The sequence below is a fragment of the Streptomyces sp. Ru62 genome, assembly GCF_002920615.1.
GTDB lineage: Bacteria > Actinomycetota > Actinomycetes > Streptomycetales > Streptomycetaceae > Streptomyces.
In genome coordinates this window covers 1-45,673 of record NZ_PQSU01000052.1, presented here as the reverse complement: position 1 = coordinate 45,673, position 45,673 = coordinate 1, and the positions used below count along the sequence as shown (strand labels likewise).

The following is a 45,673-nucleotide window of genomic DNA, read 5'->3' as shown; positions in this document are numbered from 1 at the left end:
CGCAGGGGAGTTCGCCGGTGTGGGTGGTGTCGGTGGGGTCGGCGAGCGGCAGGGCGGTCAGGCCGGCGTGACCGGGGGTGTCGTACGCGCCGCCGGTGAGCAGGTGGCGGGCGCCGCTGTCGGCGAGCAGGGACGCGTTGCGGGCGGCCGGGGCCGCCGGGTCCAGCGGCAGATACGCCCCGCCGGCGGCGAGTACGCCGAGCACACCGGCCACGAACGGCACCCCGGGGTCGGCGAGCATCGCCGTCACCGAGCCGGGACGGAACCCGGCGGCGGTCAGCCGGGCGGCGACACCGGCGGCCCGGGTCAGCAGCTCCCGGTAGGTGACGCTGCCCGTGCCGTCGGTGACGGCGACCGCGTCCGGAGTGCGAGCGGCCACCGCGCGCACCCGCTCGACCAGGCCCTCGTACCCGGCGCGTTCGGCCTCCGGGTCCCAGGTGCTCAGCAGGCCGACCGGCTCGCCGGGCGCGCGCACGCCGATGCGGGCGAGGGGCTGGTCGGCGGGGAGCGTGGCGAGGTCGGCCAGGAACGCCTCGAACCGGGCGAGGTGGGCGGCGAGGTCGGTGTCGGTGTACAGCTCCGGGTTGCCGTCGAGGTGGATCTCCATCGTGCCGTCGGCGGTGTTGAGGACGGTCACGATGAGGTCGTTGACGATGCCGGTGGACAGGTTGACGACAGTGCCCGGGCAGTCGCCGAAGGCCAGTGCCGGGTCCTGGTTGAGGACGTTGATGAAGGGGCCGAAGACGCGCCGGTCGTCGGTGCGCAGGCCGATGTCGCGGCGGATGCGGTCCCCGCGGTACCGCTGGTGCTTCAGGGCGCCGGAGACCTCGGTCCAGGCCCGCCGCAGCAGCTGCGGGGCGGTCAGCTCGGGGCGGACGCGCACCGCGAGCGGCAGGTAGTTGGCGAGCATGCCGGGGATCTCGCGGGCGACCGCCCCGGTGCGGCCGGTGACCGGGAGGGTGAGCAGCGGCTCGGCGGCTCCGGTGACCCGCTGGGTGTAGGCGGCCATGGCGCCGACCATGAGGACGGGCAGGGTGACCTTGCCGGTCCGGGCGAGGTCCCGCAGTGCCTCGGTGGCCCCGGGGCTGAGCGTGGTGGTGTGGCGCAGGGCGCTGCGGCCGGGGGCCGGGTCGCGGTCGGAGAGCGAGACCAGTTCGGGTGCCGGGCCGTCGCCGGAGGCGGTGAGGCGGCCGGTCCAGTAGGCGCGGTCGCGGTCGACCTGCTGGGACTCCAGGTAGCGGCGTTCGCCGTCCAGCAGCTGGTGGAAGGCGGGGATGGCGTCGGCGTCCAGGGCCGCGTCGTCCTCGCCCGCGGCCAGCCGCGTGTAGAGGGCGGCGAGCTTCGGGTAGAGCAGGGCGCGGCTGAAGCCGTCGGCCAGGATGTGGTGCATGCACAGGTAGAGCAGGTGGTGCTCGGGGCCGAGGGTGAGCAGCGCGCCCCGGAACAGCGGGAAGTCGGTGATCCGGAGCGGGTCGGCGTGGTCGGCGCGCATCCATCGCCCGGCGGCGCCGAGCGGGTCGGGATCGTCGCTGAAGTCAAGGTGCCGGAGCGGGAGCTGGGCGAGCGGCCGGATGATCTGGCCCGGGGCGCCCGCCTCCTCCACGAACTGCACGCGCAGTCCCTCGGCCTCGTGCCCCAGGCGGTGCAGGGCCCGCTCCAGCAGCCCGGTGTCGAGCGGGCCGCGCAGGTCGATGTAGTCGGCCATGTTGTAGCCGAGCGGTCCGGTGGCGAACTGCTCGTCGAACCAGATCTCGGCCTGCGCCGCGGTGAGCGGGAGGACGGCGCCTCGGTTTGTCGTCATCGCTTTGCTCTCCGTCATTCTCGAAGTCAGCCCCGCCCGGCCCGTTCAGTCCGCGGAGGCGGCCGCGGCGGCCGGCGTCAGCTCGCCCGTGCCGTCCCGGCCGGCCCGGTCCGCCGCCGGCCCGGTCAGCGGGTCGGGGCCGAAGGCGCCGCGCACCCACTCGTCGTGGTAGACGGTCTCCATGTAGCGGTCGCCCAGGTCGGGCGAGATGGTGACCGCGGTGATCTGCTCGCGGATCCCGCCGGCCCCGTCGCCGTAGTGCTCCTCCAGCCAGCGCAGGGCGCCGGTCACCGCTGTTCCGGTGGAGCCGCCGACCGGGAAGCCGTGCCGCATCAGCGTCCGGCAGGTCCGCACGGTGGCCGCCTCGGGCACGTGCACCACGGCGTCGACCAGACTCTCGTCGAGCAGCGCCGGCCGCACGCTGGTGCCGAGGCCGGGGATGTGCCGGGTGCCGGCCGGTCCGCCGAAGGTGACGGAGCCGACGCTGTCGACGGCCACCACCCGCACCGAGGGCCGGCGTTCCCGGAACCAGCGGGCACAGCCCATCAGCGTGCCGGTGGTGCCCGCGCCGACGAACAGCACGTTCAGGTCGGGGAACTGGCGGGCGATGGCGGGGGCCGTGGTGCGGTAGTGGGCCATCCAGTTGCCGGGGCTGAGGTACTGGTTCAGCCACACCCGGGAGTCGTCGGCGGCGAGCAGTGCCCTCACGTGGCGGATCCGCGCGCCGAGGAAGCCCTCGGTCTCGTGGGGTTCGGTGACGACGTGGACCTCGGCGCCGAGGGACTCCATGGTGCGCCGGGTCACCGCGTTGCAGCGGGTGTCGGTCACGCACAGGAAGCGGTAGCCGCGGCTCGCCGCGAGCAGGGCGAGCGCGACGCCCATGTTGCCGGACGAGGACTCCACGAGGGTGGAACCGGGGCGGAGCCGGCCGGCGGCCTCCGCCTGGGCGACCATCTCGCGGGCGGCCTTGAGTTTGATGGATCCGGCGAAGTTGAATCCCTCGATCTTCAGGAACAGGCGGCGCCCGAACAGCGGCTGAAGATTCACGAAAAGGTCGCTGACATCGAATTCATGCGACGCGGTGATGACCGGCACTGGCACTCCTGGCCTTCGGCAGCGAATGGGCCTCGCCGGCAAGCCTGTCGACGTGCGCTGACCGTGGACTGACGGTTTGCTGACGGCTTCCGGCCATGTCGGCGCGATCGCGAGGCGTCAGCTGACGGTCAGTTGTTCGTCAGCGTGCTCGTGAAATCGTCGTCCGGTTGGAATCGTGCGGGCCGGAAATGTTCCCGCGCCCACCCCGCTCTTCCGTGAGGAGCACGGCTTGAACCGGCAATCCGCCATCAGTGAAGTCCTCCCGCTGTCGCCGCTGCAACAGGGGCTGCTGTTCCTCTCCGCGTACGACCGGGACACCACGGACGTGTACGCGCTGCAACTGGTGCTCGACCTCGCGGACGTGACCGACGCGGACGTGGAGGCCCTGCGGGGCGCGGCGGGCGCACTGCTCGACCGGTACCCGAATCTGGCGGCGTGCTTCCGGCACCGCAGGAGCGGCGAGGCCGTGCAGGTGCTGCCCCGCTCGCTGGAGCTGCCGTGGTCGCAGCGGCGGCTGCCCGCCGCCGGGTTCGACCGGGAGACCGGCGAGGAGCGGCTGCGCCGCTTCGACCTGGCCCGGCCGCCGCTGCACCGCTTCCTGCTGCTGCGGGCGGACGACGGACGGGCCCGGCTGCTGTGGACGGTCCACCACATCCTGGTGGACGGCTGGTCGATGGCCACGCTCACCCGCGAACTCGCCGAGACCTTCGTGCGGTTCCGGGACGGCGGCACGCTGCCGGAGCGGCCGGCGGCCCCGCCGTACCAGACCTACCTCGCCTGGCTGGGCACGCAGGACAAGGAGGCGGCCCGGGAGGCGTGGCGCCGGGCCCTGGACGGAGTGACGGAGCCGACGCGGCTGGTGCCGGGGGGCGGGGACACCGGGGGCACCACGACCGCGGGGGCCGGCGGGAGTACCGGGCTGCCGCGGCGGGTCACCGTCGACGTGCCACCCGGGGTCTCCTCCGCGCTGGCCGGCTTCGCCCGGTCCCGGGGGCTGACCGTCGGCGCGGTGGTGCAGGGCTGCTGGGCACTGCTGCTGTCCCGGCTGACCGGGCAGGACACGGTGGTGTTCGGAACCGTCGCCTCCGGCAGGCCCGCGCACCTGCCGGACGTCGAGCGGATGGTGGGACTGTTCGCCAACACGTTGCCGGTCCGCGCCGACGTGACCGCCGGGCTGACCCCGGCGGAGCTGTTCGCGCGGGTGCAGCGGGCGCGGACGGGGCTGCTGGCGCACGAGCACCTGCCACTGGCGGAGATCCAGCAGGGCACGGCGGTGCGCGGTGAGCTGTTCGACACGGTGCTGCTGTTCCAGAACTATCCGATGGGCGGGCCCGAGCCGGGACCGGCCCCGGCGGGACCCCGGGTGACCGGCGTGGACATCCGCTCCGCCACCCACTACCCGCTGACCGTGACGGTGTTCCCCGGGGAGCCGTTCGAGCTGGCCGTCGACCATCTGCCGGCACTCGTCCCGGAGGCCGGGGCGCGCCGCCTCGGGCGGTGCCTCGTCCGGCTGCTGGAAGAGACGGTGCGCCGGCCGGACGAGCCGTGCGGCCGACTGGACCTGCTGGACGCCGACGAGGCGGCCCGCGTCCTGACGGACCGCAACCGCACGGAGGAGCCGGTGCCGGGGCCGTGGCTGGCACCGCTGCTGGAGCGGTGGGCCGCGCGCACGCCCGACGCGCCGGCGCTGCGCTGCGGCACCGAGCGGCTGACGTACCGGGAGCTGCACGAGCGGGCGGACCGGCTGGCGAAGGCACTGCGGGCGGCGGGCGCGGGTCCGGAGCGGCTGGTCGGGCTCGCCCTGGACCGGTCGGCCGACCTGGTGGTGGCGGCGCTGGCCGTGCTGAAGGCGGGCGCGGCCTACCTGCCGCTCGACCCGGACCACCCGGCGGAGCGCCTGCGCCTCATGCTGGCGGACGCCACGCCGGTGGTCACCCTCACCCACCACCGGATCCGCCCCTTGCTGGACACGATGGGTACGCCGCTCACGGGGCCGTTGTGGGTACTGGACGAGGGCCCGCTGCCGTACGCCCCGGAACCGTCGACAGCGCACCCGCCGACCACCGAGGCACCGCCCGCTCCCCTGCCGAGCACCGCGCCGCCGCCGGCCGCCACGGCACCGGCGACACCCCCTCTCTCCTCCGAGGCACCGGCCACCCCCCTCGCCTCCCCGGCGGCACCGACGCCCCCTTCGTCGTCCACCGCACCGGCCGCGTCCCTTGCCTCCTCGGGCTCTGCCGCCGCCCCGGCCGACCCCGTCGATCCCACCGCCCCCCTCGGTCCCGTCGACCCCGACGACCCCGTAGGCCCCGCAGCCACCCCTCCCCACTCCGACCACCCGGCCTACGTCATCCACACCTCCGGCTCGACCGGGCGGCCGAAGGGTGTCGTCGTTCCGCACGGCGCGCTCGTGAACCTCGTCGCGGACATGGGGCGGCGCTGTGCCGTGACCGCGGCGGACCGGTTCCTCGCGGTGACGACGTTCGGGTTCGACATCGCCAATCTGGAGCTGTTCGTGCCGCTCGCGGCGGGCGCCGAACTGGTCGTCGCCGACCGGGAGACGGTCCGTGACCCGGCCGCCCTGGCCACCCTGATCGGGGACTGCGGCGCCACGTTGCTCCAGGCCACGCCGAGCCTGTGGCAGGCCCTCGCCGGCTCTCACGCCCGGACCCTCGCCGGCCTGCGGGCCCTCGTCGGCGGTGAGGCGCTGCCCGGCCCCCTGGCCCGGTCGCTGGCCGCGCACTGCGCGTCGGTCACCAATGTGTACGGTCCGACGGAGACGACGATCTGGTCGACGGCTGCGCCCCTTCCTCCGGTGCCGTCCGGGCCGCCGCCCATCGGCCGCCCCATCGCCAACACCCGGGCCTACGTCCTGGACGCGGCGCTGCGCCCGGTGCCCGACGGCTGCTTCGGCGAGCTGTACCTAGCCGGCGCCGGTCTCGCCCGTGGCTACCTGGGCCGGCCGGGCCTGACCGCCGAGCGGTTCACGGCCGATCCGTTCGGGCCGCCCGGCACCCGCATGTACCGCACCGGTGACGTGGTGCGCTGGTCGCCGGACGGTACGGCCCTGGAGTACGGGGGCCGCACCGACCACCAGGTGAAGATCCGCGGGCACCGCATCGAACTCGGCGAGATCGAATCCGTGCTGGGCGCGCAGCCCGGCGTCGAGCGGGCGGTCGTCACCGCCCGCACCGACCAGAGCGGGGACACCCGTCTGGTCGCCCATGTCGTACCGGCAGGGACCGACCGCGACCGGCTGCGGGAGCGCGCGTCCGCGGTGTTGCCCACGCACATGGTCCCTGCCGTGTACGTCTTCCTGGACGAGCTGCCGCTGACCCCCAACGGCAAGGTCGACCGCAAGGCACTGCCCGCCCCGGCCGAGCGGCGGGCGGGCACCGGCCGGCCGCCGTCCGGAGCGCGCGAGGAACTGCTGTGCGCGGTCTTCGCCGAGGTGCTGGGTCTGGAGCGGGTGGGGGCCGACGACGACTTCTTCGCGCTCGGCGGCCACTCGCTGTCCGCGATCCGGGTCGCCAACCGGCTGCGGGCCGAACTGGGCACGGAGGTCCCGCTGCGCACGCTGTTCGACGCCCGCTCGGCCGAGGCACTGGCGCGCACCCTGGCCGGGGAGGGGGGCGGAGCCCCGCGGCCGGCCCGGCCCGCACTGCGCGCGGCGGCGCTCCCGGAGGCGCCGCCCGTGCTGTCGTACGCGCAGGAGCGCCTGTGGTTCCTGGACCGGATGGGCGCGGGGGCCGGCTACAACATCCCGCTGGCGGTACGGCTGTCCGGCCCGCTCGACACCGGGGCGCTGGGCGCGGCGGTGGCGGATGTGGTCGCCCGGCACGAGACGCTGCGCACGCTGTTCGTGGCGGCCGACACCGGGGCGGCGCCGCTGGTGCTCGCGCCGGAGGAGGCGGACGCCCGCCTTGAGGTCGTACCGGTCCCGGACGACGACGCCCTGGCCTCCGCGCTGGCCGCCGAGGCGGCCGAGCCGTTCGACCTGGCCGCGCGGATCCCGGTGCGGGCACGCCTGTTCGCGCTCGGCGACGACACGCACGTCCTGGTACTGACTCTGCATCACATAGCGGCCGACGGCTGGTCGTTCGCCCCGCTCGCCCGTGATCTGACCACCGCCTACACGGCCCGCCGGGCCGGCCGCGCCCCGGACTGGCGGCCGCTGCCCGTGCGGTACGCCGACCATGCCCGCTGGCAGCGCGCGCTGCTCGGCGCCAAGGACGACCCGGGCAGCCTGCTCTCCGCCGAACTTGCCCACTGGACCGAGTCGTTGGCGGGCATGCCGCAGGAGCTGGACCTGCCGGCCGACTTCCCCCGGCCGGCCCGGTCCTCACAGCGCGGCGCCGCGGTCACCCGTACGCTGCCCGCCGCCGCGCACGCCCGGCTCGCCGAGCTGGCCCGGGACGCCGGTGCCAGCCTGTTCATGGCGGTCCAGGCAGGTCTCGCGGCCCTCCTGACCCGGCTCGGCGCGGGCACCGACATCCCGCTGGGCAGCCCGGTCGCCGGGCGGACCGACGAGGCGGTGCGCGATCTGGTCGGCTGCTTCGTCAACACGCTGGTGCTGCGCACCGACACCTCCGGTGACCCGTCGTTCGCGGCGCTGCTGGAGCGGGTGCGGGAGACGGACCTGACCGCGTACGCGCACGCCGAGCTGCCGTTCGAGCACCTCGTCGACGAGCTGAAGCCGCAGCGGTCGCTGGCCCGGCACCCGCTGGTGCAGGTGGTGCTGTCCGTCACCCCGGGCGACGACCCGCTGCCCGTGCTGCCGGAACTGACGGCCACCGTGGAGCCGGTGCCGTCGCGCACGGCCAAGTTCGACCTGGCCTTCGAGGTGACGGAGCGCCGTGACGCCGACGGCGGCCCCGCCGGGCTCGACATCCGCCTGGAGTACAGCACGGACCTGTTCACCGAGGCCACGGCGGACCGCCTCGCCGGCGCCCTGGCCGTGCTCCTCGCCGACGCGGCCCGCACCCCGGGCGCGCCGATCGGAGCCCTCGCCCTGCTCACCGCGGAGGAGCGCCGCACCCTGCTGACCGCGGGTCACGGCCCGTCCCGGCCCCGCCCGGAGGCGACGCTCCCGGCGCTGTTCGAGGAGCACGCGGCGGCGGCACCGGACCGTGCGGCGCTGGCGGTGCCCGGCGGGACGGAGGTGCCGTACGGGCGGCTGAACGCGGACGCCAACCGGCTCGCCCGGCTGCTGCTCGGCCACGGGGCCGGGCCGGGCGCCGTGGTCGCGCTGGTCCTGCCCCGCTGCCCGCTCACCGTGACGGCGCTGCTGGCGGTGCTGAAGACCGGCGCGGCCTATCTGCCGGTCGACCCGGACTACCCGGCCGAGCGCATCGCGTACATGCTCGGTGACGCGGCCCCGGCCGCCGTCCTCACCGTCCGGGAGTCCGCCGGCCGGGTGCCGGACGGCACGTCGTCGGTGGTGCTGGACGACCCGGCCACCGCGGACCTCGTCGCCGGTCTGTCCGGCGCCGACGTCACCGACGCCGAGCGGACGCGCCCGCTGTCGGCGCGGGACACCGCGTACGTCATCTACACCTCCGGGTCGACCGGCCGGCCCAAGGGGGTGGCGGTGCCGCACGCGGGCGCGGCCCACCTGGTCGCCCACCACCGGGAGGAGCTGGGGACCGGGCCGGACACCCGGGTGCTCCAGTTCGCCTCGTTCAGTTTCGACGCCACCGTGTGGGAGCTGGCCGCCTCGCTGTTCTCCGGCGGCACCCTGGTGCCGGCCACCGCCGAGAGCCGGCTGTCCGCTCCACTGCTCGCCGGCCTGCTCACCGAACAGCGGATCACCCACGCGCTGCTGCCGCCGACCGTCGTCGGCCGTTTCCCGGAACCGGCCGCCCTGCCCGCGGACCTGTGCCTGATGGTCGGCGGGGAGGCCTGCCCGCCCGCCGTCGTGGAGCGCACCGCGGCCCGGGTGACCCTGCGCAACGCCTACGGCCCGACCGAGATCACGGTGGCCGCCACCCTCAGCGCCCCGCTCGCCCCGGGCAGCGGCCGGCCGCCGATCGGCCGGCCGCTGCCCAACGTGCGGGTGTACGTCCTGGACACGGCCCTCGCGCCGGTGCCGGACGGGATCACCGGCGAGCTGTACATCGCGGGCGCGGGTCTGGCCCAGGGCTACCGGGGCCGCCCGGCCACCACGGCGGAACGGTTCGTCGCCGACCCCTACGGGCCGCCCGGCACCCGCATGTACCGCACCGGGGACCTGGTGCGCCGGCGGGCGGACGGCGAGCTGGACTACATGGGCCGCGCCGACCAGCAGATCAAGCTGCGCGGCTTCCGGATCGAGCCGGGTGAGATCGAGTCCGCGCTCACCCGGCACCCGGTGATCGCGCAGGCCGCCGTGGTGCTGACCCCGGCGGACGGCAGCGGCCGGCTGACCGGGTACGTGGTGCCGGTACCGGGCGTGGCCGCCGTGGACGTGCCCGTGCTGACCGCGTACCTCGCCGAGTCGCTGCCCGCGCACATGGTGCCCTCCGCGCTGGTGTCGCTGCCCGCGCTGCCGCTGACGCCGAACGGCAAGCTCGACGTCCGCGCCCTGCCGGCGCCCGGCGCCCCGGCGTCCGCCGCTGCCGGGCGGGCCCCGCGCACCCCGGCCGAGCGGGCGCTCGCGGAGGTGTTCTGCGAGGTGCTGGGGCTGTACGAGGTCGACGCGGAGGGGGACTTCTTCGCGCTGGGCGGGGACAGTCTGCGGTCGGTGGAGGTGGTCGGCCGGGCCGCCAAGGCCGGGCTGACGCTCGCCCTGTCCGATGTCTTCGCGCACCGCACGGTGGCGGCCCTGGCGGCGGCCGCGACCCCGGCCGGGGCCGGGGAGGCGGCCTCCGTGCCGCTGCTGGAGATCCGGCCGCACGGCACGGCCGCGCCGCTGTTCTGTGTGCACGGCGGGGTCGGCTTCGGGCTGCCGTTCGCGGAGCTGGCCGCGCGTCTCGATCCCGACCGGCCGGTGTACGCGCTCCAGTCCGACGGTGTCGCGGCACCGCCGGGTGCCTGGGACCGGCCGGCGGACGTGCGGGAGCTGGCGGCGACGTATGTGGAACGGGTGCGGCGGGTACGGCCGCACGGGCCCTACCACCTGCTGGGCTGGTCGTTCGGCGGGCTGGTCGCGCACGAGATGGCCGTGCTGCTCCAGGCGGCGGGCGAGCGGGTGGCGTTCCTGGCGGCCCTCGACGCCTTCCCGGTGGCACCGGACGATCCGAACCCCACCGACGAGGAGATCCGGTCGGCCTTCCTCGCCCACCACGCGCGCGGCACGACGATCGCGGACGGGGACCTGGACCGGCTCATGACGGTGATGCGCCACCACACCGACATCGCGCGGGAGTTCACCCCGGGACGGTTCACCGGCCCGCTGACGCTGTTCGTGGCGACGCACGGGCAGCCCGCTCCGACCGGCGAACTGGCGGCGCGCTGGCGGCCGTACCTGGACGGACCGCTCACCGTGCACGAGATCGACTGCGGGCACGAGGAGATGCTGGGCGGTACGGCGGTACGGCGGATCGGCGCGCTCACCGACAGCGCGCTGCGCGAGGTCTGAGCGCGGGCACGGGAAAGCGCCGGCGGCCTGGGGCCGCCGGCGCTCCGTGCGCCCGTTCAGCCGGTCACAGCAGCGAGGGGTCCTGCATCAGGATCGCCTGGTACAGGGTGTGCAGCCGCTGGCTCGGCTTGAGGCCCAGTTCCTCGTCGAGCCACTTGCGGGTGCGGTGGAAGATGTCGACGGCCTCGGACTGGCGTCCGCACCGGTAGAGCGCGATCATCAACTGCTCGCTGAACCGCTCGCGTTCGGGATACTGCGCCAGAAGCTGCTTCAGCTCGGCAACGACGACCCCCGCCTCGCCGGCCTGCAGTTGCGCCTGGATCAGATCCTCCCGCGCGGTCTTGCGCTGTTCGTCCAGCCGCAGGGCCACGGCCCGGCAGCGCGGTCCGTCGCTCACGTCGAGCAGGGCGGGCCCGCGCCACATGGCGAGGGATTCCCGCAGCAGCCGGATGGACTCGTGCGGCTCGCGGGCGACCAGGGTGGCGCCCTGCTCGGCCAGCCGCAGGAAGCGGTAGGCGTCGAGGGCCTCCTCGGGCACGTCGAGCATGTAGCCGTTGTCGACGGTGCGGATCAGTCCCTCCTCCCCTTCCGGAAGGCCGAGCTCGGCCAACGACTTCCGCATGCGCCGCACATTCGCCTGCAAGGCGTTCCGTGTGTTCTTCAGCGGGGCCTCGCCCCAGAGTTCGTCGATCAGTTCATCGAAACCGACGACTTGACCAGGATTCAACGCGAGCATGGTCAGCATCACGCGAATCTTCTTCGCCCGCACACCGATGGTTCTTTGACCATCCCCGATCAGCAGCGGACCCAATATGGAGATGTGTACCAAATTCCCGTCCCTACTCATAAAAACCGGTCACAAGCCCCCACCTCGCGACCCACGGGGCGGTCACGTAACCGTGGGTGGGCGCAATCAACGGCGCCCGACACAGGGAAAACGTCCGAGAGTCAGAACTGATCAATTATCAGTCATACCTGGCCGGTTTGGCACTGTACCTTCGTACATGAGCTGGTGAGCCTGGGCTACGAGACCCACCTGAAGACGGGATTCCACTTTCAGCTTCGCCAGGATGCTCGCCACATGGGCCTTCACCGTGCGTTCCGTCACACGCAACCTGACCGCGATCGCGCGATTCGATAACCCTGCTCCGAGCAACGAGAAGACCTGCCTCTCGCGCTCCGAGAGCGACTCCACCTGGGCGAGCTGATACTGCCAACGAGTCGACGGCAGGCCGTCGTCACCGTGCATAAGGGCCACTCCCCGTGATCGCCCCGCTTCCCCCGTCAGCGTGCGCCGGAAACAGTCGGTCGGCTTGTTTCCGTCGAACGCGGGACCGAGTGTAGCGCCCTCCCAACCGAAGTCGCAGACAAAGGACTTCACCGCCGGAATTCACCGGCGGGCCCGGCCCGGACCACGCGAAACGGCCGGGGAGACGGAGTCACCCGTCTCCCCGGCCGCCCCGGGGCGTGGCGCTCACCGCCGAGCGCCCGGCCTCACGACACCGTGGCCCGCCCCGCCACCGTGGCCGGAACACGCATCGGCCGCGTCTCGTCCTGGTGGGCCAGGCGCGAGGGCCACCAGGTCTTCCAGCCGAGCAGCGTCACCACCGACGGCAGGACGACGATCCGGATGAGCGTGGCGTCCAGCAGCACCGCGCAGGCCATGCCCACGCCCATCTGCTTCATCTCGATGAAGTTGAGCGAGGCCAGCAGGGCGAACACGCAGACCATCACCACGGCCGCGCTCGTCACCACGCCGGCGGTGCGGGTGATGCCCTGCTCCACCGCCTCCCGGATGCCGAGCCCGCCGCGCGCCGCCTCCCTGATCCGGCTGATCACGAACACGTGGTAGTCCATCGACAGACCCAGCAGGATCACGAACAGCAGCAACGGCAGCCAGGCCACCACCCTCCCGGTCGACTCGAAGCCCAGCAGCCCCTCCGCCCAGGTCCGCTGGAAGATCAGCGCGAGCACCCCGAAGGAGGCCACGGCGGACAGCACGTTCAGCACCACGGTGATCGCGGCGAGCATCAGCGAGCGGAACGCCGCTGCCATCACCAGGAAGGTGAACACCAGCGCCACCAGCAGCACCCAGGGCATCTTGTCGACGACGTTCGCCCGGTAGTCCACGTCGTAGGCGACGTCGCTGCCGCCCACCGCGTACCGGGCGCCCTCGATCCGGCCGACCGTGGCCGGGGCGATGTCGTCGCGCAGCCGGAACAGGGACTCCTGCGCCTGCCGCGAACTGCTGTCGAAGCGCGTGCCGACGGCGATCGTCGCCACCCGCCCGTCCCGCGAGGTCCGCACCTCGGGGGCCGGGGTGTGCACGAACAGACCGTCGTGCCCGACGCGCTCGACCAGCGCGTCGATCCCCTCGGCCAGCTCCGCGCGGTGGCCCGCGGGCACCCGGACGGCGACCGTGTGCGTGTCCGCCTGGCTCGGGAAGGACCGCGTCAGCCGCTCGTTGGCCTGCATCGCGGGGATCGACCGGGGCAGGTCGTCGATGCCGGTGGCCTTGAGCCGCAGGTCCAGCGCGGGCACGGAGAGGGCGAGCAGCGCGCCGACGGAGAGGACCAGCGCCAGCGCCGGGTGGCGCAGGGCCGGCTTCAGCATCGCCGACCACAGCCGCGGCTTGACGCCGCCCTTCTGGGTGAGCCGCCACACCAGCGGCACCCGCGGCTTGTCCAGGTAGCGGCCGAACTTGGAGAGCATGGCCGGCAGCACGGTCAGCGAGGCGAGCATCGCGATGGCCACCACCAGGACCGCGCCCGTGGCCATCGACTCGAAGGCGATGTGCCCGGCGAGGTAGAGCGCGCCCATGGACGCCATCACCACCAGGCCCGAGATCATCACCGAGTGCCCGGAGGTGGCGGCGGCGATCTCGATGGCGTCGACGTTGTCGGCCCCCAACGCCCGTTCCTCACGCTGCCGTTTGAGGTAGAAGAGCGAGTAGTCGACGCCGATGGCCATGCCCATCAGGACGATGATGTGGGTCACCGGACCGGGGTCGGGCACCAGCTGCGAGGCCACGCCCCACAGGCCGAGCCCGGCGAGCACCGAGGAGATGCCGAGCAGCACCGGGACGCTCGCGGCGACGATCGCCCCGAACACGAAGACCATCACCACCAGCGTCACCGGCAGGCTCAGCACGGTGGCCTTGCCCAGGTCCCGGTCGAGCATGTCGTTCAGGCCCGCCTTGATGGAGCCGGCGCCGACGAGTTCGACGCGTACGTCGGTGTGCGCGTCGCGGACCTTCGCCACCTTCTCCAGCAGCGGCCCGACCCGGTCGGCCGCGGTCTCCGGGTCGCCGGCCAGGGTCACGGGCACGAGCAGCGCCGACCCGTCCGGCGCGAGGACGGGCCGGCCGACGGCGGCGACGCCCTCGACGCCCTTCAGGGCGCTGACGGCCTCGCCCGAGGCGCGCTCGGCGGCGGCCCGGTCCAGGGTGCCCCGGTAGGGCGTGACCAGGATGTTCTCCACCGCGCGGCTCTCCAGACCGCCACTGCGGGCCAGGGCCGCGGCCCGCCCGGACTGCCCGATGGCCAGATCCGAGTCGGTGGCGGACCGGGTGCCCGTCATACCGCCGACCGCCAGGGCACCGAGCACGAACACCACCCAGAGCGTCATCGCCCACCACGGGTGGACGGCGCTCCACCGGGCGGCCCTGGTGATCAGGTTCCTGCCTGCCACGTCTGCTCTCCCCTCCTGGAAAGAAATACCCGGATCACGGGAAACGGGCCGGGGTTTCGGCACCGGCCGGTACATGGGCGCGCTCCTCGCGAACAGAAAACTAGTGAGGGCCCGGAGCGCGATCACGGGTACAAGTACTCCGATGTGGGGGGAGTTTCTTCTACTTGACACCCAACGTGTTCCACACGGAGCCGGATTGTTCTGGCGGGACGTGATACCACATCCGCAGGGACACGGAAAAGGGGCCGTCGCCGAGCAGGGCGACGGCCCCCGCGTACGCGCCGGTAAGCGGTACGTCCTGCACGCGCCAGGTCCCGGGAAGTCCTCCCGTGGGATCGCGGACGGCGGCCTGCCCGGAGAACCGCCCCACGGGCAGCGCCATTCCCTGGGCGAGCCGTCCGCCGGCCGCTTTGACACACGCCTCTTTCCTCGTCCACAACCGGGTGAATGCGCTCCGGCCGTCGCGCGCCACCCAGGCGCTCTCCTCGGCCGGGAAGAACCGCTCGGCCAGGCGCGCCGGGTCCAGTCCGGCACGCGGCCGTTCCACGTCGACGCCCACCGGCCGCGGGGCGAGGGCGAGCAGGGCCAGTTCACCGGAGTGGGACAGGCTGAAGTGCGGTCCGTTGTCCTGCGCGAGCCGCGGTTTTCCCCAGCGGCCCCGGATGAGGCGCACCGATTCCGGGGCCCGGCCGAGCCGTTCCCCGAGGATGATCCGCGAGGCGGCGTGCGCGATGACGAAACGCCGCCGCATTCCCGGTTCCGTGCCCCTCCGCGCGCGTTCCTTCTCGGCGTCGTCCAGGATGTCGTCGAGTTCCGGCGGATATCCTTCCGGATCCGGCCACGAGTCCAGCGGAATACGCCAGATCTCCACCTCGTCGGCATCGGGCACGGGTGCCGGTGCTGGTGTGCCCCGGGCCGGTTCCGGGTTCGTCAGTTCCGGCATGGTCAGTTCCGGCCCACCTTTCCGGTGTGGAGCCCCTGGAACAGGTTGAGTTTCTGGATGTTCCGGGTGCCTTCCATGAACTCCACGCCCCGGGCGTCCCGGGCCCATTTGTCGAGCAGCGGATGGTCGATGCGGGCACCGGGGCCGAAGAAGCCCAGGGCGCGCAGCGTCACCTCCTCGGCGACCTCGCAGGCCCTGGCCTTCGCCGCCGACGCCAGATGGCCGGCGGCGGGCCTGCGGTCCACCGCGAGGGCCGCCCGGTAGGTCAGCGACCGCGCCGCGTCGATCCGCCGGCCCAGCTCCTCGTACGCCTCCCGCTCCGGGCCGCGCAACGACTGCCGGTGCTCGCCGACGTAGTCGTGGGCGGCCCGCGCGATGCCCAGGGCGATGGCGGCGACGCTCGGCCGGAGCCGGTTGAAGACGTGCACGATGCTCCACATGCCGCGCCGGGTCGGCGGCAGATGCGTGCCCAGCACCCGCTCGGCCGGCACCCGCACCCCGTCGAGCCGGATCCGGGTGAGCTGGGCGCCGCGCAGCCCGACCGTGGGCAGCGGCTCGGCGTGGAAACCGGGGTCGGAGGTGTCGACCAGCACCGCCAGCACGCCCAGCCGCTCGGTGCCCGCGACCCGGGCGAAGACGGCGCCCAGGTCGGCGCGGGCGGCGTTGCCGACGTAGCGCTTCTCGCCGTCCAGGACGTACGAGCCGTCGCCCACCGGGGTGAGGGTGCTCGCCATCTCACCGATGGCCGAGCCGCGTTCGGGCTCGGTCAGCGCGAAGCAGGTCCAGCGGGGCCGCTCGGCGAGCCGGCCGTGGACCCACACGCGCTGCTCGGGGGAGCCCAGCACGCCGAGCAGCACCCCGCACATCGACGCACCCGGCGACGCCAGCATCATCCCGGCGTCGCCGCGGGCGAGTTCCTCGCTCACCAGCACCCGCTCCAGGGTGGCCAGTCCGTGCGCGGGCCCGCTTCCGGGGGCCGCGCTCTCCCGGTCCCAGTCGGCCGGCACCTGATGGCCGGCGAGGAACCGTACGGCGGGCAGGTCCAGGTGGCGGTGGATGGCGTCCGGGTCCCGGTCCAGCTCCAGGGCGCCCTGCCGGAGGTCGTCGGCCCACCGGCTCACCTCCCGGTGTGCCGTGGCCAGCGAGGCGGGCAGGCTGATCACGCGTCCTCCCGTGCGGTGCCGGGTCCGGCCGTGCCGTAGGCGTCGGCGAGCAGTTCGGAGGCGTGGGCGGCTGCGCCCGGGCCCTCGGTGGTGAAGCCGTGGGCGCCGAGCAGCCGCAGCAGCGCGCGGTCGACCCGGGTGATCTGCTCCTGGAGACCGGCGAGGTGCCGCTCGTCGTCGGCGGGCCACAGCGGTCCGAGGGGTCCGGCCCGGCCGGTGCTGAGGTCGTCGAGAACGCCCTCGATCTCCAGGTGTTCCAGCAGGACGTCGGCGAGCGTGCCCTTCACCATCTGCTGCAACAGCAGCGAGGTGCCCTCGCTCTGCCGCGCCGCCAGGTGGGCCAGGCAGGCGTCCCGCAGCCGTTCGGACATGCCGAGCCGCAGCCAGGCCAGGGCCCATCCCCACGCGGGCGGGGCGGGTTCGGAAGTCTCTCCGGGCACGGGGCGCAGCACGGCCAGCCCCGGGAGCGGGCCGGCGTCCTCCACACCCTCCGTGCCAGGCGCACCGGGTGCCTCACGCGTGGCCGCCTCCTCCGCCGCGAACTCCTCCAGGAGTTCCTTCGGCAGGACCGCGTGGCCGCGCGGGCCCCGGGGCGGCGCCTTCGGGGACAGGGCGCGGACCAGCAGGGTCAGCGCGGGGACCAGGCCGTCCGTGCGCGCGCTCGTCCGGGCCTGCTCGCCGTGCTCCCGCACCTCGGGCGGAACCGTCATCGTCGTCTCACTCCCCCGTCGTCGTCCGCCCCGGCATCCCGAGGTCGAGCGTGCAGTGCGCCAGCACCGCGCGTTGCGGATCGTGCTCGGCCACGACCACCCGGGCCGGGCCGCCACCCGCGAGGCCGGCCAGCGCCGACCACACCGCCGTGGCCGGCTGCCCGGTGCCGGCCCAGGTCGCCCAGGGCCACACCCCGGGCACGGCGGTGCGCACCCCGGCGCCCGCCACCAGCGGCAGCTCCGCGTCCCACGGCACCGCGGGCCCGGGCGCCGGCCAGGGCCGCTGCCCCGTGCCGTGCACCGGGTCCGCGCCGCCGCCCCACTCGAAGAGCAGCGCCACCGCCACGTCCACGCGGACCGCCGCGGGATGCTCCGCCGGCAGGGCGAACGGCTGGCTGCTCTGGTCGACGGCCAGCACCAGCAGCCGCCGCGAGCCGAGGCGCCGGGCGTACTCCAGCGCCACCCGCAGCGCGCTGAAGGGTGCCAGCATGCCCTGGTCGGACACGCCGAACGTCAGCGGCTCGCCGGGCAGCATGCCCTGCACACAGGACCCGACCAGCTCGGCGTGCTCGAAGTCGGGGGCGGCCGAGGCCACCACGGCCACCTCGGGTGCCTCCTCGGCGGACAGCGGACCCAGTGCGGCGAGCGCGCCCCGGGCCAGCTCCACGGAGGTGCGGCGGGGAGCGGCGGCGAACCCGGCGCGGTCGAACGGCACCCCGTGCGGGGCGCCGAGCTGCCGGAAGAACTCCTCCCGGTCGGCGGCCGGGACGTACGGCGTGCCGGGCCCGGCCGGCGTGTGCCGGCCGGCCCGCAGCAGCCGGGGCACACCGCCCACGGCGCCGGCCGCCGGGGCCGCGGGCCGTACCGGCGCGGTCGCGCGGAACATGCTCAGGCGCCCGCTTCCGCCGCCACGAAGTCGGCGAGCGAACCGACCGTCTCGAAGTGCGTCATCTCCAGTTCCTCGGCGTCGAACTGCGTGTCGAGGATCTCCTCGATGGTGATGAGCAGTTCGAGCGCGCTGCTGGAGTCCAGGCCCAGCTCGTCGAAGAGCCGGACGCCCTCCTCGGCCCCGGTGACGTCCTTGTTCAGCACCTCGGTCAGGCCCTGCCGGACGGCGTCCAGGTAGCGGCCGCGCTCGGTGAGGGTGTTCTCGGTCATGTCGTTCTCCTTGTGGTGGTGGGGAGTTCAGTGGGCACCGGGACCGGCGTCGTACAGCCGCTGGCGGGCGAGCATCGCCTCGCTGTCGTCGCGTTCCCGGATCAGGTGGGCGGTCCCGTCCAGGACGAGGACCTCGGCCGGGTAGCCGTGGCTGAGGAAGTGCACCGGCGAGGCGGTCGGGCCGTAGGCGCCGGAGCGCTGCACGCCGACCAGGTCGCCGGCGCGCAGCGGCGGCATCGGCACCTTCTTGCCGATGACGTCGTTCGGGGTGCACAGCGGCCCGGTGATGTTCCACGGCTCGGTGGGCTGCTCGTCCAGCCGTTCCAGCGCGGCCATCGGGAAGTTGCGCTTGACGTACGAGCCGATGCCGACCGCCGCCATGTGGTGGTTGGTGCCGCCGTCGGTGACCGCGAAGTTCTCGCCCATCGAGGTCTTCGTGTAGCGGACCCGGGTGACGTAGGTGCCGGACGCGGCGACCAGGAACCGGCCCAGCTCCATGATCATGCGGGTGTCGGGGTGCCGGGTGCGGAAGGCCTCCACGACCGGGTTGAGCCGGGTGGTCAGCTCGGCGACGTCCAGGTCCTTCTCGTTGTCGAAGTAGGCGATGCCGAGGCCGCCGCCGATGTCGACGGTCTCCAGCGGGAAGCCGATCCGCTCCGCGAGCCGCTCGGCGAGGTCGAGGATGCGCCGGGTGTTGTCCACGACGATGTCCTCGCCGAGGATGCGTGTGCCCAGGTACGCCTGGACGCCCATGAGGCGTACGGCGTCGTACCGGGCGGCGAGGCCGGGGCCGGCGGCGAGCAGCTGCTCCTCGTCCATGCCGAACTGGCGGGGTTTGCCGCCCATCGTCAGGCCCGAACCCTTCACGGAGAAGGCCGGGTTGACGCGCAGCATCACCCGCGCGGTGACACCCCGCTCGCGGGCCGCCCGGTCGAGGAGCGCGAGTTCGTCCAGGTTCTCGCAGACGATGGCGTGGATGTCCGCGTCCAGGCAGGCGGCCAGCTCGGCGGCGCTCTTGCCGGGGCCGAGGAAGATGATGTCGTGCGGGTCCACCCCTGCGCGCCGGGCGGTGACCAGCTCGGTGAGCGAGGACACCTCGGCGCGGGCGCCGCTGCGGTGCAGCAGGGCGCACACGGAGATGTTGGGGTTGGCCTTCAGGGAGTAGAAGACCTCCAGGGCGGGGTGCAGGCGCGTGCGCAGGTCCCGGAAGCGGCCGGTGATCTCCTCACCGTCGTACACGTACAGCGGGGTGCCGAACTCCTCGGCGAGCCGGCTGACGCTCAGGCCCTGCACCTCGAAGGCGTCGCTCATGGTCAGCTCCGTTCCGTCAGGGCCGCGAGGCGGCGGGTGATGTCCGTGTCGAGGGCCTGGATCTCCGTGTCGGAGGAGGCGAGGAGCACGCCGTACAGCCGTCCCTCGAAGCCGTTCCCGCCGGCGTCGGCGGCCGCGGCGTTGACGGTGGCGTAGTTGTTGACGAACAGGCCGTGCGGGTGTGCGCCGGGCTCGGTGAGCAGCGTCGGTCCGAGCAGCTCGCGCAGTTCTTCGAAGGGCAGCTGGCGGTGCGGGCGCACGGTGAAGTGGCGGGCGACGGCGATGTCGTCGGGTCCGGCCAGGACCTCGTGCACCACGGCCTGGTAGGTGGACATGTTGTTCCGGGCGTTGATCTCCACCACGGGGTAGAGGCCCTCGTCCGGGTCGACCATCGCGTCGACGCCGACGACCCCGAAGTAGCCGTCCGCGGCAAGGCGTTCGCCCAGCCGGTGGGCGGTCTCGCGGATCTGCGCCACCTGCGGCCCGGTGAGCCGCGCGGGCATGCGGTGGCCCTTGTGGACCCCGCCCTCGGTGAGCAGTTCCTTGACGAAGTCGAAGTGCACACCGCCGTCGCGGTCCACGGTGAACTGGTAGTTGAGGTCGGCCCGCTTGGCCACCCACTCCTCGATGACCAGCGCGGTGCGCACGGCGGTGCCGGCGGCCCGTGCCGTGCGCTCGGCCTGGGCGGCGGCCATGCGGTGCAGCCGCGCCAGCGTCCGCTCGTTGTCGACCACGACGATGCCCTTGCCGGACACCCCGAACGCGTCCTTGACCACGACCCGGTGCCCGGCGGCGAGCAGTTCGCCGGCCGCGGCGACCGCCGCCGCCAGCTCCTCCAGGGTCTCGCAGGCCCAGCCGCGCGCCTGCCGGATGCCCAGCTCGTCGGCGAGCCGGCGGCTGTAGACCTTGCTGTTGACGTGCTTGCAGCGGCCGGCGGGCGGGGCCGCGAGCCGCAGCCCGGTCCGCTCGGACAGCTCCTCCTCCACCGTGGAGATGCCGTGGGCGGTCAGCCGGGCGCCGTCGGCGGCGAGCGCGGTCAGGGTGCGCAGCAGGTCCGGGTCGGCGAGGGTGTCCTCGCTGACCGTGCGCCGGGGTTCCTGCCCGGCGACCACGTGCACGGTGGGCAGGGCGAGGCCGAGCCCCTCCAGGTAGGCGCGGTAACCGTCCTCCACGGCGGTCTTCAGCACCACGTGGTCGTCCTTGCCGCCGAGCAGCAGCGCGAACTCGTCCATGCGGTTGACGACGGCGCTGCCCGCGTGCGCGGCGACCCGGGGCAGGGCGGGCTCGCCCAGGGCCCACTGGTTCTCCACCTCGAAGTTGCCGAAGAACACCAGCGGGGTGCCCGCGTCACCGGTGACGGCGCGCTTGAGCCGGCCGGTGAAACCGGGGGACGGTGATTGCATGTCGACCTCTTGAATCTCTCGGGTGCGCGGCGGCCGGCGGGGCCGCGGGCGCACCGGGTTCGGCGCGGGCTCGCGGGCTCAGTGCTCGAAGACCATGGCGGCGAAGGTCGCGCCCAGGCCGACACTGGTCATCAGATAGCGGTCGCCGGGACGCAGCCGGCCGACCTCGGTGGCTCTCTGCAGGTTGATGAAGGGATCGGCGCAGAAGCAGTGCCCGGTGTGCGGCACCAGGTCGAGGAAGACCCGCTCCAGGGGCAGTCCGAGGGTGCGGCACACGCCGATCCAGGACAGCCGGTTGACGTTGTGCGGCAGGACGAGGGCCAGCTCGTCGAGGGTGCAGCCGGCCTCCTCCAGGGCCGCCGCGATGACCTCGCACAGGCCGGGCCCGTACCGGTCCTGGAAGTCGGCGGCGGCCTCGGCGCCCATGATGAACTCGGTGCCGAACCGGCTGTGGGTGCGGGCGGCGTAGCCGAGCATCCGGTTGCGCCCGGTGCGGTCGGCGCTGATCAGCAGCGCGGCGGTGCCCTCGCCCATGACGGTGACGTCGGGGATGGACTGGTTGTGGCCGGTGCCGGCCTTCTCCCCGGTCAGGACGAGGGCGAGGGCGTCCGGGTCGGGGTCGGCGGCGAGCAGGGTGCCGGCCAGGTCGACGGCGAGCAGGCCGGAGGCGCAGGCGTGCTGGGAGACGACGAACGCGGTGGCGTGGCGCAGCCCCAGTTCGTCCTGGACCGGGCCGAGCGAGGTCAGCGGGTACGGCAGCGGGGCGGGCATGGTGCGGGCCTGGAGCACGTACCTGACCCGCTCCTCCTGCCCGCGCAGCTCCGCGAGTTTGGCCACGGCGCGCAGCAGCAGCCGCGTCTCGTCGGCCTCCGGGTCGCGGCACACGTCCGACAGCCCGTAGAAGCGCTGGTAGCGCCGCAACTGGACGTCCGTCAGCCCGAGTTCGCGGTGGAACCGGGCGATCGGGATGGTGTCGGGGAGGGCGCTGGAGACTGCCACGATCGACGTCATGCCCACCACCCTCGCGTCCACCGCTGACGATGGACTGAAACATTGCTGACCGTTGTCGCGGGCGGCCGGCAAGGGGCGCTTCCGGACGGGTGAGGTCCGGATACGGCCGAGTCCCGCCCGTCGAGGACGGGGCGGGACTCGGCGGGGTCAGCGGGTGCGGCTCAGTGGAAGAACCGGTGCGGCTCAGTGGAAGAAGTGGCGCGTCCCGGTGAAGTACATCGTCACGCCCGCCTTCTTGGCGGCCTCCACGACCTGCTCGTCCCGGATCGAACCGCCCGGCTGGACGATCGCCCGGACACCGGCGTCGATGAGGATCTGGGGGCCGTCCGGGAAGGGGAAGAAGGCGTCGGAGGCCGCGTAGGCACCCCGGGCCCGCTCCTCGCCGGCCCGCTCGACGGCCAGCTTGCAGGAGTCGACGCGGTTGACCTGGCCCATGCCGACGCCGACCGAGGCGCCGTCCTTGGCCAGCAGGATCGCGTTGGACTTCACCGCGCGGCACGCCTTCCAGGCGAAGGCGAGCTGGGCCAGCTCGTCCGCGTCCAGGGCCTCACCCGAGGCCAGCGTCCAGTGGGCCGGGTCGTCGCCCTCGGCCTGGAGCCGGTCGGCGACCTGCAGCAGCGCGCCGCCGTCGATCGGCTTGACCTCGACCGGGTGCGCCGGGCCGTCGGGGCAGCGCAGCACGCGGATGTTCTTCTTCTTGGTGAGGGCCTCCAGCGCGCCCTCCTCGTAGTCCGGCGCCACGATGACCTCGGTGAAGATCTCCGCGACCTGCTCGGCCATCTCCTTGCTGACCGGCCGGTTCACGGCGATCACACCGCCGAACGCGGACAGCGGGTCACAGGCGTGCGCCTTGCGGTGCGCCTCGGCGACGTCCGCGCCGACGGCGATGCCGCACGGGTTGGCGTGCTTGATGATCGCGACACAGGGCTCGGCGTGGTCGTACGCGGCACGGCGGGCGGCGTCCGTGTCCGTGTAGTTGTTGTACGACATCTCCTTGCCGTGCAGCTGCTCGGCCGCCGCGAGCCCGCCCTCGCCGGAGGTGTAGAGGGCGGCGGGCTGGTGCGGGTTCTCGCCGTAGCGCAGGGTGTGCGCGCGCTCCAGGCTGGAGGCGATGAAGTCCGGGAACCGCGAGTCGTCCGCCGGGGCGTAGGAGGAGGCGAACCAGGAGGACACGGCGATGTCGTACTCGGCCGTGTGCCGGAAGGCCTCGGCGGCCAGCCGCTTGCGGGCGGCGAGGTCGAAGCCGCCGTCCTTCACCGCGGCGAGGACGTCCGCGTACCGCTCCGGGCTGGTGACCACGGCCACCGACGGGTGGTTCTTGGCGGCGGCGCGGACCATGGACGGGCCGCCGATGTCGATCTGCTCCACGCACTCGTCGTCCGAGGCACCGGAGGCGACCGTCTCACGGAACGGGTAGAGGTTGACGACGACCAGGTCGAACGGCTCCACGCCCAGCTCGGCGAGCTGCTCGCGGTGGCTGTCCAGCCGCAGGTCGGCGAGGATGCCGGCGTGCACCTTCGGGTGCAGGGTCTTCACCCGGCCGTCCAGGCACTCCGGGAAGCCGGTCAGCTCCTCGACCTTGGTCACGGGGACGCCGGCGGCGGCGATCCGCCCGGCCGTCGACCCGGTGGAGACCAGCTCCACACCGGCCTCGTGCAGCCCGCGGGCCAGCTCCTCCAGGCCGGTCTTGTCATAGACGCTGACGAGCGCGCGACGGATGGCCCGCTTGTTGCTCTCGGCGGTCACTGGATAACTACCTTTCGTCCCTCGATGCGATAGCCGTTGCGGGCGAGCCGCCCCACGACCTCGACGAGCAGCCTTCGCTCGACTTCCTTGATGCGCTCGTGCAGCGCGCTCTCGTCGTCCTCGTCCCGCACCTCGACCACGCCCTGGGCGATGATCGGGCCGGTGTCGACGCCGTCGTCGACGAAGTGGACGGTGCAGCCGGTGACCTTGGCGCCGTACGCGAGCGCGTCACGGACTCCGTGGGCCCCCGGAAAACTGGGCAGCAGGGCCGGGTGCGTGTTCACGAACCGCCCGCCGAACCGCGCGAGGAACTCCTTGCCGACGATCTTCATGAAGCCGGCGGACACCACGAGGTCGGGCCGGTGGGCGGCCACCGCCTCGGCGAGGGCGGCGTCCCACTCGTCCCGGGAGCCGTGGTCCTTGACCCTGCACACGAACGTGGGGATGCCGGCGCGCTCGGCGCGGGCCAGCCCCTCGACGCCGGTGCGGTCCGCGCCGACGGCCACGACCCGGGCGCCGTACGCCTCGGCGCCGACGGCGGCGATCTGGTCCAGCAGCGCCTGCAGATTGGTGCCGGAGCCGGAGACCAGCACGACGAGGCGCTTGACTGCCGGGCCGGCGGAGGTGGCGGCCACGATGGGGCCCTTTCTGGGGTTGCGATCCGTGTACGGCCGGTTTCGTACGGCCGGTTTGTACAGTCGTACGAATGCTTCGCGCCCCCGGATACGGGGAAGTCTACGAAGCGGCCGACCGTCAGCAACGATACCGGCACTCGGGAAGGGGCCCTCGGGACGGGTGGGCGGCCGGACGGTAGCGTTCGCACGGAGTCACGAAGGAGCAGCCTCGGGAACCGGGTCGTCGTGCGGTGCGTTCACGGGGTGGAAGCTCATCCGGACAGCCGTAGTCACCTAGGGGAAGACGCTCTTTTGATGCCCGATCGCAGCCTGCGACTCCTCACGTTCCCGCCGCGCCCTGCCCAGGGAGGCGAGCGTGGCGCCGCACTGCTGCGGGAGCGTCCGACCTCGCCGCCCGCGAAGTCGCCACGGGGTGGTTCCGGCCAAGGGGGCGCCGGGCAGGGAGGCTCCGGACATGGTGGTTCCGGGCAGGGCGCTCCCGGATGGGGCGGCTCGGGGCACGGTGGCTCCGGGCCGGATGGTGGGCGGCAGGACGACAACCCGTTCGCGCCACCGCCGGAGGGTGCTCCGGACCAGCCATGGCGGCCCCGTCATCACGGGGGCCCCTCCGGCACGGGGCACGGACATGGTCACGGCCAGGGCCCGGGCCAGGGCGGTCAGGGGCCGGGGCACGGGCCCGGTCCGGGGTACGGCCACGGACCGGGGCAGGGTCAGGGGCCCGGCGGGCAGCCCGGCGGCGGGCAGGGACCCGGTGGCCACTCCCCCTGGGGCAGTCAGTGGAGCGATCGGCAGCCCGGCCGCTCCCCCGACGGCTTCGGCCAACGCCCGGGCGGCGACCCTCAGGGCCCCGGCGGACCAGGCGGCCCCGGCATGCGCTGGGACCCGACGGACCCGGCCCAGCGCCGCGCGCGGTACGCCCTGCTCTCCGGCATGTGGGCGGTCTTCTTCGCCCTGTTCAGCTGGCCCTACGTAGCCCTGCTGCTGGGCGCGCTCGCCCTGTACTGGGGCATCAGCGCCCTGCGCGCCAAGCCGCGCCGCCCGTCCCCGGACGCCCCGGCGGCCCCCGGCGCCCCGGGTGCCCCTGCTGCCCCGGCCGGCCGGCCGCAGACCACGGCGGCCGTCAGCGGCCTGGTCACAGCGGGCCTGGCGCTGGTCCTGGTGGCCTCCACCTTCACCGTCCAGCTCGTCTACCGGGACTACTACACCTGCGTCAACGACGCCCTCACCCACGAGGCCAAGCAGTCCTGCGACACCCTGCTGCCGCGTGAGCTGCGGGGCGTGCTGGGCACGTCGAACAGCTGAGGGCTCTCACTCGGAGGAGCCCGCTCGGGGGTCGGGGCCGAGGCCCGGGCCGATGTCGGGGCCGGTGCCGGGGCGGGACTCAGGGCGCCGGCCGGCGTCGGGCTCCGGCTGAGGCTCCACCTGCGTCCCAGGGCGCGCTTCCGGGCGCGTCCCGGTGTGCTCCATGGGTGACCGGGGTGCGGTGTCGGGGGCGGCGCCCTCGGGGCCGTTCCCGCGGGAGGTCTCCCGGGCGTCCTCCCCGGTTCCCGCCGCCTGCTTCAAGGCCGCCCAGCGGGAGGCGCGGGCGGCGTCGTCGTGCCAGCCCGCGGCGAACGGCTCGGCGGCCGGATCCGGAACCGGCGCGGGGACCGGAGCCGTGACCGGCGCGGGGACCGGAGCCGGGTACGAGGTCGGGAACGCGTCGTCGGCGGGAAGGACCTCGTACAGGTCCTCCTCCTCCGCTCCGGTCACACCGGTCACCGCCCCCGCCCGAGCGGCCGTACCCGCCCTGCCGTCCTTGCCCCGGCCCCACACCCTGAGCCTGCCCGCCGGGTCCCCGCTCCCGGTACCGCCGTCGGCCGTGGCCGGCGCGCCCTCGCCGCGCCCGGTTTCACCGGCCGCCCCGCCCGGGTCCCGGCCCGTGGTCCCCGCCACCCCTGCGTCTTCCCCAGCCCCCGCCTCGACGCCCTCTCCCGTCCGCCCCGCCTTCCCCGCGACCGCCGGCATCACGACTGCGCCGTCGCCCTTCCCCGCGACCACCGGCGTCACCACCCCGGCACCGCCCTTCCCCGCGACCGCCGGCCCTCCGGCCGTCGGCGTCGCCGCCCCCTTGCCGGCCGGTGCCTCCTTCAGTGCCGTGGCCCCCGGCCCCGAGCCTTCGGCCGGGGTGCCGTCGTGGCGCCGCAGCCAGGTGCGCAGCCGCCAGGCGCGGGCGATCAGGGCCACCGGCAGCGCGAACACCAGCGTCCAGGCCCCGGCCGCGCCCCCGGTCCGCCACCACGGCGGGCCGAGGCGGGACAGCGCGGCGACGCCCAGGGGGCCGCCCGCCAGCGCGGCGAGCAGGGCGAGGGCCGCCGCGCAGACCAGTGCCGTCAGCAGCACCACCCCGGCGGTACGGCCGGCCGACCAGCGGGCCCGCGCCGGTCCCCCGGCTTCCGGCCGGCGCACGGCCGCCCGCGCCACGAACCACCCCGCCGTCATCCCGGCCACGGCCGGCACCACCCCCGCCGCCCAGTTCTCCGGCGTACCGGCGCCCGGCTCCGGCACCGCGGCCAGCAGCGGGAACGGCGGCAGCAGCGGGGCCGGGTCGGAGGCGAGCGGGTGCACCAGGTGCCCGGCGCCGAGGAGGAAGCCGGGGCCGAGCGCGTACGAGGCGGCCCAGACGGCCGCGTTGGGGACCAGCGCGATTCCGAGCAGGAGTACGGCGAACCGTCCCGTCCAGCCCTGTGTCAGCTGGAGGAAGGAGGCCCGCGCGGGCTCGCCGTGCCACACCAGTGACACCGCGACCAGCAGGGCGCCGCCCCCGAACAGCACCGTCGTCGCGGCTCCGGCCGCGCGTACGGCCGCGCTCAGCCGCGCCCACTCGTCCGTGCCGAACACCAGCCGCCGCACCGGTCCCGGCACCACCACCAGCGCGCTCAGCACGGGCTCGCGCGGACGGCCGTACGCCGACCACACCCCGGCACCGGCCGCGCCCGCCGCGACGAGCGGCAGACACACCGTCACCCAGATCCACCCCGGGCGCAGTTCACCCCGGGCGCAGTACAGCGCCGCGGCGACGCCGACACCCAGATAGCCGAGGACCACGCCCGTCCACGCCGTACGCGCCCGCACCGGTGGCGGGCCGTCCGGTTCGGCGGGCGCGTCGGTGGCGTCCCGCGCCGCCCGGTACAGCAGCCACAGCGGCAGTGCGAGCAGCAGGAGCGGGGTGACGCCGACGGGCATGGGCGCGCCGGAGAGCGTGTCGGTGCGGGTCAGTTCCACGCCGTGCGCCAGCAGCCACAGGGCGGCGGCGATGTGCAGTGCGCCGTCCGGTCCGCTGTCCGGGTAGGGCGAGCTGACCCACAGCATCATCACGAGCACGGCGAACGAGGCGAGGCCCAGTCCGGCCGCGACGGCACCGCCCAGCAGGCTCGCGCCGAGTCCGGGTGAGCGGTCGCGCATGCGGTTGGCCACGGGTGACATCGAGGAGCGGCGAACGGTCATCTGGATCACGCTCGCCATGCTCCCAACGACACGCGCTTTCCCGTCGTAACAGGCGAACCTCCGAAGTGTCGCTCAATATACGTTTATGTTCTTTTTCGTACAGAAGGGTGCATCGTGACGACACTGAGTCCCGAGCCGACGGCCCCTCAGAACCGTCCCCCCCAGACGTGCCTGACGACCGAACAGACGCCCTCGCTGACCCCCGCTCAGGCCTTCGACGCGCTGTACGCCTTCTGCGCGCCCGCCCTCGTGCGCCAGACCTATCTGCTCACCGGGCGCCGGGAGCTGGCCCGCGAATCCGTGGAGCGGGCCTTCCAGCTGGCCTGGCAGCGCTGGCCCGAGGTGGCCCGGGACCGTGACCCGGCCGGCTGGGTCCGGGCGGTCGCGTACGACTGCGCGCTCTCCCCCTGGCACCGCTTCCGCCCCCGCTACCGCTCCCCGGAACCCCCGCCCGCCGACCCGGCCGACCAGGCCCTGCTGAACGCCCTGCTCAGGCTGCCGGCGTCGTACCGGCGCACGCTCGTGCTGTACGACGGTGTGGGCCTCGACCTGCCGGAGACGGCGGCGGAGACGGAGTCGAGCACACCGGCCGCCGCGAGCCGGCTGCTCCACGCCCGGGAGGCGGTGGCCGCGCTGCTGCCGGAACTGGCCGATCCGGAAACGCTGCACCGCCGCATGCTCGAACTGTCCTCCAGGGAGCGGCTGCGCGCGGAGAAGTCGACGACGGTACGGACCGGCAGCGAACGCCGGAACGTCTTCTGGACCCGCGCGGCCATCGCCTTCACCGTGACGATCATCGGCGCGACCACGCTCACGCTCCGCACCGCACCGACGCGCTACGAGGCCCCGGTCGCACCCGCGCAGGCGGTACAGGGCGTTCCCCCACCGGCCGGGCTGGGCCCGCTCTCCCGGCACGAGCAGGAACTGCGGACGAAGCTCCACCGGTCGGAGGCGAGCGGGCCGGAGAGGCTGGCTCCGGAACCGAAGTGAGCGGTGACGCCCCAGGAAACGGCGGTAGGCCCGCCCCGGTGAGGGAACGGGCCTACCGACTGTGGAGAGGGGAGGTCAGGCGCTGAGGATCTCCCGGGCCAGCTTCGCCGTCTCGGTCGGGGTCTTGCCGACCTTGACGCCCGCGGCCTCCAGGGCCTCCTTCTTCGCCTGGGCGGTACCGGACGAGCCGGAGACGATGGCGCCGGCGTGGCCCATGGTCTTGCCCTCGGGCGCGGTGAAGCCCGCGACGTAACCGACGACCGGCTTGGTCACGTTCTCCTTGATGAACGCGGCCGCGCGCTCCTCGGCGTCGCCACCGATCTCACCGATCATCACGATCAGGTCGGTGTCGGGGTCGTCCTGGAACGCGGCCAGGGCGTCGATGTGCGTGGTGCCGATGATCGGGTCGCCACCGATGCCGACAGCGGTGGAGAAGCCGATGTCGCGCAGCTCGTACATCATCTGGTACGTCAGCGTGCCGGACTTCGACACCAGGCCGATGCGGCCCGGCTTGGTGATGTCACCCGGGATGATGCCGACGTTCGACTGGCCCGGGGTGATGATGCCGGGGCAGTTCGGGCCGATGATCCGGGTCTTGTTGCCCTTCTTGCCGGCGTAGGCCCAGAAGGCGGCCGTGTCGTGCACGGCGATGCCCTCGGTGATCACGACGGCCAGCGGGATCTCGGCGTCGATGGCCTCGACGACCGCGTCCTTGGTGAACTTCTCCGGCACGAAGATGACGGAGACGTTGGCGCCGGTCTTCTCGATGGCCTCCTTGACGGTGCCGAAGACGGGTACCTCGGTGCCGTCGAAGTCCACGGTCTGACCCGCCTTGCGCGGGTTCACGCCGCCCACGACGTTCGTGCCGTCACCTAGCATGAGCTTGGTGTGCTTCATGCCGGTGGCGCCGGTCATGCCCTGGACGATGACCTTGCTGTCCTTGTTGAGCCAGATAGCCATGGTGGTTTGAGTCCTCGTCCTCGTGCTTACTTGGCGGCGGCCAGCTCGGCGGCCTTGTCGGCCGCGCCGTCCATGGTGTCGACGCGCTGCACCAGCGGGTGGTTGGCGTCCGTGAGGATCTTCCGGCCCAGCTCGGCGTTGTTGCCGTCGAGGCGGACGACGAGCGGCTTCTCGACCTTCTCGCCGCGGTCCTCCAGGAGCTTCAGGGCCTGCACGATGCCGTTGGCGACCTCGTCGCAGGCGGTGATGCCACCGAAGACGTTCACGAAGACGGACTTGACGTCCGGGTCACCCAGGATGATCTCCAGGCCGTTCGCCATCACCTGGGCGGAGGCGCCACCACCGATGTCCAGGAAGTTGGCGGGCTTGACGCCACCGTGCTTCTCACCGGCGTACGCGACGACGTCCAGGGTGCTCATGACGAGACCGGCGCCGTTGCCGATGATGCCGACCTCGCCGTCGAGCTTGACGTAGTTGAGGTTCTTCTCCTTGGCGGCGGCCTCCAGCGGGTTGGCCGCGGCCTTGTCGTGGAGCGCCTCGTACTCGGGGTGACGGAACTCGGCGTTGTCGTCGAGCGACACCTTGCCGTCGAGCGCGATGACCTCACCGGAGGCGACCTTCGCGAGCGGGTTGACCTCGACGAGGAGGGCGTCCGACTTGATGAAGGTGTCCCACAGCTTGACGAGGACGTTCGCGACCTTGTCCGCGACCTCGGCCGGGAACTTGGCGGCCTCGACGATCTCGCGGGCCTTGGCCTCGTCCACACCGTCGATCGGGTCGATCGGGGTCTTGGCGACGGCCTCCGGGCGGGTGGCCGCCACCTCCTCGATCTCCATGCCGCCCTCGACGGATGCGATGGAGAGGAAGGTGCGGTTCGCACGGTCGAGGAGGAAGGAGACGTAGTACTCCTCGACGATCTCCGGAGCGGTCTCGGCGATCATGACCTTGTGGACCGTGTGGCCCTTGATGTCCATGCCGAGGATGTCCGTCGCGCGGGCGACGGCCTCGTCCGGGGAGGCGGCCAGCTTGACGCCACCGGCCTTGCCGCGACCACCGACCTTCACCTGCGCCTTGACGACGGACTTGCCGCCCAGACGCTCGGTGATCTCGCGCGCCGCCTCAGGCGTGTCGATGACTTCACCGGCCAGCACCGGTACATCGTGCTTGGCGAAGAGGTCCCTCGCCTGGTACTCGAACAGGTCCACGCGCTTCCGTCCCTATCAGTGATCTCGCGGTTCGTTGGATGCGTGGGCGTGCCGCGAAGGGCAACGTGACGTCCGCTGTCACTAGGGAAGCGCACACGGTGTCCGAGCGCGCGGCATGTCCGTCTCGCAGGTTATCGCTGCTTGCGGGGGCCCTCTAAATCGCGGGTCACACCTGAGCGGTGATACCTGTCACATGATGCCGGTTTTGCTGGCACAGCGTGCCGCCTCCGCGTGCGGTACGGGCGTTGTGCGAGGCCTCACCGGGCTGGGGTTGACCCGGTGAGACCCCCCTGGCGGCCCCGGGTCGCCCCGGGGCCGGGGCGCTTGATCCCCACCCCAATGGGGACCACGCACCCCGTCCGCGGGGCTCCGCCCGGACGAGCCGACGGCTTTCGGCCACCCGGGCCGGCCACCCCGCGGAAGCTGTGCGCGGCACTGTGTGTGCGCTGCGCGCCACCCACTCCGGATACCGGGTGCCCCTTCCGGGCCGGTGTCACGCCGCCCGGTGTCACGGCGTCCGGTGTCACGCCGTCTCCGGTATCGGCAGGGGCCGTTTCTCCAGCGCGGCGGCCATCACCTCGGGGAACAGGTCGGGCGTGCAGGCGAAGGCCGGTGCGCCGAGCGCGGCCAGCGCCGCCGCGTGATCGCGGTCGTACGCGGGCGCCCCCTCGTCCGACAGCGCGAGCAGCGCCACGAACTGCGTCCCCGACGCCTTCATCGCAGCGACCCGCTTGAGCATCTCCTGGCGGATGCCGCCCTCGAAGAGATCGCTGATCAGCACGACGACGGTCTCGGCCGGCCGGGTGATCTGCGCCTGGCAGTAGGCGAGCGCCCGGTTGATGTCCGTACCGCCGCCGAGCTGGGTGCCGAAGAGCACGTCGACCGGGTCGTCGAGCTGGTCGGTGAGATCGACGACCGCCGTGTCGAAGACGACCAGCCGGGTGCTGAGCGACCGCATGGAGGCGAGGACCGCGCCGAACACCGACGCGTACACCACGGACGACGCCATCGACCCGGACTGGTCGATGCAGAGCACGACCTCCTTCTTCACCGACCGCGCGGCCCGCCCGTAGCCGATGAGCCGCTCCGGTACGACGGTGCGGTGCTCGGGCAGATAGTGCTTGAGGTTGGCCGCGACGGTGCGGTTCCAGTCGATGTCGTGGTGGCGCGGGCGGGTGACGCGGGCACTGCGGTCCAGGGCGCCGGTGAGGGTGGCCCGGGTGCGGGTGGCGAGCCGCCTCTCCAGGTCCTCCACCACCTTGCGCACGACCGCGCGGGCCGTCTCCCGGGTCGTCTCCGGCATCGCCTTGTGCAACGAGAGCAACGTGCCGACCAGGTGCACGTCGGCCTCCACCGCCTCCAGCATCTCCGGCTCCAGCAGCAGGGACGCGAGGCCGAGGCGGTCGATGGCGTCGCGCTGCATGACCTGGACGACGGAGGACGGGAAGTAGCGGCGGATGTCCCCGAGCCAGCGCGCCACGGACGGCGCCGAGGCACCGAGCCCCGCCGACCGGTCCCGGCCCGACTGCGGCTTGTCGCCCCTGCCGTAGAGCGCGGCCAGCGTGCCGTCCATCGCCGCGTCCCGCCCGGACAGCGCGTACCCGGTGCCGTCGGCCTGGTCCCCACCGAGCACGAGCCGCCACCGCCGCAGCCGCTCCCGCGCGGGGTCGACGTCCGCGGCCGGCGCCGCCGACTCGACCGTGCCGGGGGCCACGGCGGCCGTGGCCGAGCTGTCCGCCGTGGCGGTGGCAGGGGCCGTGGCGGGCGCGGCCGAGCTGTCCGTCTTGGCCGTGCTGTGTGACCGGGCTGTCATGTGCCCACCCCCGTGAGGCAGTCCTCGTGCGTGGAATCGGGTGCCGTCTCGTATGTCGCTTCGCGCGTCGCGCCCGGTGGAGGGGTGTGCGCCGCGCCGTGCGGCGAGCTGCGCGCCGGGGCGGGCACCGTGTCGAGGCGCGCGTCCAGACCGAGCAGCAGCCGCAGTACCGGGAGGACGGCGTCGGCACGCCCGGTGTCCGGTTCGGCGGCGAAGCCGGGGATCGTGGCTCCCTGGGCGGTGTCCCCGCCGGGCCGGCCTGCGGGGCCGCGCCGGACCAGTTCACCGAGGGTCCTGCGCACCCCCGGCTCGTACGCGGCGAAGGTGCGCCGCAGCAGCGGCAGTACGTCCGTGAAGGCGTCCGCCGGAACCCCGGTCAGCCAGGTGTCCAGCAGGGCGAGCAGCCGCTCGTCGTGCACGAGCAGCAGGCCGCCCCCGCCACCGGCGAAGCCCTCCACCCAGGCGGCGGCAGCGGCGGGCGGCGTGCCCGGTGACAGCGCGAGCCCCGTCAGGCGGGCCGCCTCCTCGGGAGTCAGTGCCCCGTCGTCCAGCAACAGCCGCACGGCCCGGCCCCGGATGACACCGGGCGCGGTGTCCCGCAGGGACAGCACCCGCAACACGGCCCGCCAACGCTCCCGCAGCCCTCCGCCGCCGGCAACCGCACCGACACCACGGCCGGCCACCCCCGCAGCCGCACCGGCGCCTCCCCCACCCATACCGGCGGGCAGACCGGCGCCCTCACCAGCCGCCCCAGCAGCCACCCCGGGCAGGCTCTCCGTCAGTAGTCCCACTGCCGTGTGCACGGCGTCCACATGGCCGCGCATTTCCTCGGCCGCGTCGGTGTCGAGTGCGACGCAGGCCGGGGGCAGGCCGACGAAGACGCGTTCGGCGAGACCCGCCGCGACCTCGGCCAGCGCACCGGTGTCGGTGCCGCGCACGTCGCCGTAGCGCAGCGAGCGGACCAGGGCGGGCAGGGCCTGGGCGAGGTGGCCGACGTCGGTGTCCAGGGCCGCCCGGTCGGCGAGCACCCGCATGACCACGGGCAGCGCGTCCGGCAGCCCGGCCAGCAGGCACTGTTCGGCGAGCGCGGTGACGTCGGCGAGTGCTTCCGCCCCCGTGGCGTCCGCCTCCGCCTTGGCCCGTGCCGCCGCGTGGACGGTCGTCCCCCACACGCCCGCCTCGGCGACGCGCACCGACAGCTCGGGCTCCCAGCGCAGCCGCCAGGTCTCCCGGAACGTGCCCGTGCTCCCCCGGGACCGGGCCGGCTCGCCCCAGCCGACGCCGAGCAGCCGCAGCCGGTGCAGCAGCCTGCTGCGGCCGGCGTCGGTGTCCCCGCGCAGGTCCAGCTCCAGCTCACGCTCCAGCGCCTCGGGTTTCAGCCGCAGCGACCGCTGCTGCCGGACCAGGTCGCGCTGCAACGGCACCGCGGGCGCCGACTCCGGGACCTCGCCCAGGACGTCCCCGACCACCAGCCGGTCGTGCACCAGCGCCAGCGGTACGTCCGAGCCGTCGCACAGCACCGCCCGCACCGCGTCGGTGGTCTCGCCCAGGCCGGGCAGCGGGCGGCCCCGCAGCGCGGCCAGGGTCTCCGCGAGCCGTACGGCCTCGATGACGTGCGCGGAGGACACGATCCGGTCCTCCTCGCGCAGCAGCCGGGCGACCTTGGTCAACCACCGCTCGACCGGCCGGTCGGGCGCGTGGAACAGATGCCCGTACCAACCGGGCGAGTCGATGCCGGCGCCGTAGCCGCCGGACCGGGCCAGCCTGCGGTGCGTCCACGGCACCCAGGTCAGGTCGGTCCTGGTCCTGGGCAGCCCCTTGAGCAGCGCCCGGTCGGCGGTGACGGTGGTCCGCTCGCGCAGCGCGGGCACGTGCCAGGCCCCGCAGACCACGGCCACGGCGTCGCCGAACTCCTTGCGCGCGTCCCGAAGCCTGAGCCGCATGTGCGCCTCGCGGACGAGGTCCCGGGTTCGCCCGCCGGCGCCGTACCGCTCGCGCAGCGCTCCCATGGCCTCCGCCACCGCCGCGAACGGCGCGAAGGGGTCACGGGCACCCGGCCCCCGGTGCTCGACGACGTCCTCCCACCAGCGCTCGGGATCGTCGTACCCGGCCGCCTCCGCGAGCACGGCGAGGGGATCGACACGGACCTGGTCATCGTGACCGGAGCCGGGATCGGGTCCGGGCCCGGGCTCTCCGGCGTCGTCACCGTCGCCGCCGTCGTCACCGTCGCCGCCGTCGTCGTGACCGGACTCGCCCGCTTCCTTCTGCCACGCCAGCGTGTGCGTGGCCGGCAGGTCGATGAAGCGGGCCGGTACGCCCTGTTCCAGGGCCCACCGGATGGCCACCCACTCGGGACTGAACTCGGCGAACGGCCAGAAGGCCGAGCGGCCGGGCTCGTCCACGGCGTGGGCGAGCAGGGCGACCGGGGGCCGCAGGCCCGGGTCGGCGGCCAGCGGGATCAACGCGTCGGCCTCGGGCGGCCCCTCGATCAGGACGACGGCCGGACGGGCGGCGTCCAGCGCGGCCCGCACCGCGCGCGCGGATCCGGGCCCGTGGTGCCGGACTCCGAGCAGCAGCGGCCCGGAGGCGTACGCCGTGCTCCCGCCCGTCCCGGTCATGCGCTCACCTCCCGGCAGGCGCGGTAGAAGTCGGTCCAGCCCTCGCGCTCACGGACGACCGTCTCCAGGTACTCCTGCCAGACGACCCGGTCGGCCGCCGGGTCGCGGACGACGGCGCCCAGGATGCCGGCGGCGACGTCCCCCGGGCGCAGCACGCCGTCGCCGAAGTGGGTGGCGAGCGCGAGGCCGTTCGTGACGACGGAGATCGCCTCCGCAGTGGACAGCGTGCCGCTGGGCGACTTCAGTTTGGTGCGGCCGTCTGCGGTGATGCCGTCGCGCAGCTCGCGGAAGACGGTGACGACCCGGCGGATCTCCTCGATGCCGTCGGGCGCGGCCGGCAGGTCGAGGGAGCGGCCGAGTTGCTCGACCCGGCGGGTGACGATGTCGACCTCGGCGTCGGCGCTCTCCGGCAGCGGCAGCACCACGGTGTTGAAGCGGCGGCGCAGGGCGCTGGAGAGGTCGTTGACCCCGCGGTCGCGGTCGTTGGCGGTGGCGATGAGGTTGAAGCCGCGGACCGCCTGGACCTCTTGGCCGAGCTCGGGGATGGGCAGGGTCTTCTCGGACAGGATCGTGATGAGCGTGTCCTGCACGTCGGCCGGGATGCGGGTCAGCTCCTCCACCCGGGCCGTCATGCCCTCGGCCATGGCGCGCATCACGGGGCTGGGCACGAGCGCGTCGCGGCTCGGGCCGTGCGCGAGGAGCTGCGCGTAGTTCCAGCCGTACCGGATCGCCTCCTCCGGCGTGCCGGCCGTGCCCTGCACCAGCAGGGTCGAGTCACCGCTCACGGCGGCGGCCAGGTGTTCCGACACCCAGGTCTTGGCGGTGCCGGGCACGCCGAGCAGGAGCAGGGCGCGGTCGGTGGCGAGCGTGGTGACGGCGACCTCGACGATACGGCGCGGGCCCACGTACTTGGGTGTGATCACCGTGCCGTCCGGCAGGGTGCCGCCGAGCAGGTACGTCGCCACCGCCCACGGCGACAGCTTCCAGCGGGCCGGGCGCGGGCGGTCGTCCTGGGCGGCGAGCGCGGCGAGTTCGGCCGCGAAGGCGTGCTCGGCGTGCGGTCGCAGCGCCTGCGCGGTCTCGTCGCGGTCGGGTGCGGCGGTCGTCGGTTCCACGGACACAGACATGGCTGAGGCCCCCTCCAGCTCGGCCGGTTCGGATCTGGCATCCACCGTGCACCACGCCACTGACAATCGCTCTGACCAGCACAAACGTGCTCGCCGGACCGATTGTCAGTGGCGGGACCTACCGTCGGGGACATGACTGAGCAGGGGGTGCGCTGGACCGCGGACCAGGTGCTGGCACTGGCGCCTGACGCCGCGTCACGCAAGGCGGGGAGCAAACTCGCCGTGGCCGGGCCGTGGTCCGGGACGGGCAGCGGAGAGGGGACGGTGTGGGGGCTGTGCAAGGGCAGCGGCAGCAGGCCGTACCAGACGGTGGTGGACCTGGCCGACGCGGCCGGGCCGGCGTACAAGTGCAGTTGTCCGAGCCGTAAGTTCCCGTGCAAGCACGCGCTCGGGCTGCTTCTGCTGTGGGCGGGTGACGACGGCGCGGTGCCGGCCGCCGGGCAGCCGCCGGAGTGGGCCGGGCAGTGGCTCGCGGGCCGGCGCGGACGTGCCGAGACCAGGCGCAAGCAAGCCGAGGGGGGTTCCGCCGCCGGGCCCGCCGATCCGGAGGCGGCCCGGCGGCGGGCCGAACGCCGGGCCGAGCGGGTCACGGCGGGCGCGAGCGAGCTGGAGCAGCGCCTGGCCGACCTGCTGCGCGGCGGTCTGGCCGCGGCCGAACACGCGGGGTACGGCCTGTGGGACGAGACGGCGGCCCGCATGGTCGACGCCCAGGCGCCAGGACTGGCCGCGCGCGTCCGGGAACTGGGGGCGGTCCCGGCGTCCGGCGCGGGCTGGCCGGCGCGGCTGCTGGAGGAGTGCGCGCTGCTGCACCTGCTCGACCAGGGCTGGCTGCACCGTGACCGGCTGCCGGACGGCCTCGCGGCCACGGTCCGCTCCCGGCTCGGCCTGCCCGCCACGCCGGACGGCCCGCCGGTGCGCGACCACTGGCTGGTCCTCGCCCAGTACGACACGGTGGACCCGAAACTGACGACGCGCCGGATATGGCTGCACGGCGCCGAGTCCGGCGGTACCCGGCTGCTGCTGTCCTACGGAGCGGCGGGCCGGGCACCGGAGCTGTCCCTGCCGGTGGGCCTCGCCCTGGAGGCGGAGCTGACGGCGTATCCGGGCTCCGGCCGGTCCCGGGCCGCCCTGGGCGAGCGGTTCGCCCCACCGGCCCCGGCCGCGTTCCGCCCACCCGGCGTGACGACGGCCGAGGCGGCGGCCCGGTACGGCGAGGCCCTGCGCGACGACCCGTGGCTGGACGCGGTCCCCGTGACCCTGGACCGGGTGACGCCCGTCCCGGACGGCGAGGGATGGCAACTGGCCGACGCGGACACGGACACGGCCCTGCCGCTGACCCGGGGCGCCCGCTCCCGGCCCGGCCTGTGGCGACTGGTCGCCCTGTCCGGCGGCGCCCCCGTCACGGTCTTCGGCGAGTGCGGCCACCGCGGCTTCACCCCGCTCACGGCCTGGGCGGAGGGAGAGGGTGAGGCGGTGCCGCTGTGCTGAACCCGGCGGGCGAACGCGGAAGGCAAGAAGGCAGAAGGACAGAAGGAGGGGAAGGGAACGTGATGAACGGGGCACGGCCGAGCGACGGGACACGGGCCGACGGGGACGCGGGCCGTCCGGGGCGCTCCTGGGAGAAGCCGGCGAACACCGCGGACGACTCGGTCGGCTCCTCCGGAAACCGCCCGCAGGCCCCGGCGCCCTCTCAGCCGGCCTCGGCGCCCTCCTGGGAGAAGCCGGCGAGCACCGCGGACGACTCGGTCCGCTCCTCCGGAAACCGCCCGCAGGCCCCGGCGCCCTCCCAGCCGGCCCCGGCGCCCTCCTGGGAGGACCTGGTCACCACCGCGCTCCTCGGTACCGACCGGCGCGCCCCGGCGCACGTCGTGCCGGGTCGCCCGGCCCCGGTGGCACTGCTCGACGCGGCGGCCGTGGCGACCGTACGGCGGCGGGCCGGGCTGCGGCCCGCGCGGGCGGCGCGGCGCCTCGCTCCGGCACCCGCCGATCCACGCCCCGCCCTGCCCGCACCGGCGGCCCGCAGACTCACCACCCTGCTGGCCGACCGGTCCGGCGGCGCGGCCGGCGGCCGGCGGGGCAGCTCCCCGGACCTCATGGAGTTGCTCCCCCAGTGGCTCGCGGCGGCCAACGCGCACGGCTACGCGGCGCCCCCGCAGCTGCTGCCCGCACTGCTGGACGCGGCCCGGGGCCGCACGGACCTGCGTCCGGCGGCGTTGGCCTTCGCCGGCCCGCGCGCGCTGTGGCTGGCCCGGCTGAACCCGGACTGGCGGTTCGCCCTGCGCGCGGCCCCGGGCGGCGGCGCGGCGCTGCCCGATCCGGAGGACGCCGATGCGGTGCGCCGGTTGTGGGCGGAGGGGCTGTTCGCCGAGCGGGCGGCGCTGCTGGGGGCCCTGCGTGCCCGTACGCCCGAACTGGGCCGTGAGTTGATGGCGTCGACGTGGGCGACGGAGCGGGCGGAGGACCGGCTGATGTTCCTCGACTCCCTGCGCACGGGTCTGTCGGACGCGGACGAACCCTTCCTTGAGCAGGCGTTGGGCGACCGCAGCCGCAATGTCCGGGCGACTGCGGCGGAACTGCTGTCGGCGCTGCCGGGCTCGGCGCTCGCCGCACGGATGGCCGTACGGGCCTCGGCGTGTGTGGCCCTGGACCGTACGGGGAGCGCGCCGGCGATCGCGGTGGAGGCGCCGCTCGAATGCGACGCGGCCATGGAGCGGGACGGGGTGGTGGCGGCACCGCCCGCGGGACGGGGAGAACGGTCGTGGTGGCTGGGCCAGTTGGTGGAGGCCGCCCCGCTCGGCACCTGGTCGCAGCGGCTCGGCGGGCGCACGCCCCAGGAGATCGTGGCGCTGCCGGTGGCGGACGGCTGGCAGGGTGAGTTGCACGCGGCCTGGTGCCGGGCGGCGGTACGCCAACAGGACGCCGCCTGGTCGCGGGCGCTGCTCGGCTCGCCGTCGGCACCGGAGGCCGGCGGCCCGGGCGCGGTCTCCCTGGCGGAGCGGGCGAAGCTGCTGGCCGCGCTGGATCCGGCGGAACGGGCCGCGTGGGTCGCCGGATTCATCGCCACGCACGGCCTGTCGGAGGCGTTCCAGTTGCTCGGGGTGTGCGCCGTCCCCTGGGCTCCCCCGCTGGGCCGGGCGGTCGTGGACGCCCTGAACATCGCTCGGGACGCGGGCAGTTACCCATGGAGCTTCAGCGGGGTGATGGGACTGGCGGAGCGCTGCCTGGACCCGGCGGAGGCCGTCCGGCTGGAGGCGCTGCTGGCGGTGCCCGACGAGCGGGAGGACGCCGCGCCCGGGGCCGGCGGCTACTGGGCGGAGGCGTTCCAGCGGCTGGGCACCACCCTGCGGCTGCGGGCGGCGATGACCCGGGAACTGACCCCGCCCGCCCCGGCCACACCACCGCCGAGCCCACCCGCGCAGCCGCCGGAACCTCCCGCACGGCCACGGGAGGCAGCCGCGTAACCCGCAAAGGAGCCACCCGGCCGCCCGGGGGCAGGCGCGGAAGGGCCGGGGGCACCACGTAACGTCCGAGGGCAGCCGCGGAACAGCCGAGGCCAGCCGCCGCCTACCGGGCATGAGCAGCCGCGGAACCGCCGACAGCGATCGCGGAACGGAACCGCCGGCAGCAGCCGCTTGACCGCTCGACGAGGGGCAGTCGCGCAATGGCTCGGCGAAGGGCAGTCGCGTGACGGACCGGACGAGGACAGGCGCGCAACGGCCCAGGCCAGCCGCCTATCGGGCGGAAGCGGTCCCCCACCGCCGGAAGCCGCCACGCAGCCGCCGGAGGCAGCCGCTCAGCCCCCCGATGCCGCCGGCTGGCGGACGTTCTCGCGGACCCACTCCACGATCGACGCGGTCGTCGCCCCCGGGGTGAAGATCTCCGCCACACCCTTCTCCTTCAGCGGCGGGATGTCCTCGTCCGGGATGATGCCGCCGCCGAAGACGAGGATGTCCTCGGCCTCCCGCTCCCGGAGCAGGTCGATGACCGCGGCGAACAGCGTGTTGTGGGCGCCGGAGAGGATGGACAGGCCGATCGCGTCGGCGTCCTCCTGGATGGCGGTGTCGACGATCTGTTCCGGCGTCTGGTGGAGCCCGGTGTAGATGACCTCCATACCGGCGTCGCGCAGGGCCCGCGCGATCACCTTGGCCCCACGATCGTGGCCGTCGAGCCCCGGCTTGGCGACCACCACGCGGATCGGACCGGCTGCCACACCCATCACTGCCTCCATCAAGCGACCACGGAAGCGATCGCTTCCGTCCGTATCGACAAGTACCGCACTTTTGGCGCGTTCCGCCACCGTCGCGAAGTGAACGAACGTTATCTCCAGCATCCCGCAAGCGGCAGTTTTACGGTGCGCTCCGAGGGGGAAATCACATGGTGGGACATGAGGGCACACGGAGGTCGAGCCGTCCCCCGGCGTGCCGACAGGAGGTGCCCATGAAGGTCACCGGGGTTTTGCCGCTCTTCTTCCTCCCGCTCTGCCGCCGTCTGTGGCCCGGCAGACTGGCCGGACTGTCCATGACGCTGCTGCGGGCGACGGCCCTGGAGGCGGCGATCCTGGCGGGCCACCTCCTGCTGTATCCGACCGGTCTGATCCAGGAGCGGCGCTCCGGCGTCCTGCCCGCCCCGGACGGCGCCGCCCGGCTGCCGGTCCGCCCCGCGCCACCGGTCGTCCTGCTGCACGGCTTCATCGACAACCGATCGGTGTTCGTCCTGCTCCGCCGCACCCTCGCCCAGCACGGCAGGCACCGGGTGGAGTCACTCAACTACTCGCCGCTGACCTGCGACATTCGCATCGCGGCCGAGTTGCTCGGCCGGCACATCGAGGAGATCTGCGAGCGCACCGGCAGTGCCCGGGTCGACATCGTCGGGCACAGCCTCGGGGGCCTGATAGCGCGCTATTACACCCAGTGCCTGGGCGGTGACCTGCGGGTACGCACGCTGGTCACCCTCGGCACCCCGCACTCGGGGACCCGGGTGGCGCCGCTGGCGGACGCGCACCCGATCGTGCGGCAGATGCGGCCCGGCTCCGCGGTCATCGAGGAACTGGCCCGGCCCGCCCCCGGCTGCCGGACCCGCTTCGTGAGCTTCTGGAGCGACCTGGACTCGCTGATGGACCCCCTGGAGTCGGCCCGCCTGGAGCACCCGGACCTGGACGCGCAGAACGTCCGGGTGACCGGCATCGGCCATCTCGCCCTGCCCGTGCATCCCGCCGTAGCGGCCGGGATACGCGAGGCCCTGGACGTCCCGCACTCCGAGGACCGGGCCGCCGGCGGCCTGACGGTGGCCTGAGGCCCGGCCGCGACCGGAGCGCGGAGCCCGCGCTCACAGACGCACCGCTCGCGCACAGCCGACGCATCACCGACGCACAGCCCGCACCTCGCCGCTCGACATCGAACATTCTTCGAACGCAAGGCCAAGGTCAGGTCCTGGAGCCCCGAAACACGGCCGAATGCCCGTTTCCGGCCCACGCGAAACAGGCCGAAGATTGTCGCGCCCAGGTACCGCCGGGTACAGTCGCCGCACTGCTCTGGCAGCCCCTGTTGTCGAGGCGAAAGAGAAGTTGGTGAACGACCGTCACCCGTCGGGGACCATGACCACCCCGGCCCCGGCTTCCGACGCCTCCACCGCGCACTACGTGCCGTACGGGGCACAGGAAGCCCCCTACGACGACCTCACCACGTACGGCGGTTACGACGCCACCGGTTTTGCCGGTGGCTCCGGAAGCACCACGGCCTTCCACACCGACCCGCTCTTCGGCAGCCTTCCGGGCAGCGAGCAGACCACTGGCGCGTACGACACCACGCACTGGCAGACCGGCACCGCCCAGACCCCGGCCTACGACCCGTACGCGGCACAGCAGTACGCCACCTACGACTCCGGCGTCTACGACAGCACCGCCTGGGCCGTCCCCGCGCAGGCCACCGGCAACGACGTCAGCGGCCAGTGGGACGCCACCGCCTGGTCGCAGCCCGACTCGTCCGGCGGCGCCGATCCCACCCAGCAGTGGGAGTGGGGCACCCAGACCTTCGACACGGGCGCGTACGACGCCACGCAGTGGAACTCCGCGGGACAGAGCGTGCCGGCGCAGTCGGAGCCGGGTGGCGAACCGTTCGATCAGCAGGCCACCGCGACCTTCGAGGCGGTCGGCGACCCGCAGTCCGCGTTCGAGCAGGCGGGGGATCCGCAGGCGGCCGCGGCCTTCGAGCAGATGCCGTACGAGGACACCGCCTTCGGTGAACAGCCCGCCGCCGAGGGCCAGTCGGACTCCACCGGCGAACTGCCCGCCGTGACCGGCCTGCTGGACGACCAGGAGGAGGTCGCCCCGGCGCCGACGACCCGCGCGGCCTCGCGCGGCGGGGCGCGCTCCCGGCGCCGCCCGCCCGCCAAGCGCTCCGCGCTGCTGACCGTCGCCGTGCCGTCGGCCTGTGTGATGGGGGTGGCCGGGATCGCCGCCGCCTCGGTCGGCGCGCTGACCGACGACTCCAAGGACACCGCCACGACCGCCTCGGACGCGCAGCCGGTCAAGCCGTCCGTCGCCAACAGCAAACTGGACAGCCAGCTCAAGACGCTCTCCGCGGGCGCCGACGACTTCGCCGACCGGGCGAGCCGTACCCAGGAGCGGATCGACCTCAAGGCGCAGCAGGAGCTGGAGAAGAAGAAGGCGGCAGCGGAGGCCGCGCTGAAGGAGCGGCTGCGGCCCAAGTTCGCGCTGCCGGTCGCGCAGCACGGACTCAGCGCCTACTTCGGTCAGGCGGGCATCAACTGGATGTCGGTGCACACCGGCATCGACTTCCCCGTCTCCTACGGCACCACGGTGATGGCCGCCACCGACGGCACCGTCACCACCAAGTGGAACAGCGCCTACGGCAACATGATGATCGTGACGGCGAAGGACGGCACGGAGACCTGGTACTGCCACCTCTCCAGCTACAGCGTCGCCTCCGGTACGACCGTCAAGGCCGGCCAGCCGATCGGCCACTCCGGGAACTCCGGCAACTCCACGGGCCCGCACCTGCATTTCGAGGTACGGCCGGCGGGCGGGGCGGCCATAGACCCGCTGCCGTGGCTGCGGAGCCACGGGCTGAATCCCACGTAGACCCCGGGGCCCCGCACGTCAGCGGGGCCCTTTCGGTCCGCTACAGCTTCTCCACCGGCGCGTACCGCAGCAGCAGCCGCTTCGGCTTGGTGTCCCCGAAGTCGATCGTCGCCTCCGCGTTCGCGCCCGTCCCCTTCACGGCGACGACCGTGCCGAGCCCGAACTGGTCGTGGGTGACCCGGTCCCCGACGGCCAGCGCGACCACCGGCTTCTCCGCCGTGCGCCGCGTGGCGAACCCGGACGCGCCCGACGCCGAGGAGCGCGAACGGGTCGACGACAGCGAGGCGGCGATCCCGGACGCCGGCCCGGAGGCCATGGGCGCCGCCGCCCCGGTCCGCTTCCACTCGACATGGGCGGGCGGGATCTCCTCCAGGAAGCGGGAGGGCGGGTTGTACGACGGCTGGCCCCAGGCGCTGCGCATCGCCGACCGCGTGAGGTACAGCCGCTCCCGCGCGCGCGTGATGCCGACGTACGCCAGGCGCCGCTCCTCCTCCAGCTCCTTGGTCTCGCCGAGGGCGCGCATGTGCGGGAAGACGCCGTCCTCCATGCCGGTCAGGAACACGACCGGGAACTCCAGGCCCTTGGCGGTGTGCAGGGTCATCAGTGTGATGACGCCGTCGCCGTCCTCCTCGTCCGGGATCTGGTCGGAGTCGGCGACCAGGGCGACCTGCTCCAGGAAGTCGGCCAGGGTCCCCTGCTCGCCCTCGCCCCGCTCCTGTTCGAACTCCAGGGCCACGGCCGCGAGTTCCTGAAGGTTCTCGATCCGGGTCTCGTCCTGCGGGTCGGTGGAGGCCTGCAACTCGGCCAGGTAACCGGTGCGTTCCAGGACGGCCTCCAGCACGGTGGCCGGTCCGGCGCCGGACTCGACGATCGTCCGCAGGTCCTCCATCAGCGTGTTGAACCGCTTGACCGCGTTGGTGGAGCGCGCGGCCATGCCGTACGCCTCGTCCACGCGCTTCAGGGCCTGCGGGAAGCTGATCTTCTCGCGCTGGGCGAGGGCGTCGACCATCGCCTCCGCGCGCTCGCCGATGCCCCGCTTGGGCACGTTGAGGATGCGGCGCAGCGGCACCGAGTCCTCGGGGTTGGCGAGGACACGCAGGTAGGCGAGGACGTCCCGGACCTCCTTGCGCTCGTAGAAGCGGACTCCGCCGACGACCTTGTAGGGCAGGCCGACGCGGATGAAGATCTCTTCGAAGACACGGGACTGGGCGTTGGTGCGGTAGAAGACGGCGACGTCTCCCGCACGCGCGTGGCCCGCGTCGACCAGGCGGTCTATCTCCTCGGCGACGAACTGGGCCTCGTCGTGCTCGGTGTCGGCGACGTATCCGACGATCCGGGCGCCGTGACCGGCGTTGGTCCACAGGTTCTTCGGGCGGCGGGACTCGTTGCGCTCGATGACCGCGTTGGCGGCGGACAGGATGGTCTGCGTGGAGCGGTAGTTCTGCTCCAGCAGGATCGTCGTCGCGTTCGGGTAGTCCTCCTCGAACTGGAGGATGTTGCGGATCGTCGCACCCCGGAAGGCGTAGATCGACTGGTCCGCGTCGCCCACGACGCAGAGTTCGGCGGGCGGGATGTCGTACTCGCCGGGCGGGGTGTCCTCGTCGTGATCCCCGGTGCCGACGAGTTCCCGCACGAGCGCGTACTGGGCGTGGTTGGTGTCCTGGTACTCGTCCACCAGGACGTGCCGGAAGCGGCGGCGGTAGTGCTCGGCGACGTCCGGGAAGGCGCGCAGCAGGTTGACCGTCGTCATGATCAGGTCGTCGAAGTCCAGTGCGTTCGCCTCGCGCAGCCGCGACTGGTACAGGGCGTAGGCCTGCGCCAGGGTCTTCTCGAAGCCGTCGGCGGCCTGGGCGGCGAAGTCCTCCTCGTCGATCAGCTCGTTCTTCAGGTTGCTGATCTTCGCGCTGAAGGACTTCGGCGGGAAGCGCTTGGGGTCGAGCTCCAGATCGCGGCAGACCAGGGCCATCAGGCGCTTGCTGTCGGCGGCGTCGTAGATCGAGAACGACGAGGTGAAGCCGAGCTTCTTGCTCTCGCGCCGGAGGATGCGCACACACGCGCTGTGGAAGGTCATCACCCACATCGCGTTCGCGCGCGGGCCGACGAGCTGCTCGACGCGCTCCTTCATCTCGCCCGCGGCCTTGTTGGTGAAGG

30 protein-coding genes are annotated in these 45,673 nt (G+C 73.7%); 7 read left to right on the top strand and 23 right to left on the bottom strand.

What is annotated here, in order from left to right:
- Together C3492_RS40970 and sbnA are read right to left on the bottom strand one after the other, a co-directional pair.
- A partial coding sequence (locus tag C3492_RS40970; protein ID WP_146075797.1) for a condensation domain-containing protein occupies window positions 1-1,801 on the bottom strand: 1,801 nt, incomplete at its 3' end.
- 45 nt (window positions 1,802-1,846) lie between these two features.
- On the bottom strand, window positions 1,847-2,896 hold the full coding sequence (gene sbnA, locus C3492_RS40965; protein ID WP_103817674.1) for a 2,3-diaminopropionate biosynthesis protein SbnA: 1,050 nt from the start codon (window positions 2,894-2,896) through the stop codon (window positions 1,847-1,849).
- Window positions 2,897-3,125: 229 nt separating this feature from the next.
- Between sbnA and C3492_RS40960 the strand changes: the two genes are divergently transcribed.
- On the top strand, window positions 3,126-10,454 hold the full coding sequence (locus tag C3492_RS40960) for a non-ribosomal peptide synthetase (RefSeq protein WP_103817673.1): 7,329 nt from the start codon (window positions 3,126-3,128) through the stop codon (window positions 10,452-10,454).
- A 64-nt stretch (window positions 10,455-10,518) separates the two neighbouring features.
- On the opposite strand, the gene C3492_RS40955 is transcribed toward C3492_RS40960, so the two are convergent.
- The 13 genes from C3492_RS40955 to purN all read right to left on the bottom strand — a co-directional run bounded on the left by C3492_RS40955 (window position 10,519) and on the right by purN (window position 24,224).
- Window positions 10,519-11,199, bottom strand: a complete 681-nt coding sequence (locus tag C3492_RS40955; protein WP_103817672.1) for an AfsR/SARP family transcriptional regulator — start codon at window positions 11,197-11,199, stop codon at window positions 10,519-10,521.
- 213 nt (window positions 11,200-11,412) lie between these two features.
- Window positions 11,413-11,703 carry a response regulator transcription factor gene (locus C3492_RS40945; protein ID WP_103817671.1) on the bottom strand — a complete coding sequence of 97 codons (291 nt, stop codon included), beginning with the start codon at window positions 11,701-11,703 and terminating at the stop codon, window positions 11,413-11,415.
- 245 nt (window positions 11,704-11,948) lie between these two features.
- Window positions 11,949-14,144 (bottom strand): MMPL family transporter, encoded by a 2,196-nt coding sequence (locus C3492_RS40940; RefSeq protein ID WP_103817670.1) that lies wholly within the window; start codon window positions 14,142-14,144, stop codon window positions 11,949-11,951.
- A gap of 160 nt (window positions 14,145-14,304) precedes the next feature.
- Window positions 14,305-15,087 carry a 4'-phosphopantetheinyl transferase superfamily protein gene (locus C3492_RS40935; RefSeq protein WP_103817669.1) on the bottom strand — a complete coding sequence of 261 codons (783 nt, stop codon included), beginning with the start codon at window positions 15,085-15,087 and terminating at the stop codon, window positions 14,305-14,307.
- A 2-nt stretch (window positions 15,088-15,089) separates the two neighbouring features.
- Window positions 15,090-16,250 (bottom strand): acyl-CoA dehydrogenase family protein, encoded by a 1,161-nt coding sequence (locus C3492_RS40930; protein ID WP_103817668.1) that lies wholly within the window; start codon window positions 16,248-16,250, stop codon window positions 15,090-15,092.
- The gene (locus C3492_RS40925) at window positions 16,247-16,960 is read right to left on the bottom strand and encodes a hypothetical protein (protein ID WP_103817667.1); all 714 of its coding nucleotides are present in this window, start codon (window positions 16,958-16,960) and stop codon (window positions 16,247-16,249) included. Before C3492_RS40925 ends, C3492_RS40930 begins: the two co-directional genes overlap by 4 nt.
- A gap of 7 nt (window positions 16,961-16,967) precedes the next feature.
- Window positions 16,968-17,846, bottom strand: a complete 879-nt coding sequence (locus C3492_RS40920) for a hypothetical protein (protein WP_103817666.1) — start codon at window positions 17,844-17,846, stop codon at window positions 16,968-16,970.
- 2 nt (window positions 17,847-17,848) lie between these two features.
- Window positions 17,849-18,118 carry an acyl carrier protein gene (locus C3492_RS40915; protein WP_103817665.1) on the bottom strand — a complete coding sequence of 90 codons (270 nt, stop codon included), beginning with the start codon at window positions 18,116-18,118 and terminating at the stop codon, window positions 17,849-17,851.
- Window positions 18,119-18,145: 27 nt separating this feature from the next.
- Window positions 18,146-19,429: a type III PLP-dependent enzyme gene (locus tag C3492_RS40910; RefSeq protein WP_103817664.1), complete on the bottom strand. Its 1,284-nt coding sequence runs from the start codon at window positions 19,427-19,429 to the stop codon at window positions 18,146-18,148.
- Between the two features lie 2 nt (window positions 19,430-19,431).
- Window positions 19,432-20,832, bottom strand: a complete 1,401-nt coding sequence (locus tag C3492_RS40905) for an ATP-grasp domain-containing protein (RefSeq protein ID WP_103817663.1) — start codon at window positions 20,830-20,832, stop codon at window positions 19,432-19,434.
- Between the two features lie 78 nt (window positions 20,833-20,910).
- Window positions 20,911-21,852 carry a 3-oxoacyl-[acyl-carrier-protein] synthase III C-terminal domain-containing protein gene (locus tag C3492_RS40900; RefSeq protein ID WP_103817662.1) on the bottom strand — a complete coding sequence of 314 codons (942 nt, stop codon included), beginning with the start codon at window positions 21,850-21,852 and terminating at the stop codon, window positions 20,911-20,913.
- A 174-nt stretch (window positions 21,853-22,026) separates the two neighbouring features.
- Window positions 22,027-23,589 carry a bifunctional phosphoribosylaminoimidazolecarboxamide formyltransferase/IMP cyclohydrolase gene (purH, locus tag C3492_RS40895; protein WP_103817661.1) on the bottom strand — a complete coding sequence of 521 codons (1,563 nt, stop codon included), beginning with the start codon at window positions 23,587-23,589 and terminating at the stop codon, window positions 22,027-22,029.
- Entirely contained in the window at window positions 23,586-24,224 is a 639-nt protein-coding gene (gene purN, locus C3492_RS40890; RefSeq protein WP_103817660.1) for a phosphoribosylglycinamide formyltransferase, read from the bottom strand. Before purN ends, purH begins: the two co-directional genes overlap by 4 nt.
- A gap of 294 nt (window positions 24,225-24,518) precedes the next feature.
- Between purN and C3492_RS45015 the strand changes: the two genes are divergently transcribed.
- Window positions 24,519-25,526: a hypothetical protein gene (locus tag C3492_RS45015; RefSeq protein WP_181140818.1), complete on the top strand. Its 1,008-nt coding sequence runs from the start codon at window positions 24,519-24,521 to the stop codon at window positions 25,524-25,526.
- Between the two features lie 6 nt (window positions 25,527-25,532).
- Here the strand turns inward: C3492_RS45015 and C3492_RS46745 are convergent, their stop codons facing one another.
- Window positions 25,533-27,728, bottom strand: coding sequence for a DUF6350 family protein (locus tag C3492_RS46745; protein WP_308461184.1), 2,196 nt, complete (start codon window positions 27,726-27,728; stop codon window positions 25,533-25,535).
- 96 nt (window positions 27,729-27,824) lie between these two features.
- Here C3492_RS46745 and C3492_RS40865 point away from each other — a divergent pair, with 96 nt between their 5' ends.
- A complete protein-coding gene (locus C3492_RS40865; protein ID WP_103817659.1) occupies window positions 27,825-28,700 on the top strand; it encodes an RNA polymerase subunit sigma-70 in 876 nt (291 codons plus the stop codon).
- Window positions 28,701-28,775: 75 nt separating this feature from the next.
- Here C3492_RS40865 and sucD read toward each other — a convergent pair whose 3' ends face one another.
- The 5 genes from sucD to C3492_RS40830 all read right to left on the bottom strand — a co-directional run bounded on the left by sucD (window position 28,776) and on the right by C3492_RS40830 (window position 36,423).
- Window positions 28,776-29,660, bottom strand: a complete 885-nt coding sequence (sucD, locus tag C3492_RS40860; RefSeq protein WP_103817658.1) for a succinate--CoA ligase subunit alpha — start codon at window positions 29,658-29,660, stop codon at window positions 28,776-28,778.
- Between the two features lie 26 nt (window positions 29,661-29,686).
- A complete protein-coding gene (sucC, locus tag C3492_RS40855; RefSeq protein ID WP_103817657.1) occupies window positions 29,687-30,865 on the bottom strand; it encodes an ADP-forming succinate--CoA ligase subunit beta in 1,179 nt (392 codons plus the stop codon).
- 523 nt (window positions 30,866-31,388) lie between these two features.
- Window positions 31,389-32,678, bottom strand: a complete 1,290-nt coding sequence (locus tag C3492_RS40845) for a VWA domain-containing protein (RefSeq protein ID WP_258056196.1) — start codon at window positions 32,676-32,678, stop codon at window positions 31,389-31,391.
- Window positions 32,675-35,296 carry a DUF5682 family protein gene (locus tag C3492_RS40835; RefSeq protein WP_103817655.1) on the bottom strand — a complete coding sequence of 874 codons (2,622 nt, stop codon included), beginning with the start codon at window positions 35,294-35,296 and terminating at the stop codon, window positions 32,675-32,677. Before C3492_RS40835 ends, C3492_RS40845 begins: the two co-directional genes overlap by 4 nt.
- Window positions 35,293-36,423 carry an AAA family ATPase gene (locus C3492_RS40830; protein ID WP_103817654.1) on the bottom strand — a complete coding sequence of 377 codons (1,131 nt, stop codon included), beginning with the start codon at window positions 36,421-36,423 and terminating at the stop codon, window positions 35,293-35,295. The genes C3492_RS40835 and C3492_RS40830 overlap by 4 nt, the downstream gene beginning before the upstream one ends.
- A 132-nt stretch (window positions 36,424-36,555) precedes the next feature.
- Here C3492_RS40830 and C3492_RS40825 point away from each other — a divergent pair, with 132 nt between their 5' ends.
- Complete coding sequence (locus C3492_RS40825; RefSeq protein ID WP_103817653.1) at window positions 36,556-37,911, top strand: SWIM zinc finger family protein; 1,356 nt, start codon at window positions 36,556-36,558, stop codon at window positions 37,909-37,911.
- A gap of 62 nt (window positions 37,912-37,973) precedes the next feature.
- Complete coding sequence (locus tag C3492_RS40820; RefSeq protein WP_258056195.1) at window positions 37,974-39,884, top strand: DUF5691 domain-containing protein; 1,911 nt, start codon at window positions 37,974-37,976, stop codon at window positions 39,882-39,884.
- 332 nt (window positions 39,885-40,216) lie between these two features.
- On the opposite strand, the gene C3492_RS40815 is transcribed toward C3492_RS40820, so the two are convergent.
- On the bottom strand, window positions 40,217-40,639 hold the full coding sequence (locus C3492_RS40815) for a cobalamin B12-binding domain-containing protein (RefSeq protein ID WP_103817652.1): 423 nt from the start codon (window positions 40,637-40,639) through the stop codon (window positions 40,217-40,219).
- Window positions 40,640-40,860: 221 nt separating this feature from the next.
- Between C3492_RS40815 and C3492_RS40810 the strand changes: the two genes are divergently transcribed.
- On the top strand, window positions 40,861-41,715 hold the full coding sequence (locus C3492_RS40810) for an alpha/beta fold hydrolase (protein ID WP_103817651.1): 855 nt from the start codon (window positions 40,861-40,863) through the stop codon (window positions 41,713-41,715).
- A gap of 274 nt (window positions 41,716-41,989) precedes the next feature.
- A complete protein-coding gene (locus C3492_RS40805; RefSeq protein WP_103817650.1) occupies window positions 41,990-43,522 on the top strand; it encodes a M23 family metallopeptidase in 1,533 nt (510 codons plus the stop codon).
- A gap of 40 nt (window positions 43,523-43,562) precedes the next feature.
- Here C3492_RS40805 and pcrA read toward each other — a convergent pair.
- The coding region (gene pcrA / locus C3492_RS40800; protein WP_103817649.1) for a DNA helicase PcrA at window positions 43,563-45,673 on the bottom strand (2,111 nt) is incomplete at its 5' end.

What these genes read in the sequence shown, in the direction of transcription:
- C3492_RS40955 (WP_103817672.1), bottom strand. Translation starts at nt 11,199, where the DNA reads ATGCTGACCATGCTCGCGTTGAATCCTGGTCAAGTCGTCGGTTTCGAT.
- C3492_RS40945 (WP_103817671.1), bottom strand. Translation starts at nt 11,703, where the DNA reads ATGCACGGTGACGACGGCCTGCCGTCGACTCGTTGGCAGTATCAGCTC.
- C3492_RS40935 (WP_103817669.1), bottom strand. Translation starts at nt 15,087, where the DNA reads ATGCCGGAACTGACGAACCCGGAACCGGCCCGGGGCACACCAGCACCG.
- C3492_RS40925 (WP_103817667.1), bottom strand. Translation starts at nt 16,960, where the DNA reads ATGACGGTTCCGCCCGAGGTGCGGGAGCACGGCGAGCAGGCCCGGACG.
- C3492_RS40920 (WP_103817666.1), bottom strand. Translation starts at nt 17,846, where the DNA reads ATGTTCCGCGCGACCGCGCCGGTACGGCCCGCGGCCCCGGCGGCCGGC.
- C3492_RS40915 (WP_103817665.1), bottom strand. Translation starts at nt 18,118, where the DNA reads ATGACCGAGAACACCCTCACCGAGCGCGGCCGCTACCTGGACGCCGTC.
- C3492_RS40910 (WP_103817664.1), bottom strand. Translation starts at nt 19,429, where the DNA reads ATGAGCGACGCCTTCGAGGTGCAGGGCCTGAGCGTCAGCCGGCTCGCC.
- C3492_RS40905 (WP_103817663.1), bottom strand. Translation starts at nt 20,832, where the DNA reads ATGCAATCACCGTCCCCCGGTTTCACCGGCCGGCTCAAGCGCGCCGTC.
- C3492_RS45015 (WP_181140818.1), top strand. Translation starts at nt 24,519, where the DNA reads ATGCCCGATCGCAGCCTGCGACTCCTCACGTTCCCGCCGCGCCCTGCC.
- C3492_RS46745 (WP_308461184.1), bottom strand. Translation starts at nt 27,728, where the DNA reads ATGGCGAGCGTGATCCAGATGACCGTTCGCCGCTCCTCGATGTCACCC.
- sucD (WP_103817658.1), bottom strand. Translation starts at nt 29,660, where the DNA reads ATGGCTATCTGGCTCAACAAGGACAGCAAGGTCATCGTCCAGGGCATG.
- C3492_RS40845 (WP_258056196.1), bottom strand. Translation starts at nt 32,678, where the DNA reads ATGACAGCCCGGTCACACAGCACGGCCAAGACGGACAGCTCGGCCGCG.
- C3492_RS40835 (WP_103817655.1), bottom strand. Translation starts at nt 35,296, where the DNA reads ATGACCGGGACGGGCGGGAGCACGGCGTACGCCTCCGGGCCGCTGCTG.
- C3492_RS40830 (WP_103817654.1), bottom strand. Translation starts at nt 36,423, where the DNA reads ATGTCTGTGTCCGTGGAACCGACGACCGCCGCACCCGACCGCGACGAG.
- C3492_RS40825 (WP_103817653.1), top strand. Translation starts at nt 36,556, where the DNA reads ATGACTGAGCAGGGGGTGCGCTGGACCGCGGACCAGGTGCTGGCACTG.
- C3492_RS40820 (WP_258056195.1), top strand. Translation starts at nt 37,974, where the DNA reads ATGAACGGGGCACGGCCGAGCGACGGGACACGGGCCGACGGGGACGCG.
- C3492_RS40815 (WP_103817652.1), bottom strand. Translation starts at nt 40,639, where the DNA reads ATGGGTGTGGCAGCCGGTCCGATCCGCGTGGTGGTCGCCAAGCCGGGG.
- C3492_RS40810 (WP_103817651.1), top strand. Translation starts at nt 40,861, where the DNA reads ATGAAGGTCACCGGGGTTTTGCCGCTCTTCTTCCTCCCGCTCTGCCGC.